This window comes from Methylobacterium sp. J-088 (assembly GCF_022829295.1).
In the GTDB taxonomy this organism is placed as follows: domain Bacteria; phylum Pseudomonadota; class Alphaproteobacteria; order Rhizobiales; family Beijerinckiaceae; genus Methylobacterium.
On sequence record NZ_JAKSYH010000263.1, the window covers coordinates 115,344 to 171,963 of the forward strand.

Here is a 56,620-nt window from a genome sequence, read left to right on the forward strand (position 1 = left end):
CGGCCGAGCTGCGCTGCCTCGTCTGCCAGAACCAGTCGATCGACGATTCCGATGCGCCGCTCGCCAAGGATTTGCGTCTGATCGTGCGCGAGCGCCTGCAGAAGGGCGACAGCGACAAGTCGGTGCTCGACTACGTCGTGGCACGCTACGGCGAGTTCGTGCTGCTGCGCCCGGTCTTCGCCCTGCACACCCTGCTGTTGTGGCTGACGCCTGTCCTTGCCGTGCTGCTTGGCGGGTTCGGCATCTGGCGCCTCGCGCGCCGCCGCGTGCCGGCGACCGCTCGAAGCTTGTCCGCCGCCGAGGAGGCGGAGGTCGCCGCGCTCCTGAGACGGGAGTAAGATCCGGACTGTCGCGATTCGCTCGTCCGAGTCGGCACGAGTCTTGGATCGAGCATCGCGGGCCGCGTGTTCGGCGGCGTGCCCGGGGGCAGGACGATGACGGTCGCTACGCTCACCATCTCAAGCCGCAACTATTCCTCGTGGTCCCTGCGGGGCTGGCTGATCTGCCGGATGTCGGGTCTCGATTTCGAGACGGAGGTCCTGTCCGGCGCCGATGCCGGCAGCCGGGCCGAACTGCTCCACCTGTCGCCCTCGTTCCTCGTACCGCGTCTGCGCCACGGCGACGTTGTGGTCTGGGACACGCTCGCCATCGCGGAATATCTCGCCGAGACGTTCCCGGAGGCCGGCTTCCTGCCGGGCAACATCGCGGAGCGCGCCCATTGCCGCTCGATCGCCGGCGAGATGCATTCCGGTTTCGTAAATCTGCGCTCGGCGCTGCCGATGAACCTCCGCGCCTTCCACCCCGCCTTCCGCGTGTTCAACGGCGCGAAGGCCGATATCGAGCGCATCGTCACGATTTTCGACGATTGCTTGGACCGCTATGACGGGCCCTTCCTGTTCGGGGCCAAGCCCTGCCTCGCCGACGCCCTGTACGCGCCCGTCTGCACCCGCTTCCGAACCTACGATGTCGCTCTCCCGCCCCGCGCCGCCCTGTATCGCGATACGATCCTGCACTGGCCGCTGATGGTGGAGTGGGCCGAGGCCGCCGCCGACGAGCCGGACGAGATCGAAGAACTTGAAATGGAGTTCTGATCCGCTGGGGCGGCGAAAGGGGCGGTTCCGGCCGGGTTGCCATGTGGCGATTCCGCGGCGGCACAATTGACGACGGTCCTCCACGGAGCTGCTTGACCGCGCGCACAAGGACGCAAGGGCCGCTTGCACGCGCGCTTACGCCACGCCAGAGTTGCAATTTTTTGCATAGCACCAATTCATGGTGCGACACACACGCGAACGATTTGCTCTCTGCCGGTTTTAGAAAGCTGTTTTTTGACAGCTGTTTAACATGTCACCCCGTTTTCCGCGCGAAGCGGGTGACAGCGCGACAGACATCCTTTGTTGCGCGACCGGACTGCGCGATTGATGCGAACCGGCATTTCTGTTCCTCTTCGCATTAGAACAGGAACAGACTGGGCTGGAAACCATGGCGCGTCACGAGCCCTGGAGCGCCGAGCGCGCCACCGGGATCATCGCTGAGCACACCCATCTCGAAGGGGCCACGCTGCCGATCCTGCACGCGTTGCAGGAGACTTTCGGCTACGTGGATACCGGCGCCGTGCCGCTGATCGCGGACGCGCTGAACCTGTCGCGTGCCGAGGTGCATGGCTGCATCACCTTCTATCACGACTTCCGTGCTCATCCGGCCGGCCGTCATGAGGTGAAGCTGTGCCGGGCCGAGGCCTGCCAGGCCATGGGCTCCGACACGCTCCATCGGGAAATCCTCGGCCGCCTCGGCTGCGGCTGGCACGAGACCACCGCCGACGGCAACGCCACGGTCGAGCCGGTCTATTGCCTTGGCCTCTGTGCCAACGGCCCAGCCGCCCTCATCGACGGTGAGCCGCTCGCCCATCTGACTGCCGACGCCCTTGAAGCCGCTTTGACGGAGGTGCGCCAGTGAGCGTTACGCTCTACGTTCCCCGCGACGCCGTCGCTTTGGGCCTCGGCGCCAACAAGGTTGCCCGCGCGCTGTTTGCCGGCGCCGAGCGCCGGGGCCTCGACGTGACTATCGTCCGCACCGGATCCCGCGGTCTGGCATGGCTGGAGCCGATGGTGGAAGTCGGCACGTCCGAGGGGCGTATCGCTTACGGCCCGGTCAAGCTCGCCGATGTCGAGGCGCTGTTGGATGCCGGCCTGACCACGGGCGGCGACCATGCCCTGCGCCTCGGCGACCCCGAAAAGATCCCGTTCCTCGCCCGGCAGCAGCGCCTGACCTTCCACCGCTGCGGCGTGATCGATCCGGTTTCCGTCGACGATTACCGGGCCCATGGCGGCTATCGCGGCCTCGAGGCGGCCCTGAAGCTCGATGCCGAGGGCGTCGTGGCGGCGGTGCGCGACTCCGGCCTGCGCGGCCGGGGCGGTGCCGGCTTCCCGGCCGGCATCAAGTGGAACACCGTGATGCTCGCCCAGGCGGACCAGAAGTATGTGGTCTGCAACGCCGACGAGGGTGATTCCGGCACGTTTGCCGACAGGATGATGATGGAGGGCGATCCCTTCAACCTCATCGAGGGCATGACGATCGCGGGCGTCGCGACGGGCGCCACCCGCGGCTACATCTACCTGCGCTCGGAGTATCCGCAGGCCTTCGCCACCCTCAAGGAAGCGATCGCCAACGGCATCCAGGCCGGGGTGCTCGGCGACGACGTCCTCGGCTCGGGCAAGAGCTTCCACTTGGACGTCCGCCTCGGGGCCGGCGCCTATATCTGCGGCGAGGAAACCTCGCTGCTGGAGAGCCTGGAGGGCAAGCGCGGCATCGTGCGGGCCAAGCCGCCGATCCCGGCGCTGAAGGGCTTCCTCGGCAAGCCGACGCTGGTCAACAACGTCATGACCTTCACGGCGGTGCCGTGGATCCTGGACAACGGCGCCAAGGCCTACGCTGATTACGGCATGGGCCGCTCGCTCGGCACCTTACCGATCCAGCTCGCCGGCAACATCAAGCATGGCGGCCTGATCGAGATGGCCTTCGGCATCACCCTGCGGCAGGTCATCGAGGATTTCGGCGGCGGTACCCGCTCTGGGCGGCCGGTCCGGGCCGTCCAGGTCGGCGGGCCGCTCGGGGCCTACTTCCCCGATCATCTCCTCGACACGCCGCTGGATTACGAGGCGATGGCGGCCCAGAAGGGCCTCGTCGGCCATGGCGGCATCGTGGTGTTCGACGACACAGTCGACATGGCCGCCCAGGCCCGTTTCGCCTTCGAGTTCTGCGCCACCGAATCCTGCGGCAAGTGCACCCCCTGCCGCGTCGGCGCGACCCGCGGCGTCGAGACCATGGACAAGGTGATCGCCGGCATCCGGCCGGAGGCAAACCTCACCCTGATCGCGGATCTCTGCGAAGTCATGACCGATGGGTCGCTCTGCGCCATGGGCGGGCTCACGCCGATGCCCGTCATGAGCGCGATCACCCATTTCCCCGAGGATTTCACCCGTGCGGGCTCGCTGCCCGTCGCGGCTGAGTGAGGAGGCTTCCATGGCCCTCATCAAAGAGATCGACTACGGCACGCCGATCCGCGTCAGTGCGCAGACGGTGACGCTGACCATCGACGGCATGTCGGTGACCGTACCGGCCGGCACCTCGGTGATGGCGGCGGCGATGCATGCCGGCACGCAGATCCCAAAACTCTGCGCCACCGACTCGCTGGAGCCGTTCGGCTCCTGTCGCCTCTGCCTCGTGGAGATCGAGGGGCGGCGCGGCACGCCCGCCTCCTGTACGACCCCGGCCGAGAACGGCATGGTGGTGCACACCCAGAACGAGAAGCTCGCCAAGCTCCGCAAGGGCGTGATGGAGCTCTACATCTCCGATCACCCGCTGACCTGCCTGACCTGCGCGGCCAACGGCGATTGCGAATTGCAGGATATGGCCGGCGTCGTCGGCCTGCGCGACGTGCGCTACGGCTACGAGGGCGACAACCACGTCGCGCCGACCGCCGAGAAGTACCTGCCGAAGGACGAGTCGAACCCGTACTTCACCTACGACCCGTCGAAGTGCATCGTCTGCAACCGCTGCGTCCGGGCCTGCGAGGAGGTGCAGGGCACCTTCGCGCTGACCATCGCGGGCCGCGGCTTCGACAGCCGCGTGGCGGCCGGCCCGACCAACTTCTTCGAATCCGAGTGCGTATCCTGCGGAGCCTGCGTGCAGGCCTGCCCGACCGCGACCCTGCAGGAAAAGACGATCCACGCGTTCGGCCAGCCCGAGCACGCCGAGGTGACGACCTGCGCCTATTGCGGCGTCGGCTGCTCGTTCAAGGCCGAGATGCAGGGCGAGCGCGTCGTCCGCATGGTCCCCTTCAAGGGCGGCAAAGCCAACGAGGGCCATAGCTGCGTCAAGGGCCGCTTCGCCTACGGGTACGCCACCCATAAGGACCGCATCACCAAGCCGATGATCCGCGAGAAGATCACGGATCCGTGGCGCGAGGTCTCCTGGGAAGAAGCCATCGACCGGGCCGCGAGCGAGTTCAAGCGGATCCAGGCCAAGTACGGAAAAGACTCGGTCGGCGGCATCACCTCGTCGCGCTGTACCAACGAGGAGGCCTACCTCGTCCAGAAGCTGGTGCGCGCCGCCTTCGGCAACAACAACGTCGATACCTGCGCTCGCGTCTGCCACTCGCCGACCGGCTACGGCCTGATGTCGACGCTCGGCACCTCGGCCGGTACGCAGGACTTCAAATCGGTCGAGAATTCCGACGTGATCCTGGTGATCGGCGCCAACCCGACCGACGGCCATCCGGTGTTCGGCTCGCGGATGAAGAAGCGCCTGCGCCAGGGCGCCAAACTGATCGTCGCCGATCCGCGCAAGATCGACCTCGTGAAGTCGCCCCACATCAAGGCCGACTATCACCTGCCGCTGAAGCCCGGCTCCAACGTCGCCTTCATCAACTCGCTGGCGCACGTGATCGTCACCGAGGGGCTGATCGACGAGGCCTATGTCCGCGAGCGCTGCGACCTGCCCGAGTTCGAGTCCTGGGCGCGGTTCATCGCCGAGGAGCGGCACTCCCCGGAGGCGCAGCAGCAGTTCACCGGTCTCGACCCGGCGGAAGTCCGCGGCGCGGCCCGGCTCTACGCCAAGGGCGGCGCGGCCGGCATCTACTATGGGCTGGGCGTCACCGAGCACAGCCAGGGCTCGACCATGGTGATGGGCATGGCCAACATCGCCATGGCCACCGGCAACATCGGCAAGCTCGGCGCCGGCGTGAACCCGCTGCGCGGCCAGAACAACGTGCAGGGCTCCTGCGACATGGGCTCGTTCCCGCACGAGCTGACCGGCTACCGTCACGTCTCGGACGATGCCACCCGCGAGAGCTTTGAGGCGCTCTGGGGCGCCAAACTCGACAGCGCGCCGGGCCTGCGCATCACCAACATGCTGGACGAAGCCGTCGATGGCGCGTTCAAGGGGATGTACATCCAGGGCGAGGACATCGCGCAGTCCGATCCCGACACGCACCACGTGACAGCGGGCCTGATGGCGATGGAGTGCATCGTCATCCAGGACCTGTTCCTGAACGAGACCGCGAAATACGCCCACGTGTTCCTGCCGGGCGCCTCGTTCCTGGAGAAGGACGGCACCTTCACCAATGCCGAGCGCCGCATCTCCCGCGTGCGCAAGGTCATGGCCCCGATGGGCGGCTACGGCGACTGGGAGGGCACGGTGCTGCTCTCCAACGCGCTGGGCTACAAGATGGAATACAACCACCCGTCCGAGATCATGGACGAGATCGCCGGCCTGACACCGAGCTTCACCGGCGTGTCCTACGCCAAGCTCGACGAGCTGGGTTCGGTGCAGTGGCCCTGCAACGAGAAGGCACCGCTCGGCACGCCGATGATGCACGTGGACCGGTTCGTCCGCGGCAAGGGCCGGTTCATGATCACCGAGTTCGTGGCCACCGAGGAGCGGACGGGGGCGAAGTTCCCGCTGATCCTGACCACGGGCCGGATCCTGTCCCAGTACAATGTCGGCGCGCAGACCCGGCGCACCGAGAACTCGCGCTGGCACGAGGAGGACGTGCTGGAGATCCACCCGTTCGACGCGGAGCTGCGCGGCATCGTGGAGGGCGATCTGGTCTCTCTGGAGAGCCGCTCGGGCGACATCGCTCTCAAGGCCAAGGTCTCGGAGCGGATGCAGCCGGGTGTGGTCTACACCACGTTCCACCACGCCAAGACCGGCGCCAACGTCATCACCACCGATTACTCGGATTGGGCCACCAACTGCCCCGAGTACAAGGTGACGGCAGTGCAGGTCCGGCGGACCAACCGGCCCTCCGACTGGCAGGCTAAGTTCTACGAGGAGGATTTCTCGTTGACGCGCATCGCCAATTCTCAAGACACTGCTCTCGACGCGGCGGAGTGAGGCGATGAGCGCAGTCCGCCAGGAAGACAAGCTCCTCCGCATGGCCAACCAGATCGCCACCTTCTTCCGGTCCTACCCGGAAGAGGAGGCGGTGGCTGGCATCCACAAGCACATCGTGGCGTTCTGGACGCCCAAGATGGTCTCGAAACTCGAAGCGGCCCTGCCGGAGATGGGCGATCGGGCCGACACCCTGGTGCAGCGGGCCATGCGCGGCGCCGAGCCCCAGGCCGAGAGCCCGATCCGCGCAGCGACCCGCGATCCGCAGAAGCTCGGCGAGGGTGCCAGCGACGCCGGCTGACCCGTTCGAACGCGCTCGATACGCTTTTCCCATTCGCAGCATCGTCAGGGCCCGGATCTTCCGGGCCCTGACTCGTTCTGATGTCCTGATGCATGCCGGGCGCATCGGGCTCATACCCACACAGGATCAGAGTGCGGGATTGCAGTTGCCTTCAACGCGAAGGGCGGCACTGGGACTGCGATCCCGATGACCATCACCGACGAGTGTTCGCTTACAGATTGCGCAGATACGGGTTAAATCTGTCTACTCAGCAAGCATTACGCTGGCGCCCTGTACACAGATCGCGCATCCTGCGGCACCGAGCGGTCCACCAAAATGACCGCCGTGGAGGAGTCGGTCATGGGTGCTGGAGTGGCGGGCGCGGTCGCGCCCGGCGGTATGCCAAATCTGTTGTCCCGCGAGCGGATCGTGGCCAGGCCGGGGTTCAACCGGTGGCTGGTCCCGCCGGCGGCCCTGGCGATTCACCTGTGTATCGGCATGGCCTACGGCCTGTCGGTGTTCTGGCTGCCGCTGACCCGTGCGCTCTCGGTCGGCAAGCCGGGCCCCGCCGCCTGCGCCGATATGGGCGTGATGACGGCTCTGTTCACCACCACCTGCGACTGGCGCATCAGCGACCTCGTCACGGTCTTCTCGATCGGCATCGTGATGCTCGGCCTCTCGGCGGCCCTGTTCGGCGGCTGGCTGGAGCGAGCGGGCCCGCGCAAGGCCGGCATCGCGGCGGCTTTGTGCTGGGGCGGCGGCTTCCTGATCGGCGCGCTCGGCGTCTACATTCACCAGCTCTGGCTGGTCTGGCTCGGAATAGGCCTGATCGGCGGCATTGGGCTCGGCCTCGGCTACATCTCGCCGGTCTCGACGCTCATCAAGTGGTTCCCCGACCGGCGCGGCATGGCCACCGGCATGGCGATCATGGGCTTCGGCGGCGGTGCGATGATCGGGTCGCCCCTGGCCGACACCCTGATCAAGAGCTTCCGGACCGCGGATTCGGCCGGCGTCTGGCAGACGCTGGCGGTGATGGGGATCGGCTACATCCTGTTCATGCTGGGCGGCGCCTTCGGCTATCGCGTGCCGCCGGCCGGTTGGCGCCCGGACGGCTGGACGGCGCCGGCTGCCAAGAACGCGATGATCGCCTCCGGCCATGTCCATCTTCGGGACGCCCACAAGACCTTCCAGTTCTGGATGATCTGGCTCGTCCTGTTCCTCAACGTGTCGGCCGGGATCGGCGTGCTGGCGCTGGCGTCGCCGATGCTCCAGGAGATCTTCGGCGGTGAGTTGATCGGTCTGCCGGGCACCGGCTTCTCGGCCCTCGACGCCGGCCAGAAGGCGCAGGTCGCCGCGATCGCGGCCGGCTTCGTCGGCCTGCTCTCCCTGTTCAACATCCTGGGCCGGTTCTTCTGGGCCTCGATGTCGGACCGGATCGGCCGCAAGGTCACCTACGCGATCTTCTTCGCGCTGGGCGGCGTCCTCTACGCGGCGGCGCCCTGGGCGGCCGGCATCGGCTCGCAGGCCCTGTTTGTCGCCATCTTCTGCGTGATTCTGTCCATGTATGGCGGCGGCTTCGCGACCGTGCCGGCCTACCTTGCCGACGTGTTCGGTACGCAGTTCGTGGGCGCCATTCATGGGCGCCTGCTCACGGCGTGGTCGATGGCGGGCATCGTCGGGCCATTCGTCATCACCAAGATCCGCGAAGCTCAGGCCGCGGCCGGCGTCCAGGGGGCCGATCTCTATGGCCGGACCATGTACGTGCTGGCGAGCTTCCTGGCGGTCGGGTTCCTGTGCAACCTGCTTGTCCGCCCGCTGGCCCAACGCTGGTTCATGTCCGATTCGGAGCGGGCCACCCTCGACGTCAAGGCCGGTGCCACGGCCACCGGACCGTCGGGTTCCTTCGGCATCGGCCGCGGCGGGTTCAGCCCCGGTGCGGCCGTGGCCTGGGCGATTGTCGGCATCCCGATCGTCTGGGGCATCGGCATCACCCTGTCGAAGGCCTTCATCCTGTTCCGGTGAGCGACCGCCGCACGTGGTTGTGGGTGTCGTCCTGGGTCGCTAGGCTCCCGGCGACTTGCGGTGCCGGGATCCCTGCGTGGTGATCGACAAGCTGGACTTCCTGCTCGCGCTCGCCCGCGAGCAGCATTTCGGACACGCCGCCGAGGCCTGCGGGGTGACCCAGCAGACCCTCTCGGCCGGCGTGAAACAGTTGGAGAACCGCTTCGGCGTGCAACTCGTGCTGCGCGGCTCGCGCTTCCAGGGCTTCACCCCCGAAGGGGAGCGGGTGCTGGAATGGGCGCGGCGGATCGTGGCCGATGCCCGCGCGATGCACGAGGAGGTCACCGGCCTGCGCCGGGGCCTGACCGGGCATCTGCGCATCGCGTCGATCCCCACCGCCCTGCCGATGATCGCGCATCTCACCACACCCTACCGGGAGCGGCACCCGGACGTGCGGCTGACGGTCGAGTCGGCGACCTCGACCGACATCTTCTCGCTGATCGAGAATCTAGAGGCGGATGCCGGACTGACCTATCTCGACAACGAACCCCTCGGGCGGGTGATCTCCGTCCCGCTCTACCGGGAGCGCTACCGTCTCGTGACGGCGATCGGCGGTCCCTTCGACCAGCGGGCGAGCGTCACCTGGGCCGAGACCGGCAGCCTGCCGCTCTGCTTGCTCACCCCCAACATGCAAAACCGGCGGATCATCGACCAGCAGATCCGGGAATCGGGGGCCGATCCGGCCGCGACCCTGGAGTCGAACTCGATGATCGTCTTGCTGACCCATGTGCGCACGCTGCGCTGGGCCTCGATCATGCCGGAGATCCTGGTGGATGCTCTCGGACCTATCGAGGGCGTACGGGCCATCCCGATCACCGCACCGGATCTGGTGCACACGATCGGCCTCGTCGCCCCGCGCCGCGAGCCGTCCACCCCGATGGTCACCGCCCTCGTTGCCATCGCCCGGTCGCTCGCCCGCACGCTCGATCCGGGGGTATCGGACGCGTCATCCGCCTGATCGCTGGACGCGTCGTGGGCATCGTTACGACAGGGCCGACGAAAAAAGCCGCCCCGTCTCCCGAGCGGCTTCATAACAACCGGGGCTGGTGCCCGTCGGCTTACTTGATCTTGGTTTCCTTGAACTCGACGTGCTTGCGCGCGACCGGGTCGTACTTGCGCATCGACAGCTTCTCGGTCTGCGTCCGGGAGTTCTTCTTCGTGACGTAGAAGTAGCCCGTGTCGGCGGTCGACATGAGCTTGATCTTGACGGTGACGGCCTTGGCCATGGCGCGGCGCTCCTGCAGGGTGCGGCATTCCGCGTGAGCGAAACGCAAATGGCCGGGAGGACCCGGCCGAATACGGGCGGGTGAATGCCCGATCGCGCCGTTCAGGTCAAGAGTGGACGCGCCGACGCTCCGTCACGGCGAGGGCGCCTGCAAAGGCCAGGAACAGGGCCAGCAGCGCCAGCGCGAAGCCGTGCGGCGGTATGAGGTCGAGCCCGCCGCCGATCACCGGCGGCCCCAACATCAGCCCGACATTGTACAGCACCACGAAGGCCGCGTTGGCGCCGGCGAGATCGTTTGCCGGCGTGCGGTCACCCAGCATGGCGAGCCCGACCGTGTAGAGCGTGCCGGCGATGCCGCCCCAGACCAGGAGCAGCAGGCCGAACGCCACGGGGTTCCCGGCCGTCAACGGGATGAGCGCCGAGCCGGCGGCGCCCGCGAGACCTGCGCCGAGCAGCACCGCACCGCGGTTGAACCGGTCGGCGAGCCAACCGAACGGAATCTGGAACACCACATTGCCGAGCGCGATCAGGCTGACGAGCCCGGCCGCGCCTTGTGCGTCATAGCCGATGCGCAGGCCGTAGAGGGGCAGGATCGCGAAGATACCGGTCTCGACCGCTCCGTACGCGAGGGCAGCCGCGAGCGCGCCGGGGGCGAGGCGCAGGTAGCTGAAGATGCTCCGGCCCGAACCTGGCTCGATCGTCGGCGACAGCCCGCGGGCGAGCAGGATGGGTAGGCCGCCGGCCAGCATGAGGGCGGCCCCGGTCGCGTAGGGGGCCAGGCCCTCGGTGCCGACAAGCGCCAGCAGGAGCGGGCCGACCGCGAAGCCCGCCGCCAGGACGGTGGCGTAGATGCCCATCACGAGGCCCCGGCGTTCCGGCGGGGCAGCGGCGTTGATCCAGTACTCGGAGAGTACGAACAGGGCGCCGAGCATCATCGAGAAGACGAGGCGCAGGGGGAACCAGAGCGCGATACCCGGCAGGATCGGGAACAAAGTGAGGCTGGCCGCTCCGACGATCAGCGCCAAGCCGAGCAGCGGGGCGACCCCGATCCGCGTGGCCAGCCGCGGGACGAACGGCACCGTACAGATGCTGGCGATGCCCGCCACCGCGGTGTTGATCCCGATCAGCGTGCTCGACGCGCCCCGTCGCTCCAATTCGATCGACAGGAGCGGGATCGACAGGCTCAGACCGATGCCCACGACGGTGACGCAGGTGACGGCCGCCGCGATGGCCGCCACATCCTCCGAGCTGATTCCGCGCCGTCCCGCGTTCTCCACGTCCTTTTGGTTCACAAGGCTACCCGTTCGCGCCGGCCGTAGCGCTCGTAATGGAACGGGATCATCCGGTGTGGGGCGAAATCGGCGGCGATCTGAGCTTCCAGATCGTCCAGGATGGCGCGGGTGATGTACGGCAGGTCGAGCTTGCGGGCCGCCTCAAGGCGGACCCAGGCGAGTTCGGTGAACTCCGCGTCGGCCTGAACCCGGCCCGGCTCCTCTGCCGCAACCATCCGATGATCGACCGCGAAAAAGCGCGTGTCGAACCGGCGTACGCGCTTCGGCGGCGTGATCGCCCGGGCCACGAGGTGCAGCGCCTCGAGATCCGGCAGGACGCCGTGCCGGGCAAACCCCTCCCAGCCCGCGGGCGTCTCCTCCGGCGCGCCGTGCTCGGTCGTGCCGAGCAGCAGGCCGGTCTCCTCGTAGGTCTCGCGGATTGCGGCGAGCGCGAGCGCCCGGCCGAGATGATGGGGTGGCCGGGAGACCTGCCGGGTCAGCGCCGCTTCGGCGTAGTCGGGCAGGGCGCCGGCCACCGGCATGTGACGGTCGCCGAGCTCGATCCGGCCGCCCGGGAAAACGAACTTGCCCGGCATGAAGGCGAGGTTGGGGTTGCGCCGGCCCATCAGGACCTTCGGGCCGCCCCGTCCCCGCCGGTCGATCACGATCATGGTGGCGGCGTCCCGCGGGCGCAGGCGCGCCGCGGCAGGCTTCCTCTCAGAGGCGGTGGCGATCTGGGGCTCCTGCTGCGGCAGCGGCAAGGCGTGTCTCCTCCGACCCCGGGGTGGGGCGGCTCCGCGGTAGCGTGGCGAAGCCGTCCATGCCAAGGGCGTATTGCAGCCCGACGACGGCACCCTTGACCGGTTGGAGCAATATGAGCGCGAACAGGAGCGTGAAGGCCGGCCAGACTCCCATCTCAACCCAGAGGGGAACCTCGTAGGCGCTCTCCGTCTCCAGGATCAGGTAGCCCACGATGTGGGCGACAATGAAGATCACCACGTAGGGTGGCAGATCGTCCGCCCGGTGGTGGTGCAACTCCAGGCCGCACGCATCGCATTCGGGCCGCACCTTGAGGAAGCGGCCGAAGATCCGCCCCTGGCCGCAATGCGGGCAGCGGCCGATGAAGCCTCGGGCCATCGCGGGTACGAGACGGGTGCGCAGGGGAATCGCGTCGGCGGCCATGTCCAGGGTCTACAACGGCCCGGTCAGCGGCGCGAGCCGCGATGGCGCGTCCCAGTGTTGCGGATGCCGGCGGGACGGCCGGGCGGGGCCGCCTTGAACGGCCGGCCACCGGGCGCCTTGCCCGGGCCGGGCTTGCGGGCGCCGGAACGGGACCGGCCCTCGCTGAGCAATTCGAAGCGCAGCGCCCCGGCCACCGGTGCCGCCTCCACGAGCCGCACCTCGACCCGGTCGCCCAGGCGGAACGTCTCCCCGGTCCGCTCGCCCACCAGGGCGTGACGGCCCTCCTCGTGGCGGAAATAATCGGCGCCGAGCTGCGAGACCGGCACGAAGCCGTCCGCCCCGGTCCCGTCGAGCTTGATGAACAGCCCGGCCCGAGTCACGCCGGCGATCTGGCCCTCGAAGCTGGCCCCGATCTGGTCGGCGAGGTGGTGGGCGATCAGCCGGTCGATGGTCTCGCGCTCGGCCGCCATGGCGCGGCGCTCGGCCGCCGAGATCTGCTCGCCGATCTGCGCCAGCTCGCCGAGTGAGACCGTACTCCCGAGCCCATCTGTGCCGAGCCGGCAGGCGGTGATCAGCGCCCGGTGGACGATCAAGTCGGCGTAGCGCCGGATCGGCGAGGTGAAATGCGCGTAGCGCCGCAGATTCAGGCCGAAATGCCCGAGATTCTCGGCGGCGTAGACGGCCTGGGCCTGGCTGCGCAGGATCACCTCGTTGAGGAAGACGCTGTGCTCGGTCTCGGCGACGGTCGCGAGGATCCGATTGAACAGGGCGGGCCGCAGCGCCCCTTCCCTGGGCAGCTTGATGCCCACCGAGGCCAGGACCTCACCGAGCGCCCGCATCTTTTCGAGCGCCGGCTCGTCGTGGACGCGATAGATCAGCGGCTGTTTCGCCTGCTCCAGGGTCTCGGCTGCGGCGACGTTCGCCTGGATCATGAACTCTTCGATCAGCCGATGCGCGTCGAGCCGTTCCGGCACGATCACCCGATCGACCGCGCCGTCCGGGGACAGAAGGACCTTACGCTCGGGCAGATCGAGGGCGAGTGGGCCTCGGCGGTCTCGGGCCGCGCGCAGGGCCGCGTAGGCCGCCCAGAGGGGGCGCAACGCGGTCTCCAGCAGGGGGGCGGTGGCGGCGTCCGGCTGCCCGTCGATCGCGGCCTGCGCTTGCGCATAGGCGAGCTTGGCGCGGGATCGCATCATCACCCGATGGAAGCCGTGGCGGCGCTTCTCGCCATCGGCGGCGATGACCATGCGCACGGCGAGCGCCGGCCGGTCCTCGCCCTCGCGCAACGAGCAGAGGTCGTTGGAGATGCGCTCCGGCAGCATCGGTACGACCCGGTCGGGGAAGTAGACCGAATTGCCGCGCTCCAGCGCCTCCCGGTCGAGGCTCGATCCGGCGCGGACATAGGCCGCTACATCCGCGATGGCGACGGTGAGGATGAAGCCGCCCGGGTTGGCCGGGTCGGGATCGGCTTCGGCCATGACGGCATCGTCGTGGTCCTTGGCGTCTGGCGGGTCGATGGTCAGGAGCGGCCGGTCGCGCCAGTCCTCTCGGCCATTCAACGTCGCGGGTTCTGCGGCATCCGCCTCGGCCAGGGTCGAATCCGCAAAAACGTGCGGGATGTTGTGGAGGTGCAGCGCGATCAAGCTCACCGCCTTCTCGGAGCCGAGCGAGCCCAGCCGCTCACGCACGCGCCCCTTGGGAAGGCCGAACCGGGTCTCGCGCTCCAGGGAGACGCTGACGAGGTCGCCGTCGCGGGCCTGCCCCTCCTCGCCCGGCGGGATCAGGATCTCGCGGCCCTGCGAGCGCTTCTCCACCGGCACGATCCGGCCGCCCTGCGCGCCGGCGCGGTAGACGCCGATGATCTCGGCCTTGTTCTTCCCGATGACCTTGATGACCCGGCCCGTGTAGCCGCCCTCGGGGTCGCGTTCGACCCGGATCAGAGCGCGGTCGCCGATGCCGGACGCCGGCCGAGTGCCCTTGCGCGGGCCGCGCGGCTGCATGAGCACGATGGCGGGCGGCTTGCCGGTGCCCGTCCACTCCACGGGGACGGCCAGAAAATCACCATGGCGGTCGCGCGAGCGGATATCGGCCAGCACCACCGGCGGCAGGTGGCCCGCCGGGGCGAGACCGCCGCGCCCGCGGTCGAGGGCGCCATCCTCTTCGATCTCTTTCAGGATGCGCTTCAGCTCGATCTTGGCGGCCCCCTTGATGCCGAAGGCCTGGGCGATCTCGCGCTTGCCGACAGGCTCCTTCGACTCGGCCACGAAGGCGAGGATCTGCTCACGGGTGGGGATGGGCGGCGGAGCGGCGGGCTCGGCCCCCGGGGTGGTGGTGCGACGTGCCAAAAGGTGGTGCCGGCTGGTTCTCGGAAAACGAAGCCCAAGTGGGCTCAGGACCAATCCGGTCCCGACAATCCAAGATGGGTCCCCGGAGCGCCCACGGCAACGCCGGGCCGACTTTCCTCAACAGGCTGGATCAACCGGTCGAGGCGATCTTGCGGATATTCTCGACCGCTTGATCCACGTCGAAGCCCGGGGACACGATCTCAGTCAGGCTGAACGGGCAGGCGCGCGGCAAAGTCAGGTTCACCTGCCCCTCTTGCGGCGCCAGTTCTGGCGTCTCGGCCGCTTGGATCGCCAACGTCCAAGCGCCATCCATGCGCAGGCTCGCCGGGTCGGGCGGATCGCCAGCGAGTGCCGCGAGCTTGGCGCGGCCTGCATCCCGGCAGGCGAGGCTTGTCGCATCGTCCGAGATCAGGGCTGCCTTGATCAGCTCGGCCAGGGCATCCCTGACCCGTTCCACGCTCGCGTTCATGGGTATCCATTCCGAAGGGTCCGAAGGCGTGGCAAGCCGGATGCCATCCGGAAACAGGCCGGTGTGACAGAACCGCCGATCTTTCCTGGCGATCGGCGCGGTGTAGAAGGCAGGCATGATCCCGGTCCTGACTCGCCGAACCGAGGCCGTGCCGCTCTACGCCGCGGCCTGTGCGGAGCTGCGGTTGCGCGGCTTCGAGGGCGACCTGTCGCTGTCGGACGCCGACCGCACCGTCTTCGCCACCGACAACTCGATCTACCAAGTGGAGCCGGGGGCCGTCGCTTTCCCGCGCTCCCGCGATGACCTTGTGCGCATCGCCAAGCTCCTCGACGACCCGCGCTTCTCCGAGATCGTGATCCGGCCCCGCGGCGGGGCGACCGGCACCAATGGCCAATCTCTTGGCCACGGCCTCGTGGTCGACACCTCGCGGCACATGAACCGCATCCTGGAGATCGACGTCGTCAACCGAAGCGTCCGGGTCGAGCCCGGGGTCGTGAAGGATCAGCTCAACCGGGAACTCGCCAAGCACGGCCTGTTCTTCGCGCCCGAGCTCTCCACCTCGAACCGCGCCACCCTCGGCGGGATGATCTCGACGGATGCCTGCGGGCAGGGCTCGTGCCTCTACGGCAAGACCCGGGATCACGTTCTGGCGCTGACCTGCGTGCTCACCGACGGCACGGTCTGGGCCGCCGAGCCCCTGGATGGAGAGGGCCTCAAAGCCGCCAAGGGACGCAACGACCGGGTCGGTGAGATCCACCGTACCTTGGACGCCGTCGTCACCGCGTACGCGACCTTGATCGAGGAGCGCTTCCCCAAGCTCAACCGCTGCCTGACCGGCTACGACCTTGCGCATCTGCGCGATGCCGCGGGTCGGTTCGACCTCAAGAGCGTACTCTGCGGTTCGGAGGGCACGCTAGCGCTGATCGCCGAGGCGCGGCTGAACGTTCTGCCGATCCCGAAGGCCGCGGTGCTGGTGGCGCTCTCCTACGTGGATTTCGATGCGGCGCTCCGCGACGCACAGGCGCTGCTGCCCTTCGGCGCGGCTTCCGTAGAGACCATCGATTCCACCGTGCTGGCGCTCGCCCGCAAGGACCCGATCTGGGCCGAGGTGCGGGCTTTCTTCCCCGAGGATCCGGCCGGGCGGCCAGTGGACGGAATCAACCTCGTGGAGTTCGTCGGCGACGACGAGGCCGGCGTGGAGGCCGCCCTCACGCGGCTCACCGACATGCTCGCGGTTGAGCGCGCCACCGACACCAAGCGCCTGGGCTTCGCCATCGCCCGGGGGGCGGCGATCGAGCGGCTCTGGACCATGCGCAAGAAGGCCGTGGGCCTGCTGGGCGCCGCCAAGGGCGATGCCCGGCCGATCCCCTTCGTGGAGGACACCGCCGTCCCGCCGGAGCGGCTCGCCGACTACATCGTGGAGTTCCGCGCACTCCTCGACGGCAAGGGGCTGCGCTACGGCATGTTCGGCCACGTCGATGCCGGCGTGCTCCACGTCCGGCCGGCCATAGACCTGAAGGATCCAGACCAGAATGGCCTGATCCGCGAGGTGACCGAGGGCGTCGTCGCGCTCACCGCCAAGTATGGCGGCTTGCTCTGGGGCGAGCACGGCAAGGGATTTCGGTCCGAGTTCGTGCCGGAGACGTTCGGGCCTCTGATGCCGGCGCTGGAGGCGATCAAGCGGGCCTTCGATCCGGGCGACCGGATGAACCCGGGCAAGATCGCCTCGGCGCGGGGACAGAGCCTCACGCGGATCGACGGCGTGCCGCGCCGGGGCGAGCAGGACCGTACCATCCCGGCGCCGGTCCGGCAGGTTTTCGACGAGGCGCTCCACTGCAACGGCAACGGCGCCTGCTTCTCCTTCGATGCCGACGAGGCGATGTGCCCATCCTGGAAAGCGACCCGAGAGCGCCGGCATTCGCCGAAGGGTCGCGCTTCTTTGATGCGCGAGTGGTTGCGACAGGCGACGGCGGACGGCCTCGATCCGAGCGCCGAGCTGGCGCGGCAGCATTCCGGCTGGTTCCGCGACGTGGCCGCCACCCTGTTGGGTGCCCTGAGGCCGCGGTCGGAGCGGCAAGATTTCTCGCACGCGGTCCAAGATTTCTCGCACGCGGTCAAGGAGGCGATGGATGGCTGCCTCGCCTGCAAATCCTGCACGGGGTCCTGTCCGATCAAGGTCGACGTACCGACCTTCCGGGCGAAGTTCCTGGCGCTCTATCACACACGCTACGCCCGGCCCCTGAAGGACCACCTCGTGGCGGCGCTGGAATCGCTGCTGCCGCTGGCCGCCAGGGCGCCGCGCTTGAGCAATGCCCTCCTGACCAACCCGATCGCACGCCTGACCCTGGCCAAGGCCGGGTTGGTCGCGATCCCCAACCTGTCGCCGCTCGATCTCCGGACGCAGCTGGCCGGTCTCGGTGTCGCGGTCGCGAGCCCCGAAGCATTGGCGCGGCTGAGCCCGCACGAGCGCGCGACGGCGGTGCTGGTGGTGCAAGACGCCTTCACCAGCCATTTCGACGCGGACGTTGTTGCCGACGCCTGCGCGCTGCTGATCGCCCTCGGCTTCCGGCCCTGGCTGATGCCCTACCGGCCGAACGGCAAGCCGCTGCACGTCCACGGCTTTCTAGCCCGGTTCGCCGCCGTCGCGCGCTCCAACGCCGCGATGCTGCGCGCCTTCGCCCAGCAGGGCGTGCCCTTGGTCGGCATCGATCCGTCGATGGCGCTGACCTACCGGTCCGAATACGTGCAGGTGCTGGGCGATGACCTGCCGAAGGTCCATCTCCTGCAGGAATGGCTGGCGACCCAGCTCGACCGGATCCCGTCGCGCCAGGGCGGTCGAACCATGCGGCTCCTGCCCCACTGCACCGAGCGCACCAACGCGCCGGGGGCGGTGCGCGACTGGCAGGCCGTGTTCGCGCATCTCGGGCTGCGGCTCGACGTGCCGGCGGCCGGCTGCTGCGGCATGGCCGGGACTTACGGGCACGAGGCCCGCCATCGCGCCACCTCGGAGACGATCTACGGCCTGAGCTGGGCCCGCCACGTCGCCGAGGCCCCCGGCTGCACGCTGCTGGCCGATGGCTATTCTTGCCGGTCCCAGGCCAAGCTGGTCGACGGCGTGCGGCTGCGCCACCCGGCCCAGGCGCTTCTCGAGCATATCCGTTCAGAGGTCGGCGCTGCGCCGTTCCATCCGGAGCGCGCGGCGGCTGCGGCGACGTGAGCGGCACGGGCCTGACCGTCGCCGTGGTGGGAGCCGGCGCGGTCGGCTGCTACTACGGGTTCCTCCTGGCGAAAGCCGGCCACGCGGTCACGCTGATCGGACGCCCCGCCCTGGTCGAGGCGGTCCGGGCGCCGGGGTTGGTCCTCGACACCGGGGCCGGAACCGGTGCCGTCCCCGTGCAAGCGACCACGGAGGGGAACGGGGTCGCCGGGGCGGACCTCGTCCTGGTCTGCGTGAAATCCGGCGACACCGAAGCGGCCGGTGCGATGATCGCCCCGCACCTGGATCCCGCTACGGTGGTCTTGAGCCTCCAGAACGGCGTCGACAATGCCGAGCGCTTGGCCGCCATCCTCGGGCATCCCGTCGTGCCGGTGGCGGTCTACGTCGCCACCGAGATGGTTGGGCCGGGGCGCGTCCGCCACAATGGGCGGGGCGACCTGATCATTGGCGCCTCGGCGGAGAGCGGGCGCATTGCCGCCGCCTTCACGGCAGTCGGCATCCCGACCAGCGTGTCGGCCCGAGCCATCGACGCCCTTTGGGGCAAGCTGATCCTCAATTGCGCCTACAACGCCCTATCGGCGCTGACACAGCTCCCCTACGGTCAACTGGTGCGGGGAGTCGGCATAGTCGCGAGCATGACCGACGTGGTGCAGGAATGCGTCGCCGTGGCCGGAGCGGCCGGGGTGTCCGTGCCGGCCGACATCCTCGACCACGTGCTCAGCCTCAGCACCACCATGGCCGATCAGCGTTCCTCGACCGCGCAGGATCTCGCCCGGGGACGCCGCAGCGAGATCGACCACCTGAACGGCTATGTGGTGCGCATGGGAGCCGCCTTGGGTATCCCGATGCCGGCCAATCGGATGCTGCACACGCTCGTCAAGCTCGCCGAGGCACGTGGCAGCGGCTGAGTACGGAGTACGCCACGCGCGGTATTGCCCGCCGCGCGATCAGAAGACGCCCGCTTCGGCCACCATCCTGTCGGACCGGATCGCGGGCTCCGCCGTGAAGTACCGCCGCTGGATCTCTCCGAAATCGACGATCCACTGGTCCATGGTGTCCGCAACCACGGCGACGCCGGCGGGGGTGAGTTGGATGTGCCGTGAGCCCATCGAGTCGATGGTCGCGATGAAGCCGAGACGCTGCGCCTTCGCGACGTACTTCCGAATGGTTTCCGGTCTCAACGACGCGATCTTGATGCTGCCGAAGGCAAGCTTCTTCTCGACCCTGAGTCCGGGCTGCAGCGCCAAGTATGACAGGATGTGCCAGAGATCCATGGCGTCCCCGGCATCCGTAGTCTGACCCGATTCGCTCCGGAGGGCGGCGTCCCAGCCGACGAACTGCCGGTTCGTGAGCTTTAAAAGCTCTTGGACGCCCTCGCTGCACAGGAAGTCAGTCTTGGCGCCGGTCATCGTGAAATCCCTCTGGTCAAATTCGCCCAGCGTGGGCGCTACCCGTCGCCGGAGCACAACATAGGCGCTGGTCCGCCGCTAGCCCCCTAACATGCGACGCGACATTGAATGAATACAAATTTCGGAGCGGCTTTTTGCGAAATTCGAGCGCAAATAGCTGATTTGACAATTAATTATCAGTCGAGGGCTGTGGTATGTGTCGTACTCATCGGCGTCGGGCAAGATCCGCTGCTGTATGGGCCAGCATTATGCCGAAAACGAGCAAACGCGGAGCCTCTACAAGTGAAGCCCTAATTCTCAGATGGATCGGGGCGCGTCAAAGGTCCCCAGGTTCGAATCCAGGATCTGAGAAAAGATCCGAGACGCTGCCCACGAATGTAATCTATCCCGATTGGCCCGCCGTCTCGCGTGCGCCAAAAGTCTGAGACCGGGCGGGATTATCACGCGCTTTCAAGGACGCAACTTAAGGGCGAATCTCCTGGAACGGTGTGGTGCGCTTGAGCGGAGCCGTTCATCCCGCCGTTCGGACCTGAAATCTTCCGACGGTTCTTTCAGGTCGAGACCGTATCAATGACGTCGGTCCGGCCGATCGTCGGATGGGCGGTCTTCGGTTCGGCCACAATCTGTCGTGAAAAAGCTCCAGATTTACACCCTGGATCACGCGCCCGCAGCGTTGGCCTTCCGGGTGGCGGCCGCCTTCTTGGCGGAGGCGGAGCGCTCGGCGGCCGTTCGCCCACCAGACGCTTTTCCGCCGGCTTCGCCGCCCTTGTGAGCGGCCGGATGACTGGTGCGCTTGCCGCGTCCGGAGCCGCCGGGCTTCTTCCCGCCGCCGTCGTCCTTGTTGACGGTGGCCCAGGCGCGTGCATCCGCCTCGTTCTCCGGAACGCCGCGGGCCTCGTAGGATTCGGCGATGTGCTCGGCCTTGCGCTTCTGCTTGTCCGTGTACTTCGACTTGTCGCCCTGTGCCATCGCGCGACTCCCGTGCGCTCAGCCCACCCCGGTCGGACCGTCGAGGATGGCCCGCACGCGGCGGACCAACTCCGTGCGCCGGTAAGGCTTGTTGAGTAGGTCAAACTCGGAACCACCGATGTCGGTTCGCTCCAGGCTGGCCTCCGCGTAGCCGGTCGCCAGCAGAACCTTGAGCTTAGGCTGGCGCCGCCGCGCCTCGCGGGCGAGCAGCACGCCGTTCATGCCGCCCGGCATGATCAGGTCGGTGAACAACAGGTCGATGCGCTCGCTGGAATCGAGGATCTCCAGCGCCTCGCGGGCATTGCCGGCTACCAGCGTCACGTAGCCGAAATCCCGCAGGATGGTGCGGGCGAGTTCGGCGACATCTTCGCGGTCATCGACGATCAGGATCGTCTCGGTTCCCTGACGGTCGACGGACCGCAGGGAGATTTTCGGCGGCGTGTTGACGGCCCCATCGGTCGCGGGGAACGAGAGACGGACCGTCGTGCCCTCGCCCACGGTGGATTCGATCTGCGCCGCGCCGCCCGACTGCTTGGCGAAGCCGTACACCATGGAGAGGCCGAGGCCCGTGCCCTTGCCCTCCTCCTTGGTGGTAAAGAACGGATCCATCACCCGGGCCAGCACAGCCGGTGGAATGCCGGTGCCGGTATCGCGGACCGCGATGCTGACGTAGCGGCCAGCGCGCAGGGGCCCGATCTCCCTGCCGCTGGCCGCGACCTCGCTGTTCTCCGTGGAGATCCGTACCGTGCCGCCGTCCGGCATCGCGTCGCGGGCGTTGATCAGCACGTTCAGGATCGCGACCTCGGCCTGGGTCGGGTCGACACGACAGTTCCAGAGATCCGGTGCGAGATCGAGCTCGACCTTGACCGCCTCGCCCACCGAGCGCGCGACCATCTCGCCCATCCCCTCGACGAGGGTGTTCAGATTGACCGCGCGCCCGTCCAGCCGCTGCTTGCGGGCGAAAGCCAGCAATTGCTGCGTCAACGTGGTCGCGCGCTCGGCCGCTTGCCGGATGTTGTCGGTGGCGCGACCCAGCCGGGCGCGGTCGGCATCCGGCTTCTCGAGTCCGGCCGCCAGGATGTCGACGTAGCCGACGATCACCTGCAGCAGGTTGTTGAAATCGTGCGCGATACCGCCCGTGAGCTGGCCGAGCGCCTCCATCTTCTGCGCTTGGCCGAGCGCTTCCTCGGCGTCGCGGCGACGCGAGACGTCGAGCTGCGAGCCGAAATAGTATACAAGCTCGCCATCGGCATTGTAGACCGGTGAGACGAACAGCGCGTTCCAGAAGGTCGAGCCGTTCTTGCGGTAATTCAGGATCTCGGTGGCGAATTCCCGCTTCTCGGCGATGGCTGCCTTGACCTGCGCAACCGACTCGCGGTCGGTTTCCGGACCCTGCAGGAAGCGGCAGTTGCGGCCGATCAGTTCCTCGGGCGTGTAGCCGGTCATCGCCAGGAAGGCACGATTGGCGAAGATGATCGGGTTGTCGGGCTGGCGTGGATCGGTGACGATCATCGGCATCCGCGTCGTCTCGACCGCCGCGAAGAAGATGTCGCTCTTGCGATCCGTGACGTCGCCCGGCGCGCTGTCCCGAACCTGCAGGCCGGGGCCAGAGGGTGGGGTTTCTGGGGTCTCGGACATGCGAGGCGGTCTTCACCTTGAAGCCGTGGAAGCGGGGCCGGGCGGCCTTTCATGACCTGCCGGTGTGGACCCTGGTGGTCAGCAACGCGGAGTCGACCGAACGGGTTCTCCGTGTTGAACGCTCAGGCGGTCGCCGTCGTGGGGACCGGATCGGGCAGCGGGACCTGCGAAACGGGAGCGACCCGTCGCGTCGGCTCGCGGCATGTGCTCAGCACCGCCGACAGCGCCTCGTTGAGCGAGGTCACGAGGAAATCCGCCGACGTCGCCCGGCGCAGGCGTTCCAGCGTCGCCGGGTCGCGCTCGCGCCAGAAGCCCACGAGGATGCGCACGCCCGGCACTGCGGCCCGCGCCTGACGGACGGTGAAGCGGATCTGCGAGAGGCTCACCGGCTCCAGATAGGAGAAGCAGATCAGCGCGAGCCCCTCCGGATTCTCGGGCCGCTCGCCGGCGCGGATCGCCGCCATCGACATGACCTGCGAAGCCAGCCCATGCCGGCCGAGGATCTGGCTGAGCATCAGGGTCGCCGCCTCGTCGAACGGGCCTCGGCTCGACACGCACAGAACCGGCGTCTCGCTGCGCCAGTGGGGCGCCAGATCCTCGCGGGTGAGAACGATGCCCGCCACCTGCCGGTCGGGTCCGATCGCAGCCAACGCCGCTGCCGTCTCGGTATCGGGGCTGCGTCCCGATGAACGCCGGATCCGCCGCGCGACCGGCGCGGTCCCAAGGCGGTCCACGACGCTGCGGATCGCCCCACCAACCTCCTTCTGGCGTTCGCGGTCGAGGGTCCCGCGCGACATATCCTCCTGGGCAAGCAGCAAGCCGGCGAGCGCAACCTCGTCGTAGTAGGTGACCAGGGCACGCTCCTTCAGGAACTGCCAGCCCTGGTCGATCGCCTCGGCCGGATCGCCGGCCAGCATGCGCTGGTAGAAGATTTCGGGCGGCGACAGGGCCGGTTGATCGCCGAGCAGCACGTCGAGATACCAGAGCCGCTCCACGTGCCGCCCCAGCACCACGAGACAGACGGTGAGCGGGGTCGCGAGCACGAGGCCGATCGGTCCCCATAGGAAAGTCCAGATCGTCGCCGCCAGGATCACGGCCACCGGCGAGAGGCCGGTGGAATGACCATAGAGCAGCGGCTCGATGACGTGGCCGCAGATCGGCTCGACCACGAGGAACAGCGCCGCGGTGGCGATGACCATCGACCAGCCGGGATCGACCGCGGCGGCGAGGATCAGCGGCAACAGCGCGCTGATCGCAGCACCGATATAGGGCACGAACCGCAGGATCGCCGCCAGCACGCCGAACAAGGTCGGGCTCGGCACGCCGATCACCCAGAGACCGACACCGATCACGACGCCGAACGCGAGGTTGAGGGCAAGCTGGGCCAGGAAGAAGCGGCTGAGCCGTCCGGTGGCATCGTCGATCGCCGCCGTGGTCCGCCTTAGATCCTCCGAGCCGCCGGCGAGCCGGATCGCACGGTTCCGCAGATCCTCGCGCTGCAGCAGAATGAAGATTGTGAAGATTAGAATCAAACCCGTCGTCGCGAGCGGGTGAACGAGGGGGCCGGCGAACGTCTGGAGCGTGTCCACCACGTTGGCGCGGGCGGGGGTGATCTCCACGGTGAGCGGGTGCGTGCGCGAGCCGGGCTCACCCTTGATCTCAGCAGCAGGCGGCGGCTGCAACGTGGCGCTCAGATCCTGGACCATGTCGACGATGCGCGAGAGGCTGCCGGTTCCGGCAGTCGCCCCGCGCAGGTCCTTGATCTTCGTGCGCATCGTCTGGGTGTAGCGCGGCAGGTCGGCGGCGAGCTGGGACGCCTCGCTGGCGATCAAGCTGCCGATCCCGAACAGCGCGCCGAACACGATCACCACCACCAGCATCACCGCGGCCACGCGGGGCACGCGCAGGCGCCGGAGCAGGCGAACCGCCGGCACCAGGACGAAGCTGAGGAGGATCGCCAGCGTCACTGGCACAAGGATATCGCGCCCGAGATACAGCGCCGCCATCGTCGCCACGACCAGCAGGAGCGACGCCAGCGTCACGAAGACCGGAAGGCCCTCCCGCAGGCGCTGGGCAGTGACGGGATCCTCGCTCACGGACACGCTCCAAACTTCTCACACGCGGGGGTCGGGTGGGAACGGCTTCGAGCGCGAACGGATCCGCCTCAGCTCGCCTGTGCGGTCTCGCCCAGAGCGGCGCTGATCTGGCTGAGCAGCTTCGAGAAGTCGACGGGCTTCGGATGATAGTCGTCGCAGCCCGCCTGGATCGCCTTGTCGCGATCCCCCGACATCGCGTGGGCAGTGAGGGCGATGATCGGGATCGCCCGCGTGTCGGTGCCTGATTTCAGCGTGCGGGCGACCGACCAGCCGTCGAGGACCGGGAGGTTCATGTCGAGGAGGATCACGTCGGGCTGGCCCGAGCGGGCCTGCCGAACGCCGGCCTCGCCGTCATGGGCCAGGATCACCTCGTAGCCGCGCCGTTTGAGCCGCCGGGACAGGAAGTCCCAAATCTCTTCGTGGTCCTCGACCAGCAGAATCTTCGCCATCAGAACTCGAATCCCCGGCTCGCGTCGTGCCGGCCGACCGGCCAACGCGCGGCATCGCACAATCGCCCAACGTTCCTGCCGCGATTCCGGTCCGCGGAGAAGGGGGCTTCGATCACCAGTTGACCCGGCAGTCAGCCAGTAAGAGCGTGCCGCGACCCGAATCGGCAACATCAGGGAACAGCAGCGTGGCGGATAAGGCTGACATCACGTTTTATCACGCGCCCAATACCCGTTCGTCCGGGGTGCGCGTGCTCCTTGAGGAGCTGGGCGTGCCCTACCGGCTCCACACGCTCAACATGCGCGCCGGCGAGCATCTCCGGGAGGCCTACCGCGCCATCAACCCGATGGCGAAGGTGCCGGCGATCCGGCACGGCGACGCGTTGGTCACCGAGCAGGCAGCGGTCTACCTCTATCTGGCCGACCTGTTCCCGGATGCCGGTCTCGCGCCAGCCACGACCGACCCGGCGCGCGCCGTCTACCTGCGCTGGATGGTGTTCTACGGTTCGTGCTTCGAGCCCGCAGTGATCGACCGCCACCTGAAGCGGGAGCCCGGTCCGCGCGCCATGTCGGCCTACGCGGACTACGACAGCGTGATCGCGCGTGTGACCGAGGCGCTGACGCCGGGGCCCTACCTCCTCGGCGACCGGTTCAGCGCTGCCGACATCCTGTGGGGCAGTGCCCTCGGCTGGACCACGGGCTTCGGCCTTGTCGCGCCCGACCCGGTGCTCACCAGCTATGTCGAGCGGGTCCGGTCCCGGCCTGCCTTCCAGACAATGGCAGCCGCGGACGCACAACTCGCCGCGGAGCACGAGGCGGCCGCCAAGGCCGGGGCGGCCTGACGGGCTGTCACGCCGTCTCCCAGATGCCGGTGCGTGCGAGCTGCGGCGCCGGCTCGGGCTGGCTCCAACGCAGGGGCACGGCGGCCCGCCGCCGCCAGCCACGTTCGACGGTGAACGACCAAGAGCGTTGCGCGCCCGTGAAGTCCGCCGCTCCCATGCCGCTCCAGTCGATCACCGTGCGCCCCTGCAGAACCACGAGGTCGCCGCGCGCGAAGTCGAGGAACAGGAGCGCTGCCCGGTTCTCGCCAAGGAGGTTGCCCAGCGTATTGAAGTAGCGGTTGCCGGAGAAGTCCGGCACCGTCAGCACGTCACCGTCGACCCGGACGAAGCCCGGCCGGCCGCCCCGGTGCGAGATATCACCGCCGCCCTCCGCGAGGCCGTCCCGGGATCGGGTCGCAACGAACAACGTGTCGGCGCCGCGGATCAGGGCCGCGGCGTCCGCGTCCAGAGCGGAGAGGAGTTCGATCGGCCCCGGCGAACGCTGCACCGGGTCGGCCATGCGCCTCTGGATGTATTGGGGGCAATTGCCGAAGCTCTGGGCGACCGCAATCGTCACCCCATCCCCGTCGCGCCGCACGATGCGGCCGTTGACCCGGTTGCGCCGACGCGTCGCGAAATCGAGGCCGAGCAGGCCGGCCTCGGCGCCGGGCATGAGTGCCCGGGCCGCGGGATCGGCCGGGTCGAGGGCCGCCGCGATGGTCAGGTGCGTCGCGTCGGGCGCTTGCACGAAGCCGGGCTGCCCTGTCAGCATGGTGGCGATCGGCGCGCCGTCCGCGTCCACCGTGCCCGCGAAGAGGTAGGGCAGGCCCGCGAAGAACAAGCGGTGCTGCTCGGGCATGAAGGCGCGGATCGCCGGGGTCTCGCCGAGGACGTGGCCGGCCCGCGCTTGAGCCAGAATCTCGTCGGCGTGGAAGCTCGCCATGGCACACCTCAGACGGGTTCGGGGATGGGGGAAGCCGGCATCGGGACGAAACCCGGCAGCGCCTCCACGCGGGCGACCCACGCCCGCACGGCCGGGTAGGGCGCCAGCGACACACCGCCCTCCGGTGCGTGGGCGACGTATGAATAGCAGGCGATGTCGGCGAGCGTCGCCCGGTCGGTCGCGAGGTATCGGCGATCGGCCAGATGGCTGTCCATGAAGGCGAGGATCCGGGCCGCCGCGGCATGGACGGTGGCGCGGTCGGCCTGGACGCCGAACACCACCATCAGCCGGGCGAGCGCCGGCCCATACCGCACCTCTCCGGCCGCAATGGACAGCCAGCGCTGGACCTGCGCGGCGCCGAGTGGATCACCCGGCATCCAGCCGCTGTGCGGCGCATAGCGCGCAGCGAGATAGACCAGGATCGCGTTGCTGTCGGCGATCACCGCGTCGCCGTCGGTCAGAACCGGGATCTGGCCGAGGGGGTTGAGCCGCCCGAAGGCTGCCGCCTCCCGCTGCGCGGCACTCGCAGCCTCGACGAAGCGAAAGGGTAGCCCGAGCAGGGATAGGAACAGCTCGGCGCGGTGCGAATGGCCCGAGAGGCGCAGGCCGTAGAGGGTGAGATCGGGTTCGGTCATCGTGTGCGTCTCCCTGACGGGACCGATATCGCCCTTGCGTGGACCGGCGAAAATCCCGAGTCTCTGGCAATCAGAATTTCACAGGTCACAACAATCGATGGATCGCCTGGACGAACTCGCTCTTTTCGTCGCGATCGTCGATGCCGGCAGCCTCAGCGCGGCAGCGCGGCGGCTGCACCGCTCCGCCGCGGCGGCGACCCGGGCACTTGCCAGCCTCGAGGCCCGGGCAGGCAGCCGCCTCGTGGAGCGTACGACACGGCGCCTTGCCCCGACTCAGGCTGGCCTGGATCTCGCCGAGCGGGCCCGGGGCCTTCTTGCGGGATACGAGATGGCCGTGTCGGGGGCGTCGGGCGACGTGGTGCGGGGCCTCCTGCGGATCACAGCGCCGGTTCTGTTCGGACGCAAGCACGTCGCACCGGTCGTGTCGGGCTTCCTCGACGCCTATCCGGAGACGCAGGTCGAACTCGTGTTGGCCGACCGCAACCTCGATCTCGTGGACGAGGGGATCGACATCGCCCTGCGGATCGGGCAGCTCGCCGAATCGCGCCTCCTGGCGCGCCGCGTCGGGCAGGTTGGCCAGATCGTGGTGGCGAGCCCGGATTACCTCGCCGCCCGGGGTACGCCACGCAAGCCCGCCGATCTCGCCGAGCACGATACCATCCTGGGCGTCGGGCGCTCGGGGCTGCGGGAATGGCGTTTCGGGGTGAACCGCGTGCGCCTCGCGCCGCGCCTCATCGTCAACGAGGTCGAAGCCGCGCTGATCGCCGCCCGGGCGGGGCGGGGTATCGCGCGGGTCCTGTCGTACCAAGCAGCGGAGGACATTGCGGCCGGTCGCCTCGTGCGCCTGCTCGCCGCTCATGAGCCGCCGCCGGTGCCGGTGCAACTCGTGACCCCGAGCGCGGATTTCCGGCCAGCCCGGGTGAACGCCTTCCTGGACTTCGCCACCGCGGCACTCCGGGCCTTGCCCGTGCTTCGCGCCGAGGCCGTGGGCTAACCCGTTGAGGGCGCCAGAGTCCTTGCGCGTGCAGCGAAGCAATCCGGGGTGGCGCCCGTTCGGTGGGGCGCGCTCGACTGGGTCACTTCGCTGCGCCAGCGAATACGGTCGCGTGATCGGCTTGGGCGGCGGTACGATGTGTCTTTATCGACGCTTCCGATCTCTTCGCGGCCGGACTCTTGCTGATAGGCCTTTCGGAGCCTGATCGGACGCGCATTCGGGCTCCACCGGTTACGACCGGTCGACTGCCCCGACGCGCGACGATCGGATCAAGCCAGCCCATGCGTCTGCTGTCTCTCCTCGCGGCCCTCGTCGCGCTGTCCATGTCGCAGCCGGCCCGGGCAGATGCCCTCACCGGCACCCTCAAGAAGATCCAAGACAGCAACCGGCTGGTCCTCGGCGTGCGCGATACCGCGCCTCCGTTCAGCTACATCGACCAGAACCAGAAGGTGGTCGGCTTCGCGATCGACATCTGCATGAAGATTGCCGACGCCGTGAAGCGCGAGCTGAAGCGGCCGGGCCTCGAGGTCGGGATGGAGTTCGTCAATTCCTCATCGCGCATCCCGCTGATCACCAACGGCACGGTCGATCTCGAATGCGGGACGACGACCAACAACGCCGAGCGCAAGAAGCAGGTGGCGTTCACCAACACCCACTTCCTGACCGCCACCCGTTTCGTTTCCAAGAAGGATCAGCACATCGCCAGTTTGGACGATCTGCGCGGCAAGACCGTCTCGTCGGTGGCCGGCTCGACCAACATCCTGATGCTGATCAAAGCCAACAACGAGCGCAAGCTCGGCATCACGGTGATCGCCGCCAAGGACGTCCCGGAGGCGTTCCTGATGGTCGAGACCGGCCGTGCGGCGGCCTTCGTGATGGACGACGTGCAGCTCAGCGTCGTGGCGGCCCAGTCCAAGGAACCGGCCGCCTACGTGGTCAGCGACGAGACGCTGTCCAACCCGGAGCCCTACGGGATCATGATGCGCAGGGACGATCCGGCCTTCAAGGCGGTGGTGGACCGGGCCACCGCCGACCTCTACCGCAGCCCCGAGATCCAGACGATCTATGACCGCTGGTTCCTGAAGCCGGTGCCGCCGCGCGGCCTCACCTACAATGTGCCGCTGTCCACCGCCTTGCGCTGGGCGTTCGCCCACCCGACGGACGATTCGGATCCTGCGTTCTACGCGCACTGATCTATCGCATATCGGGGTTCCGCTCGGGCCGGGGAGATGCGATGCGGCTTGACCGATCTTGGTCCGCGTCGCGAAGCGCCCCCATGACCGACAGCACAGAGCCGGCTCTCACCCCTGCGACCGCCCGCGCCGCGCCGCCGGACACATCGATCCCGCGCCTGATCGTCGTGCTGGCCTGCGCGGGGTTCGGCAGCACCTTCGCGCTGCGCTCGGTGGAGCCCCTCGTCGGCGTGCTCGCCCGGGATCTCGGCAGCGACGCCCACACGGTGGCGCTGCTCTCCACCGCCTTCGCGCTGCCCTACGCGTTCATCCAGCCTGTGCTGGGGCCGGTCGGCGACGCGTTGGGCAAGGAGCGGGTGATGAGCACCTGCCTCGCGGTGCTCGCCGTGGCCCTTACCCTGTGCAGCATCGCCCCCGATATCGGCAGCCTGTTCGGCTTGCGGATGCTGGCGGGTGCGGCGGCTGGGGGCTGCATCCCGCTCTCCCTGGCGCTGCTCGGCGACCGCGTGCCGATGGAGGGCCGCCAAGTGGCGATCGGGCGCTTCCTGGTCGCGGTGATCCTTGGCCAGCTCTCCGGCTCGACCTTCGCGGGTCTGATCGAGGCGGCGATCGGCTGGCGCGGCGTCTTCGCGGTCACCGCCGCGGTGGCGGCCTTCGCGTGCGCCGCGACGGTGCTGGGTTTCGACCGGGCCGGCCGGGCCCCCGCCCGCCGCCCGGCCTTCGGCGAGGCGGTGACGCGCTATCGGACGATCCTGCGTAATCCCCGGGCGCGGGTGCTGTTCTCGGCGGTGTTCATCGAGGCTATCGCGATCTTCGGCGTCTTTCCGCACCTCGCGCCGCTGATCGAGGCCCGTGGAGAGGGCGGCCCGCGCGAGGCCGGCCTCGTGCTGGCCGGTTTTGCAGTCGGCGGCCTGGTCTACTCGGCGCTGGTCGGGCTGCTGGTGCGGCTGCTCGGCCTGCCGCGGATGCTCATCGGCGGCGGCCTGATCTGCGGCGCGTCGCTTACCGTGGTCGGATTGGCGGGCACGTGGCAGGTCGATTGCGCCGCGCTCACCGCCATGGGGCTCGGCTTCTACATGTTGCACAACACCTACCAGACACAGGTGACCGAGGTCGCGCCGAAGGCGCGGGCCTCCGCAGTGGCGCTCCACGCGTTCTCGTTCTTCTGCGGACAGGCGCTCGGCGTCGCGGTGATCGGGCAGGCACTGGTCCGGCTCGGTCAGTTCGGGGCGCTCATGGGCTGCGCCGTCACCATCCTGGCGCTGGGGATCGGCACCGCCTATGCCCTGCGGCAGAAGCCGGCGCCGGTGGCATTCCCGGGGTGAATGATCCTCAGGGCCGCCCCATCGCCAGCGCCTTGAGATCGAAGCCCGGATCGGCCGCCTGATCCGGCGTCAGCGGTGTCCCGGCTGTGAGGAGACGCCGGGCAACCATGTGGTCGCCGGCCCGGTCGACGGATTCCACCGCGCTCAGGCGTTCGTCGCGGAAGCGGAACACCGAGAAGGCCGGCCCGGACCCGCGGACCACGCTGGCATCGTCGGGACCCGACAGCCCGGCGATCTGCAGCTTGTGCGGGCCCTGGTCGCTCCAGAACCAGGGCAAGGCACCGTAGGCGGCGGGCTTGCCCAGCAGCCGGGCCGCGACGCACCGGCCCTGGTCGATGGCGTTCTGCACGGATTCGATCCGCACGGTGCCGTCGGCCGTGAGCCCGGATGCGAAGGGGCTCGGGAACCGGGCGCAATCGCCGATCGCCGAGATGGCCCGATCCGGGGTGGCGAGGAAGGCATCGACGTGGACGCCGTCCTGGGCCGGCAGCCCGGCCTCCGCGGCGAGGATGCCATTCGGAAGCACGCCGATGCCGACGAGGACGAGGTCGGCGGGGAGCTCCCGTCCGTCCGCAAGGGTAACGCCAGTTGCGCGGCCGTTCCGGCCGGTGATCGCCGTCACGCCGGCCCCGAAGGCGAAGCGCACGCCCATCGCTTCATGGGCGGTCCGGAAGAACGCCCCCATCTCGGGCGAGATCGCCCGGGCCATGGGCCGCGCGGCCGCCTCGATCACCGTCACCGGGAGTCCGCGCCCGGCCGCCACGGCGGCGAATTCCAGGCCGATGAAGCCCGCGCCCACCACCACGATCGCCCGGGCCGCCGCGATCTCCGCCCGCAATGCGTCGGCATCCGCCAGCCCGCGCAGCTGGTGTACGCCACCCAGATCGGCCCCGGGGACCGACAGGGGGCGGTTGCGGGCGCCCGTGGCGAGGACGAGGTGATCGTAGGCGAGACTGTCGCCGTCCGACAGGTGGAGTCGCTGGGCCGCCCGATCGATCGCGGTGGCACGGATCCCCGGCCGGTGCATGATCGCGTGCTCGGCGAAGAAGCCGGGCTGGCGCAAAAACAGGCCCTCCCGGTCGGTCTTGCCGGCGAGGTAGGCTTTTGACAGGGGCGGGCGCTGGTAGGGGAGGGCGGTCTCGTCGCCCACCAGGGTGATCGGCTCCCGGAAGCCGCCCTCGCGCAGGGAGGCGGCGAGCTGGAAGCCCGCCTGGCCCGCGCCCGCGACGACGATCCCGGCCGGGCTCACGCCTGGGCTCCAGCGAGGGCGAGGCCGCTCTGCGCGACCCCAGGAAGGCTGCGCGCGCCCTCCGTCATCAGGTAGGACCAGACCGCGGAAGCCGCCGGACCCAGCACCTTGTCGGCGCGGCGAACCGCGTACCAGTCGCGCCGGATCGGCAGGCCCCTCACGTCGAGGAGCACGAGGCGCCCGCTGTCCAACTCCGCTGCGACCGAGTGCACCGAGAGCAGCGCGATGCCGAGCCCGGCCATCACAGCCTGCTTGATGGTCTCGTTCGAGCCCGTGTCGATCTCCAGCGGCGCCCGCTTGACCAGCACGCCGGCCATGAACTCCTCGAACACCATCCGCGTGCCCGAGCCTTCCTCCCGCAGGAAGAACGGCTGATCGGTGAGATCCTCGCGGGTCAGGCCGGCCTTGCCGGCCAGGGGATGGTCGGGGGCCGCGATCAGCACGATCGGGTGCGGCCCGAAGGTGGCGGCTTCGATCGGGAAATCCCGGGGCGGGCGACCCATCAGGGCGAAATCGATCTCGTAGCCGCGGAGCGCCTCCACGGTCTGGCCGCGGTTGCGCACCGACAGGCTGATCTCGACGCCCGGATGCTTCTTGACGAAGCCGGCGATCACCTGGGGCGCGAAATACTTCGCGGTCGAGACGACGCCGAGCGCGACGCGTCCGCCCTCGGCGCCGCGCAGGGTCCGCAACCGGTCGGTGCAGGTTTCCAGTACGGTGTTGATGCTGTCGATCGCCCAGAGCATCTCGCGGCCGGCATCGGTCGGCTTCAGACCGCCCGGTGTCCGGTCGAACAGCAGCAAACCGGCTTCTTCCTCCAGTTGGCGGATGCGCGCGTAGAGCGCGGCCGAGGTCACGTTCAGTTCCTGGGCCGCCCGTGTCATGGTGCCGAGCCGGGCCACCGCCGCCACTGCCTGAAGCTGCTTGAGGGAGAGGTTGCGCATCGCCGAGGTCTCGTATTTTTTGTGCTTTCATACAAGATCGCACGGAAATCTTGAACGCCGGGCTACCGGTTCCTGTCGATCCAAGGGCCGGGACCGCTATCTTGCCGGCGGAGCGGCCGCTACAGAGCCCGCGCGGAACGCGCGATCCCGGCGGGCGGGATCCGAGCAGGAAGGATAGGCCGATGGCAAATTCAACGGCGATCGGGACGCCCCTCGAGGCCTGCCTGGCGCAGGCCGTGGCGGCCGACCCGGCGCTGAAGGATGCTGCCGTGGTGATCGCCGCGGTGGCGCGCTCTGCGGCGGAGATCAGCGAGCGGATCGGGCGCGGGTCGCTCGGCGGCGACCTCGCGGCGGCGGGCGAGCACAACAGCGACGGCGACGTGCAGAAGGCGCTCGACGTGATCGCTCACGAGAGTGTGACGGCCGCCCTGCGGGGCGCCCCCGTGGCCGAGGTCGCCTCCGAGGAGGCCGAGGAGGTGATGCGGTTGAACCCGGACGCGCCGCTCGCCGTCGCGATCGATCCGCTCGACGGGTCTTCCAACATCGGCGTCAACATGGCGGTGGGGATGATCTTCGGCATCCGGCCGTCGATCAAGGACCCGGCCAATCCGCTCGCCTCGTTCACGACCCCCGGCACGGCGCAGATCGCAGCCGGCTTCGTGACCTACGGCCCGGCTACGGCGCTGGTCCTGACGCTCGGCCAGGGCACCCAATCCTACGTGCTCGACCGCAAGGACGGGACGTTCAAGCTGACGAGCCCCGCCATGGCGGTGCCCACCTCCGCCAAGGAATTCGCCATCAACGCCTCGAACGCCCGGCATTGGGACGCCCCCGTGAAGGCCTATATCGAGGATTGCCAGCGTGGCACCGAGGGCCCGCGCGACAAGGACTACAACATGCGCTGGCTCGCCTCCCTGGTGGCCGACATCCAGCGCGTGCTGACCCGGGGTGGCGTGTTCCTCTATCCGGGCGATGCCCGGAAGAACTACGCCCGCGGCCGCCTGCGGCTGCTCTACGAAGTCGCCCCCGTGGCGATGCTGGTGGAGCAGGCCGGCGGCGCGGCCACGGACGGTCAGACGCGCATCCTCGACCTCGTAGCCACCGGCATCCATGAGCGCGCCCCGCTGGTCTGCGGCTCCACCGAGGAGGTGGATTGCGTCGCAACCTATTACGGGGGCGGCAAGCCCGATGCCGGCCGCTCGCCACTCTTCGGCCAGCGCGGCCTGATGCGGTCATAACCGCGCCGTGAAGTCGTAAACGATGTCGGCGCGTCATCCCATCATCTCGGTGACCGGTTCCTCAGGGGCCGGCACCACTTCGGTGCGCAACACCTTCGAGCAGATCTTCCGCCGCGAGGACGTGCGGGCGGTGTTCATCGAGGGCGACGGCTTCCATGCCTTCGACCGGGACACGATGCGGGCCATGATGGCGCGCGAGCCGACCCTGTCGCACTTCGCGCCGCGGGCGAACCTGCTGCCGGAGCTGGAGGCGGTGTTCCGCAGCTACGCCGAAAATGGCACCGGCCGGACCCGTCACTACGCCCATGACCAGCATGACGCGCAGGCCTACGGGATCGCCGAGGGTAGTTTCTCGGAGTGGGAGGCGTTCCCACCGGATTCGGATCTCCTGTTCTATGAGGGCCTTCACGGCTGCGTGGCCGACCCGGATGTCGACATCGCCCGTTATGCCGACCTGAAGATCGGTGTCGTGCCGGTGATCAACCTGGAGTGGATCCAGAAGCTGCACCGGGACCGGTCGTTCCGCGGCTATTCCACGGACGCCGTCACCGACGTGATCCTGCGGCGGATGCCCGATTACGTGCAGACCATCTGCCCGCAATTCTCGTTCACCGACATCAACTTCCAGCGTGTACCAACGGTCGACACCTCGAACCCGTTCATCGCCCGCTGGATCCCCACCGCCGACGAGTCGATGGTGGTGATCCGGTTCAAGGACCCGAAGGGGATCGATTTTTCCTACCTGGTCTCCATGATCCACGACAGCTTCATGAGCCGGGCCAATTCCATCGTGATCCCGGGCGGCAAGCTGGATCTCGCCATGCAGCTGATCCTGACGCCGATGATCATGCAACTCGTCGAACGGCGACGCCGGCTGGCCTGACAGGGGAGGGGCATCTTGGACCGAACCGAAACGTTGATCTCGCCCAGACCCTGATCCTGAGGCGCCGAAGCGCAGCGGAGGCCTCGAAGGAGCCCTTCAGCCGGCCGCGCGATCCCTGGAGCCCTCCTTCGAGGCCGCTCCGCGGCACCTCAGGATGAGGGTCCGAACCGGATCGGCCTGTGTGCTGACCGTCATCCGAGCCCGCCGTTGCTGAAAGACCCGTGATGCTTCCTCCCATCATTGCCCCCTCGATCCTCTCGGCCGATTTCTCGATGCTCGCGGAGGAAACCCGCGCCGTGGACGCAGCGGGGGCCGACTGGATCCATCTCGACGTGATGGACGGCCATTTCGTGCCCAACATCACCTTCGGCCCCCCGGTGGTGAAGGCGCTGCGCCCGCATACGCAGAAGTACTTCGACGTCCACCTGATGATCGCCCCGGCGGTTCCATACCTCGCGGCCTTCGCCGAGGCCGGTGCCGACGGCATCACGGTCCATGCCGAGGCCGGACCGCACATCCACCGCTCGCTCCAGACGATCCGTGACCTCGGCAAGCGCGCCGGCGTGGCGATCAACCCCGGCACCCCGGCCGCCGTGGTGGAGCCGGTGCTCGACCTCGTGGACCTCGTGCTGGTGATGACCGTCAATCCCGGCTTCGGCGGCCAGAGCTTCATCAAGAGCGCCATGGAATCCGTGGCGCGGGTGCGGGCGATGGTGGCGGGCCGCGACATCCGGATCCAGGTCGATGGCGGCATCGACCCCGAGACCGTCCGGGCTGCGAGCCGCGCCGGCGCCGACACCTTCGTGGCCGGCAACGCCGTCTTCAGTGGCGGACCGAGCGCCTATGCGGAGCGTATCGCGGCGATCCGGGATGGCGCGGAGGGCGCCTCCGGCCGCGACCTCTCGTGCTGAGGGCGCTGATCTTCGACGTCGACGGCACGTTGGCCGAGACCGAGGACCTGCACCGGCAGGCGTTCAACCGCGCCTTCGCCGAACTAGGCCTTCCCTGGCACTGGGACGCGGCGCTCTACGCCGATCTGCTCACCGTGATGGGCGGCAAGGAACGGCTCGCCCATTACATCGACACGCAGCAGCCGGCTGGAGCCGAAGCGTTCCATGCGCTGGCGCCCGAGATTCATGCCCGCAAGACGGCGGCCTACGGCGCACTTGTGGTCGAGAGTGGGTTGCCGCTGCGGCCCGGTATCGCCCGGCTCATCGCCGAGGCCCGGGCGGCCGGCATCCGGCTCGCCGTCGCCACCACCACCAGCCGGCCGAATGTCGACCGACTGCTGGCCATCAACTTTCCGCCGGGCGATGCGCCCTTCGACGTGATCGCGGCGGGCGACGAGGCGGATCGCAAGAAGCCCGCCCCGGACGTGTTTCTCCTGGCGCTCGCCGGCCTGGACATCGCCGCCTCGGAGGCCGTCGCGGTCGAGGATTCGGCCGCCGGGATCAGTTCGGCGCGCGCCGCCGGCCTTCCGGTCTTGGCGACCCGCAGTCGCTATACCGGCAGCCACAAGCTCGACGGAGCCTTCTCGGCGGTCTCGGATCTCGGAGAGCCGGGGCAGCCGCACCAGCACATCGGTGGGGTGGAATGGCCGGGTGGCGTCGTGGACTTGGCGGGCCTCACGCGGTGGCATGAGGCATCCGACGATTAGAGCGCAGCGCTCCAGGCGACAGGCACCAGACGATAACCCGACCCAGCCCGCTCCACGTGGCCGAGCGACGGGAAAGGGAAGTGATAACCCACCACCAAGGACTTCTCGGCTGCGGCCATGTCGTAGAAGCGGTGCCGCGTCGCCTGTGCCTGATCGGCATCGTAATCGTACATCACGTGCCAGTCCGGGTGCTGCAGGAAGAACGCCGGGATGTTGGTCACGTCGGACTGGATCAGCAGCCGGTCCGATCCGGAAGCCACCGCGAAGGCCGTATGGCCCGGAGTATGCCCGGGGGCGGCGAGCGCCGTGATCCCGGGAGCGACCTCCTCATTCCAGGCGAAGGTGCGGACCCGGTCCTTCAGATCGGCGAGAACCTTCCGGGTGTTGGCGAAGTAGGCCTGTGTCACCGCATCGGCGGCCCGGGCCATGTGGGTGTCGCTCATCCAGAACGCCCAATCGGGCGAGGCCGCCCGGATCTCGGCATTCGGAAAGGCGAGCGTACCCTGGGCGGTCTTGAGCCCGTTCGTGTGATCCGGATGAAGATGTGAGATCAGCACGAGGTCTACATCCTCGGGCCTGACCCCGGCGGCTGCCAAGTTTTCCGTAAGGCGTCCGACCGGCCCGCCCGCGACCGGCCCGTTCCCCGTATCGATCAGGATCAGCTTCGAGCCGGTGTTGATCAGGGTCGGGTTAAACGGCACCGTCACCTGACCGGGCGGCATGTAGGCGGCCTGCGCGGCTTCGAGCGCCTCGTCCCGCGGGACGTTGCGCACGAAGCGGTCCGGCATCGGGAAGCTTCGCGCGCCATCGTTGACGATGGTGACCTCGTAGGTGCCGAGGCGCATTCGATAGTAGCCCGGCGCCTGGGGTCCGCCGAGGGGGGCCGTGGCCCGGGCATGCTCACCGAGGCTTAGGAGGGTGCCTCCGGCGATCGCGCTCCGCATGAACTCGCGACGGGTCGTGATCGGCATCTGATCCTTCCGATAGCCGCAAGCCGAGTGGGATGCGAGGCACCAAACTCCGCAAAGCCGACGGAGTCACGGTGCCGCGCACCAGCGAGTGAACCTCGAAGGGTCAATCCCTGCCAAGCCGGCGATCTGCTTGCCCTTCGCTCCGTCCGTGCGCCTCGGTGGCGAACAGCATCGTGCCGGCGACGACACCCAGAGCCGCCGCAAGCCCGAGCTTGAGCCAGCGTGGGTCGGCCGCAGTAACATGCGCGGTCGCACGGGAATCGAAGCGCCCATGCGCCCCGGGATCGGTGTCGACCGGGTCGTAGAGGTTGTCGGGGCGGTTCTTCTGGGCCTGCACGCTGGTCATCTCCCCGCGATAGCCGTGCCGGGCAAGGTATCCGTCGATCCAGCCCGGGATCAGCATGTTTCCGACGATGGCCTTCCAGGCCGAGGCGCCGATCCACAATTCCCGCGGCGCGTCGTGGGCCGCCCGGTACACGTGGCGGGCGATGGCCTCGGGTTGGTAGATCGGCGGCACCGGCTCGAGTTTGCGCGGCAGCCGCGAGCGCGCCCAATCGAATTGCGGCGTGTTCACCGCCGGCAGCTGCACCATCGTGAGTCGCACCCGGCTGCCATCGTGGAGCAATTCGCTGCGCAGGCTGTCGACGAAGCCCCGCACCGCGGCCTTGGCGGCGCAGTAGCTGGCCTGGAGCGGGATCGACCGGTAGGCCAGCGCCGAGCCGATATGGACGATCGTGCCCCGGTCGCGCGGCACCATGTGCCGCAGAGCGGCCAGCGTGCCGTGAACCTGCCCGAGATAGGTGACCTCGGTTGCCCGCCGGAATTCCTCCGGCTTGGTTTCCTGCACGGGCGCGTAGATCGTCACCATCGCGTTGTTGACCCACACGTCGATACCACCGAACCGCTCGGCGAGTTCGTCGGCGGCCTGCGCGACGGCGTCGGCATCGGCCACGTCCGCCAGGAAGGCCAAGGCCCGGCCGCCGGCCTGCTCCACGTCGCGGATCGTGCCGCGCAGCCCCGCCTCGCCCCGGGCGATCAGACCGACGTTCCAGCCGTGCCGGGCGAATTCGTGAGCGACTGCGCGTCCGACGCCGGCGCTCGCGCCTGCCACCATCACCGTATTACGTCCGTTCCGGCTCGACATCGCATCCCTGGCGCGAGAGACATTCCCTGCGGCAACGCTCGACCGCGGCGATCTTTCCGCTTTTCTCCGATCACGAACAGCTTGGGCGACCGCGTTGCTTCGGCGAAACCCGGCAGCCTATAACGCGGGCGACCTCACAGCCGCGTCGGCGGGGTACTCAAGCTCGCCCGCGCCCAAGAACAAAGTCCGACACGCCATGGCAGGCCATTCCCAGTTCAAGAACATCATGCACCGCAAGGGCCGGGTGGACGCGGTCCGCTCGAAGGTGTTCGGCAAGCTCGCCCGCGAAATCACCGTGGCGGCCAAGCTCGGCACGCCCGATCCGGCGATGAACCCGCGCCTGCGGGCGGCGATCCTGGCGGCCCGCGCCGAGAACATGCCCAAGGACAATATCGAGCGCGCGATCAAGAAGGCCGCCGGCGCCGATGGCGAGAACTACGAGGACATCCGCTACGAGGGCTACGGCCCCGGCGGCGCCGCCCTGATCGTCGAGGCGCAGACCGACAACCGCAACCGCACCGCCTCGGACGTGCGCTCCGCCTTCACCAAGTCGGGCGGCAGCCTCGCCGAGACCGGCGCGGTCGCGTTCATGTTCGACCGCGTCGGCGTGATCGCCTATCCGGCCTCCGTGGCCGATGCCGACACGATGCTGGAGGCCGCCATCGAGGCCGGCGCCGACGACGTGAGTTCCGGCCCGGACGGCCACGAGGTGATCTGCGCCCAGGATTCCTACGGTGATGTCGCCAAGGCCCTCGAAACCCGCTTCGGCGAGCCGAACCGCACCGGTCTGATCTGGAAGGCTCAGAACACGATCGATGTCGACGACGAGACCGGCGAGAAGCTGATCCGCCTCGTCGAGGTGATCGAGGATCAGGACGATGTCCAGAACGTCTACGTGAACTTCGCCCTGTCGGATGCACTGGTGGCCAAGCTGCAGGACTGAGCGCGGCGCAACGGGGCGGTTCTTCCGCGAGGCAGGTTGGAACCGCCGCTCTCGTGTGAGGGGATGACGTCTTCGGCCGGGATGTACGGCCTCCGCTGCCCCTTCACGATCGAATGGGTCACATCGGGCGGAGATCAAAACAAACGTCAGCCGATGCCGATTTGGTTAACCGAACCGCAGGCTCTCGTTCCGTAGCGTGCCCGATGAGCAGCTCGGACGGTTTCTATGGGTCGGAACGACTGGACTTCAGGCGCGGGCCCGATCGACGTTTCCATCGTCATTCCGTGTCTCAATGAGGAGCAGGCCCTGCCTTCCGCCCTGGCGACGGCGCGCGCGGCCCTGGATCAGCTCAGCGAAACGCACGCGCTGAACGGTGAGATCATCGTCGCGGATAACGGCAGCATCGACGAGAGCCGCGCGATTGCGGCCGCGGCCGGCGCCCGCGTGATTGCGGTTTCCCGGCGCGGATACGGGGCTGCACTGAACGGCGGCTTTCAGGCGGCCCAAGGCCGCTACCTCGTCATGGGCGACGCCGACGGTTCCTACGACTTCCGCGATGCGGTCGCCATGGTGATGGCCCTGCGCTCCGGCGCCGATCTCTGCATGGGCTCGCGCTTCCAGGGCGGCATCGCCGCCGGTGCCATGCCGTGGAAGAACCGCTACATCGGCAACCCCGTGCTGACCGGCATCCTGAACCTGCTGTTCCGGGCCGGCATCGAGGACGCGCATTGCGGTTTGCGCGCTCTGACGAAGGGGTGCCATCGCCGGCTGAAGCTGCGCGGGAGCGGCATGGAGTTCGCCAGCGAGATGGTGATCAAAGCGGCCCTGAATGGCGAGCGCATCACCCAGCGTCCGGCGACCCTGTCGCGCGATTGTCGCGGCCGTGGTTCGCACCTGCGCCCGTGGCGGGACGGATGGCGCCACCTGCGATACCTGCTGATGTTGAGCCCGACCGGGATCTTCGCTGCCCCCGCGGCTCTCCTCGCCAGCGGCGGGCTTGCAATCCTGCTGCTGGCCGCGGCCGCCTTGGCTCTGGGTCAAGAACGGACGTTCTTCCTTGGCAATTATTGGGTGATCCTGGCTGGCGCGATGCTTGGACTGGCCCACAATCTGAGTCTGTTCGCGGCGGCGACGCATCTCTACGGTGCGCGCGAGGGATACCGCAGACCGAGCCGGCGTCATGCGCGATGGACAAGCTGGGTTTCACTGGAAACGATGCTCGGGGCCGGCCTCATCACCTTCATGGCTGGCGTAGCCATCCTCGCACTGGTGATCTGGTATTGGTCCCGGAACAGCTACGGCCCGATCGGCAGCGTCCTGCCCGCGGTGGCGGGGACGACGCTTCTGGTGGTCGGCGCTCAGAATGCACTCGGCGGCTTTCTCCTCGCCGTGATCGGCGGCAACGAGGCTGATTTCCTGCAATCCGAGGCTCCGAAGGTGGAGATGTCGGCGGCGGAACGCCGGCAATCGGCAGCTTGAACCGGTTGCGCTGCCGGTTCCGCCCTCAGCAGAACCGGGGCGACGGCGCGCGCTGACTGTCGCGGCGCTTCCTGTCAAAGGTCATGACTATGATGACGGCCGTATCTTCGGATGCCGCCACGCGGCGTCGTCGGGCTGGACGCGGCGTTGTGGCCGGACGCATGCGCCGAGCCTGGTGGATGCATGTCCTGTTCGCCAGTGCCGTGCTGTTCGCCGTCGCGGCGGCCAACGGAAGGCCATCAGTTTTCAACGACACGGTGCAGTATTACTCGCAAGGAGAGTATCTGGCTTGGCGTCTGGGCATCGCGCTGCCGGATCTCGACAGGAACCGCCTGACGGATCCAACTTCGGTCATGCCGGAATCGCACGCGATGCGCGACAAGACGCCTGCGACGATCGCGGGCGGCCGATCCCCGTTCTACGGCCTCGTTCTTGTTCTGGCCGTCAGGTTTGGAACCTTGTGGCTGCTTGCTGCGGGCCAAGCCTTCCTGGCGGCGTGGTCGATCTGCATCTTGATCCGCGCAATGTTGCCGGCGGCCTCGCCGATCTTCTACCAGTCTGTGATCTTGATGCTCGGGCTCGGCACAAGCCTGCCGTTCTTCGCAGCCTTCGCGATGCCGGATCTCTACGCCGGGCTGCTGATCATTGCCCTGGCGATCCTCGCCTTCTGTCCGGCGCAGCTTACCCCATGGGAGCGCTCCATGCTGTGGGTGCTGCTCGTGGCGAGCCTCACGTTTCATGCCGCCAATATCGCACTCGCCGCGAGTCTATCGGTCGCCGCCCTCGCGATCCTGGCCGTGTTCAAGACACCGCTGCGGCTCGTCGCGGGCCGCGCGGGCTGGCTCGCCATGTCCATCCTGGTGGCCGTTTCGATGAATTGGGCGTTCGGCGCGATCTACCGCGCGGATGTCGGGGTCGCGCAGCGGACGCCGCCCTTCCTCATGGCGCGCCTCCTCGCCGACGGACCGGGCCGAGATTATCTGGCGTCCGCTTGTCCGGGTGGGGCCAGCCCGACACTATGCCGGTTTACGAATAGGCCGGTGGCCAGTGAGGACGAGATCCTCTGGTCGGATGACCCTTTGAAGGGGATCTTCTCGACCTCGACCTACGAGATCAGGACCAGACTACGCGACGAGGAGCCCGCCTTCGTATCGGCGGTTGTCGCGCGTGATCCCGTAGCCGTCATCACGCGCCTTCTGCAGAATGGGCTGCAGCAATTGATGACCTTCTATGTTGCCGAGCCGATGAGCTCGCCCGCACGGTTCCTCAAACTCGCGTGGTGGGATCGAACGGCGATCCAGCGCATCGTGCCCGATCTGCAATCCTGCGACGCCATCCCGAAGAGCTGTGACGTCCGGGCGAATCCTCTGTTCGTTGCGATCGTTCACATTGTTGTCGTGATCGCGGCCTGGATCTTCATCGTGTGGTCGACGGTCAAGACACGATGCTTTGATCTTTTCGTGCCTGCGCGGCCGGGCGGATCGGATCCGGTTCCGCCGTTCGCCGGTGCCGTGGTGCTCATCGTGGTGGGCGTGATCGTGAACGCGATGATCTGCGGGGCCGTATCCGGTGTCTTCGCCCGCTACCAAGCCCGCGTTATCTGGCTGATCCCTCTTCTGGCGTTGCTGATCGCGGCTTGGTTTCGGCAGAACAGGCGTGTGCCGTCACCGGGCGCAATGGCCAGCTGAGGTCTGGCTTCTACCGTGTCAATCGCTTCCAGCCTTGGCTATGAGCCCGGGTGGTCAGGGCGAAGCCGTGTGATGACGTGAAGTCTCCGGCCGAAGAATAAATTCAGAGGAAAGATATATAAGGGAATATCGCTGGTCTCAGCGTCGGCCTGCAAATTCGCGCGCGCGAACAGAGTTATCCATTGTTGCGACGATTGATAGTTGTACGTCAGTGCGACACCGTGAGGCGCGTTGCCGATCCAATCCATCAATGAGAGCGACAGGCGGTCCAAGCTGTTCTCGGACAGATGGTCCTTGAGGATGACGTATCGACGCGCGACCCGCGCGGCTTCTCGGAGAAGTTGCCCCGGGTCTTCCGTGTGGTGCAGAACGTCGATGAAGGTGACGACATCCCAGGACCGATCCGGGAACGGCAGGGTCTTTCCGTCGAAGGCGCTCACCGGGATGACCGTGCTGGGCCGCACGAAGACGTCGATGCCTTCGACATGGATATCGGGCCGGATCGTACGACAGAGGCCGGCGATGGTTCCATCACCACAGCCGACATCGAGAACGGTCGCGTCACGGGGCAGCAGACCGGTCAGGGATTCGGCGAGAACGCGCGTTCGCCTGTCGAAGATCAGATCACCGTGTAGTTTTCCGATCAACGCCTTCAACGGCCGGCTCCCTCGACATCACTGCTGTCAGGCGAAACGCTAGACTCCGAATATGGTCTGAAAGGTGATGGACGAGGGACATCTCGCGTTCCTCGGGGCGCTTGGCTGGTCGCCCGCGCTATTCGGTCGTCTCGATTTTGCACCGACGTTGCGATCAGGCGCGTGTCCGGTCGGGCTCACGCACGGGCTGCCGCCAGCTCCGCGCCGAACCGCTCCTCGGCGTAGGCCTCCACCGAGAATGTGTCGTCGGGCAGCTGGACCATGAAGCGCTCGGCCACTTCCGTGAGCACGATGTCGGGCCGGACCTTCGCGATATAGGACCAGTCGAGCGACGTGCTCCACACGAAATGCAGCTCGCTGAAGGTCTCGGCCAGCAGGATCGTCAGCATGTACGGCATGACGTGCGAGAAGGAATCGCCGAACAGCATCACGCGGCGCGGATCCGTGGCCTTGGCGTTGCCGTAGACCACATGCGCGCCGACATGCAGCGTATGCAGGAGGCCCGCCTTCTCCCGCGCCGCGACGATCGGGCTGGCATAGGTCCGCACCGCATCCTGCTGGATCATCACGGTCCGTGACCGCGCCCGCCGCGGCGGATCGAAGGCGCTGCCCAGGTCGCCGTCGTGGTCGGTCTCGAAGGAGGGCCGGTCCCGAAGATCCGCCCGGGGCTCGGCGCCGAGCGCTCGGCAGATTTCCGCGTAGGCGCAATAACAGCCCTCGAAGGACCAGTGCGTGTCGGTCCGGCAGTAGAGGTCGGTCGCGTCGCGTCCCGCGCGCAGCGGCGTCACGAGGTCGATGCAGGTCTCCCGCCAGCGACGACGCCTGCGCCAGGCAGCGTAGAGGCCGAACGGGCCGCTGAGGCGACGCGACGGCGGTTCGGTGTGGAGCAGCCGGTAGGCCGGCGAAGCGTTCGGCCGGATCGTGATCCCGTCGAGCCGGTGATCGTAGACCATCAGCTTCTCCGGAGCGACGACGTGCCGGTAGAGGGTCCCCATGGCGCGCAGGCGCCGCTCCCGCGTCGCGATGAGGCTGCGCCATTGCCAGATGAGCTCGGTCGTCTCCTCGGGCCGCTCGTACTGGCCGAGGACGTCGTTCGTCCCGGTCTTCAGGAACAGCCACCCGTCCTGTCCGATGTGGATATGGTCGGTGTTGTTTGGCGCCACGGTCACCCTCGTGCGGCAGGTCGTCCGCCTTTACAGCATCGCCCCGGATCTGGGACGCTGGCGCCGCGAATTCGGCGGCAAGGCGCGGGATGCCGGGCCGGCGGCGGACGGCCAGGATGACGCATCGTTCCTCCGTCTCGCCCGGTTGTGTCCGTCATGCCCATCCTCACCGCGTCCGCCCAGCCGCAGAGCGCCGTCGCCATGAGCCTCGTTCCGAGCCCCGATCCGGCGACGGATCCGAATGCCGATCGTTGGGCGGCGCTTGCCGCCCGCGACGCCCGGGCAGACGGCACCTTCGTGTACGCGGTCCGCACGACCGGCGTGTACTGCCGGCCGAGCTGTGCTGCACGGGCCGCCCGGCCGGAGAACGTCAGCTTCCATCGAACCTGCGCCGAGGCGGAGGCCGCCGGCTTCCGGCCCTGCCTGCGCTGCCGGCCCGATGCGCCGGGCCTTGCCGGGCGCCAGGCCGAGGCGATCACCCGCGCCTGCCGGCTGATCGAGACGGCGGAGTCCGCGCCGACCCTCGCCGCACTCGCCGCGGCCGCGGGGATGAGCGCTTATCACTTCCACCGGGTGTTCAAGGCCGCCACCGGCGTGACGCCCCGGGCCTACGCCGCCGCGCACCGGGCAGCCAGCCTCGCCGCCCGGCTGCCCGAGGCGCGTTCGGTCACCGAGGCGCTCTACGAGGCCGGCTACGGCGCGGCGAGCCGCTTCTACGCCGAGGGCGCCCCGCGCCTGGGCATGGCCCCCGCCGTCTATCGGAAGGGCGGGGCAGGCCTGCGCATCCGGTTCGGAATCGGCGCCTGCAGCCTGGGCGCGATCCTGGTGGCGGCGACCGATCGGGGCATCTGCGCGATCCTGCTGGGCGACGCGCCGGAGCCGCTCCTGCAGGATCTTCAGGACCGGTTCCCGGGCGCGGAGATCGTCGGGGGCGATCCTGTCTTCGAGGACTGGATGGCGCGGGTCATCGGTCTGGTCGAGGCGCCGGGGCGCGGCCTCGATTTGCCCCTCGACATCCGCGGCACCGCCTTTCAGCAGCGGGTCTGGGAAGCGCTGCGGCGCATCCCCGTGGGGTCGACCGCGAGTTACGCCGAGATCGCCCGCGCGATCGGGCTCCCCGCTGCGACGCGGGCCGTGGCGCAGGCCTGCGGTGCGAATGCAATCGCGGTCGCGATCCCCTGTCATCGGGTGGTGCGCTCGGACGGTGCGCTCTCCGGCTATCGCTGGGGTGTGGCGCGCAAGCGCGATCTGCTCCAGCGCGAGGCGGAGGCGCCCTAAGCAAAGTTGCGTTGGCACGCCAACGCATCCTCCGCTTAGGTTCTTGGCCGCGCGCAGGTTTTCATCGCGAAACCGGCGGCCACTTTTGCGAAACCTGCTTAGCGCCGGCCCCCCGGCGGCCCTCCCGGCCCTCCGAACCCGCCGCCGCCGGCCCCGCCGAACCCGCCGGGGCCACCACTCGGTCCGCCAGGCGCGCCGCCCGGCCCGCCGAATCCACCGGGACCGACCGGGAAGGCGCCGGGGCCCGCCGGTGGTGGACCGCCCGGCCCACCCCGGGCCGCGCCGAAGCCGCCCGGCTGCTCACCCCCGGGGATCGGTCCGCCCCCGGGCCGGGTATCGATGCCGAACCCCCGCGGTTCGCCGGGGTTGCCGAGACCGCCCGACCGTCCACCGGGCTCCGCGCCGAAGCGGCCCGGCAGGTCCTCGGGTAGGTTGCGCAAGTCCAGGCGGTCGCGCTCGCGCTCGAAGCCGGGCGCTTCGCGTTGCGGCGTCTCGGGGGCGATGCGGTTCTCGATCCGCAACCGCTCGACGGTCAGATCACCGTCGCGGGCGATGCCGGCGGTCAGCACGGCACGGACGCTCCCCTGCCGTGGCACCTTCGCCCCCGGCCGGCCCGCAATCTGGTAGCCCGATCCGATGGCGAGGCCCGCGCCGGAGCGGCCGATATAGGCCTCGATCGAGACCTGCTTCAGCCCCGGCGGGAACGGCAGGCCGATCTGGGCGGCATTGCTCGCGCGCAGGACCCCATCGGCGGCCGAACCCGTCACCAGGGCGCGTTTGCCCGGGGGCAGGGCGTCGGCCCCCGTGAGGCGCAGGGCTCCGATCAGAAGGGCGCCGTTTTCGCCGCGCCGGACCGGGCCGGCGACCCGGTCCGGTCCGGCCTCCCGCGGCTCGACGAGGCTCGCCACGATCACCCCGTCCGGCCGCCGCAGGCCGCTCACCGCGACGCGCGCGCCGGGCTTCCAGTCGCCGGCAAGGCCTGCGGTCGAGATCCGCTGCCCCAGCACGATCATCCGCCCCGGAGCGACCGCCTCGACAGGGCCCACCACCTCACTGCCTACATCGATGCGGCGCGTGGCGAGGCCGCCGCCCTCCGGCCGCGCCACCACGTGGACGACATGCCCGATCTTCAGGTCCGCTGCCTTCGCGGCCGCGCCGTCGATGCGCACCTCCACCTCCGGCGGGTAGGCGATGCGCAGGTCGTTGACGATGATCGACCCGAAGCGCCGGATCGTGCCGATCACCCCGGTTCCACCGATGCCGCGGTCACCCTCGCCCAGCGGGGTATCGCGCGGCTCGTCGGTCCGCATCATGCCGGTGCCGCCGATGCCCTGGTCGCGCGGGGCCTCCTGCGGCCGGACCGGGGCGGGCAGCAGCGTCGCGGCACCCGCGAGGAGGCGCAAGACGAACCGGCGGTTGGGCAGGTTTCGCACCGGCCGGATCCTCAGCGCTCGCCCGTGGGACGCGCGGGCGGCACGGCCTCCGCGTAGACGTAGAGACCGAAATTCCAGCGGTGATCGCCGCCCGGGTCGGTCTGGCAGGCGGCGTGCGCCTCGCGGTTCGCTTGCTGCAACGCCTCCATGGCGATCTCGCGGGCCCGCGCCTCGAGCTTGGCCGCAAGCTCCTTCGAGAGTCCGTCATAGTGGACGGCCCGCTCCAGGAAGCGCGGCTTGTCGCCGACGATGTTGGCCACGGCCGCCGCGATATGGTCGTGCAGGTTACGGCCGAAATAGTAGAGTTGCGGCCCCTCGGCGCCGTCTCCGCGGGGCACGTAGGCGGCCTCCGCCAGCACGATCCGGTCCTGCGGATCCGTGAAGGCGATGCCGCGGTCGAGCCACTCGTCCAGGATCGCCCGCGGGCGCAGATCGCGCGTCACCCCGGCGACCAGCGTCTCGAAGGAGGGTGCATTGTCCTCGGCCGTCCGCGGCAGCGGCAAGGGGTGACCCTGCGGATCGGTAAAGATGGGGTCGGCGATCCAGCGGGCGATGATCCGGCTGGTGCGCGAGACCACGGCCGGCACCGCGCTCACGGGGGCGCCTGCCCCGCGCAGGCGTCGCACTTCCTTGCGATGGATCCCGGTGAGCAGTGAGACGCGGCTGTCGGTCTGATCCTTTCCCGACAGGGCGAAGTCGTACTCGGCCACGTTCACGTAGAGCTCACGCAGAAGGTCCGTGAGGGCCGGGAAGGTAATGCCACGGGCGACCAGCAGGCGTACCAGCGGCCGCAGCAATCGGGCCAGCGGCGCGTGCAGGGCCGCGCCCTCTCGCGGTGTGTCGGCGGTATCGGACATGATGGCATCGTTACCGCAGTGTGCGTGGGAGACAATCCCACAACGTGCGTGGTCGCACACGGATGAACCGTTTCCTCATTGACGTGGGATTTTTGCACACGTATCTTTGCGGCGTGGTCAAATTTCCCACGGACGTTGCGGAGTTCCTGTCATGACGGCTGACGCGCGCATTCTCGTCGGGGACGCGCTGCCGCCCCTCAGGATCGAGGAAATCGCCAACGGACGGACCCGGAAGGGCCATCCCATGCCGCGGCTGGGTCGCATCGTCTGCGCCCTCGCTGCCCTCGCACTGCCCGCCTTCGGTATCGCTGTTGCGGATACGGTCCACCGCATCGGCGACACGAAGGCGTCGCAGGCCGCCGCTCCCGTCAACCCCTCAGACGGGGCGGCGGCACCCCGGCGGGCCGTCACGCCCGCCCGTGCCTATAAAACCGCCAGGGCGGCCATGCGCACGACCGAGCGCCGCGAGGTTGGGACGTGATCGCCCTCACCGAGGCAGGCCGCGGCGACGCGCGGCCTGGACCTACCTGCGGTGGAGCGCCCGTCCTCGATTTCGCGCTTTATCTGATCCTATCGGTGACGGTGATCGGTCTGCTGCTTCTGGCCCTCTAACCCTGCCTCTCCGGATCATTGCTTGCGGCCCGCACTCCGGCGCCGATCCGGCGGTGACGCCTCAGCCGCCCCACACACGAGACCCATTATGACACTATCATTTCGCGCCGTCCTTCTCGGCGCAGCGGCAGGCTGCATCGCGCTCGGCGCACAAGCCGCCGATCTGTCCCGTCGCGCCCCGCCGCCGCCGCTCCCATTGCCGCCGGCTTTCACTTGGACGGGCTTCTATGCCGGCGTGAACGCCGGCTATGCCGTCCACACGGGCAATGGCGGCTTCACCGACCCGACCTACGGCACCGTGACCGGCGGCAACCGGTCCGGCGGCTTCGCCGGCGGCGGGCAGATCGGCTACAATTATCAGTTCACCCCAGGCTCCGGCTTCGTGCTCGGCGTCGAGACCGACATCCAGGGTACGGCCTTCGCCAAGGCGGACGCGGCCTATCTCGGGACGACGCCGTATTACAGCGTCCGGCCGAACCTCGATTATGTCGGAACGATCCGCGGCCGCCTCGGCTACGCCTTCGACCGCGTTCTGATCTACGGGACCGGCGGCTTCGCGTATGGTGGGGGCTCTCGCTCGTCCTCCACGGCCACCTATCCCTACACGCTGCCCGGGACCGACCGGACCGGCTACGCCGCGGGTGGCGGCATCGAGTACGCCTTCACCGAGAAGCTTTCGGCCAAGGTGGAGGCGCTGTACCTCCATCTCGACCGCGGCTTCACCGGAACGACATACTACAGCGCCAGCGTTCCGGCGTATTACGGCGCCGGCAAACAGGATTCAGGGTTTGCCTTGGTCAGGGCGGGGGTAAACTACCGCTTCTAATCAGTACTGGGTTAAACGGATCTTGACGGGCCGGCCGGATTGGGCCGCTATGCATGGCGTTCGGCGTCGTGACGTCATGGTTCGGTCGTGCGTAACCACGGCTGGTCCGGCAGCGCCGGTGCCGAATGCCGCACGGGTGGCGCCGCGCGGTGTCGTGGGGCCTGTTCGTCAGGAACGTCCGTGAGAACTCTGCGCCTGTGCGTCGCCGCGACGACGCTTCTCGCCCTCTCCGGCTTCGGGGCATCAGCGCAGGAGGTCATCCCGCCCGGGCCGAGCGGGCGGGGCGCCGTCCTGATCTACGGCAATTTCTGCGGGCCGGGGAACCGCGGTCCCGGCTACGCGCCGATCGACGCGCTCGACCGCGCCTGCGCGCACCATGACGTCTGCTCGGCGGACCTGCTGTCGAGCACTCTGACGGCCTGCGCCTGCAACCGCCGTCTGGAACGGGAGGCGGGCGTGGTCGCCCGCGACCCGCGCGCATCGGGCCATACCCGCGAGACCGCGCGGTTCATTGCCGACTTCGCGGCGGCGCTGCCCTGCCAGTAGGGCAGCGCCGCCAACCCGGTCAGGCGGCGTCGGCCGGGTTGGCGGCCGCCTTGGGGCCGCCCTTCGCGACGCCCACCAGGGCCGGGCGCAGCACCCGGTCGCCGATGACGTAGCCCGATTGGACCACCTGCACGACCGTGCCGGCGGGCACCTCCGGGTTCGGCACTTCGAACATCGCCTGATGGCGGTTCGGATCGAATTTCTGGCCCTGCGGCTCGACGACCTTCACGCCGTGGCGCTCCAGGGTCTTCGCGAGGTCACGCTCGGTCAGTTCAATCCCGTCGATCAGACCCTTCAGGGCGCCGTCGGCGCTGGCCTTTGCGTCGGCCGGCACGCTCTCGAGGGCCCGGCGGATATTGTCGGCGACGTTGAGCACGTCGCGGGCGAAGTTCGTGACCGCGTAGGCGCGGGCGTCGGCGACCTCGCGCTCGGTGCGGCGACGCAAGTTCTCCATCTCGGCGAGCGTGCGCAGCGTCCGGTCCTTCAACTCGTCGCGCTCGGCGGTGAGCAGGGCCAGGGTCTCCGCAATGGGATCGACGGACGCCTCGGCGCCCACACCCGCGGAGCCGGGATTCTGGGCCGCACCGGCACCGGCCTCGACCGTGGTCTGGCGCTGGTCATCCTGGGGCATGTCGTTGCTCGTCATCGTGTTTCAGTCGTCCGGGAAGTGGGTTCGGGCACGCGGAACCGGCGCTGATATCTGGGCCGGAGCCGACGAAATCAACCCATCGCTCAGGCTTCGCGCGGCGGCGGTGCGGCCACCAACGCCTCCAGGCCCTCGGCCTTGAGGGCGGCGACGTCACCCGCGAACACATCCATCACGGCCCCGCGAATCGCGGCCTGTCGGTCGGGCTGCGTCACCCGCGTGCCGGTGAGGTCTGTGACGTAGAAGACGTCGACCGCCCGCTCGCCGAAGGTCGCGACGTGCGCCGATGTGATGTTGAGCGACAGCCGGCCCAAAGCGGTGGTCAATTCATAGAGGAGGCCCGGGCGGTCGAGGCCGGTGACCTCCACGACAGTCTCCCGGCTCGACAGGGCGTTGTCGATGATCACGTCCGGCGGCACCGGGAAGGTCTTGGCGCGCGTCGTCGTCGGCGGGTGCTTGTCGGCCACGAGGTCGGCGATGCGGATCTCGCCCTTGAGCGCCCGCTCGATCGCCGCCGTGATGCGCTTCGTCCGGCGCGTCTCGTCCTCGTCCCGCTCGAAGGCGCGCGAGATCACGATCGTGTCGAGGGCGAACCCGTCCGTCGTGGTGAAGATCTGGGCGTCGACGATGTTGCTGCCGGCCGCCGCGCAGGCGCCGGTGATAATCGCGAGCAGGCGCGGGTGGTCGGGCGAGTAGATCGTGATCTCGGTAACCCCCCGCACGGGGTCGAGGGCAACGTCGGTGGCGCTGGTGCGGCTGTCACCCAGCGCCTCGCGCAGGAACAGCGCGTTCTTGAGCTGGCGCGTGCCGTCGACCTTCAGCCAGTAGGCCTGACCGTGCCGGGCCGCGTAGGCATCGAATTCCTCCGAGGCCCAGCCCTGCAGCCGCTCGCGCAGCCCCATCTGGACGAGGCGCACCCGATCGGTGCGGGCGATCTCGGAATGCCCGCCCGAGAGGTAGACCTCGGTCTCGTCGTAGAGCGTGCGGATCAGGGTGCCCTTCCAGGCGGTCCAGACGCCGGGGCCCACCGCGGTGATGTCGGCCACCGTCAGGATGGTCAGGAGCTTCAGCCGCTCCAAGGTCTGCACGTTGGCGGCGAAGCGCTCGATCGTCTTGGGATCCGAGAGGTCGCGGCTCTGCGCGGTCATCGACATCAGCAGGTGCTGCTCGACGAGCCAGCAGACGGTCTCGGTCTCGGCCTGATTCAGGCCGAAGCGCGGGCAGAGTTTTTCCGCGATGGCGGCGCCCGCGATCGAGTGATCCTCCGGCCGGCCCTTGGCGATGTCGTGCAGCAGGATCGCCACGTAGAGCGCCGTGCGGTTGTGGATCGTGTGAACGAGGCGCGAGACCAGCGGGTAGGTCTCCTGCGAACGGCCCGATTCGACGTCTGCCAGCACGCCGACCGTGCGCAGCAGATGCTCGTCCACCGTGAAGTGGTGGTACATGTTGAACTGCATCATCGCGACGATGCGGCCGAAATCCGGGATGAACCGGCCGAGCACCCCCGCCTCGTTCATCTCGCGCAGGGCCTCCTCGGGGGCGTTGTGCGAGGTGAGGATCTCGAGGAACAGGCGGTTGGCCTCGGTGTCGCTGCGCAGCGACGGGTTGATCAGGCGCAGCGAGCGGCTGGCCAGCCGCTTGGCGTCCGGATGGATCGCGAGGTTGTGCCGGTCCGCCAGCCAGAACAGGCGGATCAGGTTGACGGGGTCGCGCTCGAAGGCGTCCTCGGCGCGCAGGTTGACCCGGCCGTGGTCGATCCAGAAATCCTCCGCCTCCATGGCGGTGGCGCGGAACCGGTCGCGGAACCGGCCGATCCAGCGGTCGAGCACCGGTGTCCGCTTGGCGTGACGCGCCTCCAATTCCGCGCACACGATGGCGGTGAGGTCGCCGACATCCTTGGCGAAGCGGAAATACGCCTTCATGAACCGCTCGACGCCCGAGAGGCCGCCCCGGGCCTCGTAGCCGAAGCGCTCGGCGATCCGCGGCTGCAGGCCGAAGGACAGGCGCTCCTCCGCACGCTTCGTGACGAAGTGCATGTGGCAGCGCACCCGCCACAGGAACTCCTCGCAGCGCTCGAACAGCGCGTATTCCTCCGGGGTGAACAGGCCGGCGCTGACGAGTTCGGCCTGATCGCGCACCCGGTAGGTGTATTTGGCGATCCAGAACAGCGTGTTGAGGTCGCGCAGGCCCCCCTTGCCGTCCTTGACGTTGGGCTCGACGAGGTAGCGCGACGAGCCGGCCTTCGAGACGCGCAGATCGCGCTCGCGCAGCTTCGCGTCCACGAACTCGGCGGCCGAGCCGACCACGAGTTCCATGTCGAAGCGCGTCACCAGCTCCTCGAACAGGGTCCGCGAGCCGAACAGGTAGCGGGCCTCCAGCAGCGAGGTGCGGATCGTCATGTCGGCCCGCGCCTCGCGCAGGCATTCCTCCACCGACCGGGTGGCGTGGCCGACCTTCAGCTTCAGGTCCCACAGGACGTAGAGCATCGCCTCGACGACGCTCTCGGACCACGCGGTCTGCTTGTAGGGCAGCAGGAACAGCAGATCGATGTCCGAGCCCGGCGCCATCGTGCCCCGGCCGTAGCCGCCGGTGGCGACCACCGCCAGTTGCTCGCCGGTCGAGGGGTTGTCGTTGGGGTAGAGCCGCCAGACCACGGCGTCGTGGATCGCCCGGACCACCGCGTCGGTGAGCTTGGACAGCGTTTGCGCGCAGCGCAGGCCGTTGCGGTCCTTGAGAAGCTGAACTTCGGCGGCGCGGTGGCCTTCCTCGATCACCCGCCGCAGATGCGGGACGAGCGCAGCCCGGAGCTTGGTGGGCTCGCGAGCCTCGCGGTCGAGATTCTCCAGGACCGTGGCGAGGGCGGCGACGGGATCGAACATGGCTCCCGTTAGCATGATATGCCTACGCCGCCAGCCAGGCGGCGACGCGTGTCCGATCCCGAATTGTCACGGTTCATCACGCCACGCCACGGTCCCCTATTCCGCCGCTGGCAAGTCGAGGGCCAACAGCCGCGCCGTCCGGTTGCGGGTCGAGGGCCGGGCCTCGGTGGCGGCGGTCTGCCGCCGCGCATCGGCGATGGCTGCGTGGACCCCGTCAACCGCCAGAATCAGGGCGCTCACCGTGCGGGCGTCGATGCTGCGCTCTCGGGCGTAGCAAACCACGTCGGAGACGAGCCCGTCGGTCTCGATCGCCAGAGCGTCCAGCGCAGCGCTGCTCGTCGCGACCCGGACCTCGCGCATGATGGCGAGCAGGCGGTCGAGGACGAAGTCGACCCGCTCCCGGCGCTTGCGGGCCAACCGCTGCCCGATCCACGCGAAGCCGGAGCCGATCGTGCCGCCGAAGAAGGCGAACAGGTAGATGTAATCCTCGTAGCGATCGAGGAAGGTCTGCTGCTCGCGTTCGAAATAATCGACCGCACCCGGGTGGTTCGGTAGCCGTGCCGACGTCGCCGCGACCGTGGTATCGAAGTCGGGCGCCTTCATCAGCTTGGCGGCTGGGGCCGCGGAGGCGAGGCGCGAGCGCCACTCGAACAGGTGTTGTGTGGCCGAGGCAACCGCGACGCGGCTCACCGTGCCCCGCGCCATCAAGCGGTAGGAGGCGCCGACGGTCTTGATCTCCTCGTCGGGACGCTTCGGACGGCCGCCGAAGGTCCCGGCCGGGATGCTCACCGCTTGCAATTCGGGGAAGCGCTGCAGGATCGCGTCGCCATCGGGAATCGAGACGAAGCCGATCTTGCGCTCCGGCGAGCCCAGTTCGACGGCGCGCACCACGGCTCCTGCGGTCTTGGAGGCCGGGCTGGCGATCACCGCCACGGCATCGACCCGCTTGTCGGCGAGCGCGGCCGTGACCTCGCCGATCTTCAGGGGCACGACCACGACATGGCCTACTTCGGCCTCGTCGGCCGGGTGGGCACTCTCGGATGTCTCCTCGGCCCGGTTCTCCGGCAGGAGGTCGTAGAAGGACAGCAGGTTCGTGAGGAACGGCAGGTCGGCACTGTGGCGCACAACGATGCCGAGGCGCTTGCGCGCCAGCGCCGGGATGTCGTCCAGATCGGCCGCCTCGGGAGCCGCGATGACCAGGGCCTCGTCATGCAGGATCGCCAGCGTCAGGCCGTTCTCGGGCAGCAACACGTCTGGCCGGACCACGGCGAGATCGGCCTTGTTGCGCTGGAGAGCCAGCGCGCTGTCGCGGACGTCGGCGTAGCGGACGACCTTGAGGCGCACATCCTCGCGGCCCCGGTCGAGGGCGCTGGCATAGGCTTCGATCAGGGCGGCCTCGGGCCCGTCCTGGGGGCCGACCGCTACCGTGAGGGTGTTCGGGCGCGACAGATAGACGATCGCGGCGGCGACCGCGGCCAAGCCCAGGGCCACCAGGACCAAGAGCCATTCGCGGCGCATCAAAGACATCGCCGCAGCACGGAGCCGGCTCCGCCACGGTTTGCGGATGCGGTCGGGCGAAGGACGGTGGTTCGGTCCATGTCCGAGCCTGTCGCGTTGCGCGCGTTCCATACCCGAGTCATGGAACGCAAACCTGTCGAGAACGTGAAGAACCGGTGAAACCCCCATTCGTTGCAGGATCTGCGCCGGGACACCGCAAGGCCGACGCGGCCCCGCCGAAACCGATCAGCGCGCCGTGGCTCGAACGGGCGGCGCTCCACTATTTGGAACGCTACAGCGCCTCGACCGAGATGCTGCGCCGGACCTTGGCGCGGCGGGTGGAGAAGCGGGCGCGGCTGCGGGGCGAGGACCCCGCCGGCTTCGCCGAGATGATCGCCGCCACGGTGGCGCGGGCGGTCTCGGCCGGCCTCGTGGACGACGCGCGCTTCGCCGACATGCGCCTTGCCACGCTACGCCGCCGGGGTACGTCGAGCCGCGGCGTCTCGGCGAAGCTCGCCGCCAAGGGCGTGCCTCGCGATGTGGTCGAGGCCGCCATGCAGGCCGAGCGCGAGGCGGTGCCGGAGGTGGACGCGGCCGCGATCGAGGATCAGGCCGCTCAGGCCTACGCCAAGCGGCGGCGCCTCGGGCCGTATCGCCGGCCGGACCAGCGGGCCGCCTATCGCGACCGCGATCTTGCCGCGCTGGCGCGAGCCGGATTTTCGTACGGCCTCGCCCGCCGGGTGGTCGATGCGGATTTGGACGAGCCGGCGTGATGGATCGAGGCCCGGTAAGCGAAAGCGATCAGGCCCGTCGCTTGTCTCCGGCCGCCGGCGCGGGTTTGGATTGCCCGATCCCTTCGGCTAACGCCTCGTGCATCCGCACCTGCCAGCCATCGCCGGTCGCGCGATAGGCGTCGAGCAGGGCCGGGTCGATCCGTAGGGTGAGGTTGACCTTCGCGTCGACGCGCCTTGGCCGCCCGCGCTGCCGCTTCGGCAGAAGCCGCGATACCTCCGGTACGGTGCTCACCGGTTGAAGTGTTGCAAGCTCGGCATCGCTCAGTTCGGGGTTGTCGGAGACGGTTCCCCAATCGGCCTGCGTATAACCGGGGTCGGGAGGCTCAGG

General features: G+C 68.7%; 53 protein-coding genes (3 of these 53 cut by a window edge). 27 read left to right on the top strand and 26 right to left on the bottom strand.

Annotation, left to right across the window (positions count from 1 at the left end):
* The 8 genes from MKK63_RS29195 to MKK63_RS29230 form a co-directional block, all read left to right on the top strand.
* Positions 1-338, top strand: the 3' portion of a protein-coding gene (locus MKK63_RS29195) for a cytochrome c-type biogenesis protein (RefSeq protein ID WP_244007714.1). Its footprint begins 94 nt before the window's first position; the window shows 338 of its 432 coding nt (coding positions 95-432); the start codon falls outside the window, past its left edge; its stop codon occupies positions 336-338.
* Positions 339-434: 96 nt separating this feature from the next.
* Positions 435-1,091 (top strand): glutathione S-transferase family protein, encoded by a 657-nt coding sequence (locus MKK63_RS29200; RefSeq protein ID WP_244007717.1) that lies wholly within the window; start codon positions 435-437, stop codon positions 1,089-1,091.
* A gap of 388 nt (positions 1,092-1,479) precedes the next feature.
* A complete protein-coding gene (locus tag MKK63_RS29205; protein WP_244007719.1) occupies positions 1,480-1,953 on the top strand; it encodes a formate dehydrogenase subunit gamma in 474 nt (157 codons plus the stop codon).
* Positions 1,950-3,509 carry a formate dehydrogenase beta subunit gene (locus MKK63_RS29210; RefSeq protein WP_244007721.1) on the top strand — a complete coding sequence of 520 codons (1,560 nt, stop codon included), beginning with the start codon at positions 1,950-1,952 and terminating at the stop codon, positions 3,507-3,509. Before MKK63_RS29205 ends, MKK63_RS29210 begins: the two co-directional genes overlap by 4 nt.
* Positions 3,510-3,519: 10 nt before the next feature.
* Positions 3,520-6,393 carry a formate dehydrogenase subunit alpha gene (fdhF, locus tag MKK63_RS29215; protein ID WP_244007723.1) on the top strand — a complete coding sequence of 958 codons (2,874 nt, stop codon included), beginning with the start codon at positions 3,520-3,522 and terminating at the stop codon, positions 6,391-6,393.
* A gap of 4 nt (positions 6,394-6,397) precedes the next feature.
* Entirely contained in the window at positions 6,398-6,691 is a 294-nt protein-coding gene (locus MKK63_RS29220; RefSeq protein WP_244007725.1) for a formate dehydrogenase subunit delta, read from the top strand.
* Between the two features lie 339 nt (positions 6,692-7,030).
* Positions 7,031-8,692 carry an OFA family MFS transporter gene (locus MKK63_RS29225; RefSeq protein WP_244007727.1) on the top strand — a complete coding sequence of 554 codons (1,662 nt, stop codon included), beginning with the start codon at positions 7,031-7,033 and terminating at the stop codon, positions 8,690-8,692.
* Positions 8,693-8,771: 79 nt separating this feature from the next.
* Positions 8,772-9,689: a LysR family transcriptional regulator gene (locus tag MKK63_RS29230; protein WP_244007728.1), complete on the top strand. Its 918-nt coding sequence runs from the start codon at positions 8,772-8,774 to the stop codon at positions 9,687-9,689.
* A 100-nt stretch (positions 9,690-9,789) separates the two neighbouring features.
* On the opposite strand, the gene rpmG is transcribed toward MKK63_RS29230, so the two are convergent.
* The 6 genes from rpmG to MKK63_RS29260 all read right to left on the bottom strand — a co-directional run bounded on the left by rpmG (position 9,790) and on the right by MKK63_RS29260 (position 15,223).
* Positions 9,790-9,957, bottom strand: a complete 168-nt coding sequence (rpmG, locus tag MKK63_RS29235; RefSeq protein WP_160532473.1) for a 50S ribosomal protein L33 — start codon at positions 9,955-9,957, stop codon at positions 9,790-9,792.
* A 106-nt stretch (positions 9,958-10,063) separates the two neighbouring features.
* Positions 10,064-11,248, bottom strand: a complete 1,185-nt coding sequence (locus MKK63_RS29240) for an MFS transporter (protein ID WP_244007730.1) — start codon at positions 11,246-11,248, stop codon at positions 10,064-10,066.
* Positions 11,245-11,988 (bottom strand): NUDIX hydrolase, encoded by a 744-nt coding sequence (locus MKK63_RS29245; RefSeq protein ID WP_244007732.1) that lies wholly within the window; start codon positions 11,986-11,988, stop codon positions 11,245-11,247. The genes MKK63_RS29240 and MKK63_RS29245 overlap by 4 nt, the downstream gene beginning before the upstream one ends.
* Complete coding sequence (locus MKK63_RS29250; protein ID WP_244007734.1) at positions 11,945-12,409, bottom strand: DUF983 domain-containing protein; 465 nt, start codon at positions 12,407-12,409, stop codon at positions 11,945-11,947. The genes MKK63_RS29245 and MKK63_RS29250 overlap by 44 nt, the downstream gene beginning before the upstream one ends.
* A 23-nt stretch (positions 12,410-12,432) precedes the next feature.
* Positions 12,433-14,754, bottom strand: coding sequence for a ribonuclease R (gene rnr / locus MKK63_RS29255; protein WP_244007736.1), 2,322 nt, complete (start codon positions 14,752-14,754; stop codon positions 12,433-12,435).
* Positions 14,755-14,884: 130 nt separating this feature from the next.
* Positions 14,885-15,223, bottom strand: coding sequence for a hypothetical protein (locus MKK63_RS29260; protein ID WP_244007738.1), 339 nt, complete (start codon positions 15,221-15,223; stop codon positions 14,885-14,887).
* A gap of 115 nt (positions 15,224-15,338) precedes the next feature.
* Between MKK63_RS29260 and MKK63_RS29265 the strand changes: the two genes are divergently transcribed.
* Positions 15,339-18,440 (top strand): FAD-binding and (Fe-S)-binding domain-containing protein, encoded by a 3,102-nt coding sequence (locus MKK63_RS29265; protein WP_244007740.1) that lies wholly within the window; start codon positions 15,339-15,341, stop codon positions 18,438-18,440.
* 11 nt (positions 18,441-18,451) lie between these two features.
* Positions 18,452-19,348 carry a ketopantoate reductase family protein gene (locus MKK63_RS29270; protein ID WP_244007846.1) on the top strand — a complete coding sequence of 299 codons (897 nt, stop codon included), beginning with the start codon at positions 18,452-18,454 and terminating at the stop codon, positions 19,346-19,348.
* Positions 19,349-19,387: 39 nt separating this feature from the next.
* Here MKK63_RS29270 and MKK63_RS29275 read toward each other — a convergent pair whose 3' ends face one another.
* The 5 genes from MKK63_RS29275 to MKK63_RS29295 form a co-directional block, all read right to left on the bottom strand.
* Positions 19,388-19,849, bottom strand: a complete 462-nt coding sequence (locus MKK63_RS29275) for a hypothetical protein (protein WP_244007742.1) — start codon at positions 19,847-19,849, stop codon at positions 19,388-19,390.
* 657 nt (positions 19,850-20,506) lie between these two features.
* Positions 20,507-20,818 carry a plasmid stabilization protein gene (locus tag MKK63_RS29280; RefSeq protein WP_244007744.1) on the bottom strand — a complete coding sequence of 104 codons (312 nt, stop codon included), beginning with the start codon at positions 20,816-20,818 and terminating at the stop codon, positions 20,507-20,509.
* Between the two features lie 18 nt (positions 20,819-20,836).
* Positions 20,837-22,456, bottom strand: a complete 1,620-nt coding sequence (locus MKK63_RS29285; protein WP_244007746.1) for a hybrid sensor histidine kinase/response regulator — start codon at positions 22,454-22,456, stop codon at positions 20,837-20,839.
* Between the two features lie 122 nt (positions 22,457-22,578).
* Positions 22,579-24,552, bottom strand: coding sequence for an AI-2E family transporter (locus tag MKK63_RS29290; protein WP_244007748.1), 1,974 nt, complete (start codon positions 24,550-24,552; stop codon positions 22,579-22,581).
* Positions 24,553-24,620: 68 nt separating this feature from the next.
* On the bottom strand, positions 24,621-25,001 hold the full coding sequence (locus MKK63_RS29295) for a response regulator (RefSeq protein ID WP_012320502.1): 381 nt from the start codon (positions 24,999-25,001) through the stop codon (positions 24,621-24,623).
* Positions 25,002-25,186: 185 nt separating this feature from the next.
* Here MKK63_RS29295 and MKK63_RS29300 point away from each other — a divergent pair, with 185 nt between their 5' ends.
* Positions 25,187-25,840: a glutathione S-transferase family protein gene (locus tag MKK63_RS29300; protein WP_244007750.1), complete on the top strand. Its 654-nt coding sequence runs from the start codon at positions 25,187-25,189 to the stop codon at positions 25,838-25,840.
* A 7-nt stretch (positions 25,841-25,847) separates the two neighbouring features.
* Here MKK63_RS29300 and MKK63_RS29305 read toward each other — a convergent pair whose 3' ends face one another.
* Both MKK63_RS29305 and MKK63_RS29310 read right to left on the bottom strand, forming a co-directional pair.
* Complete coding sequence (locus tag MKK63_RS29305; RefSeq protein WP_244007752.1) at positions 25,848-26,762, bottom strand: pyridoxamine 5'-phosphate oxidase family protein; 915 nt, start codon at positions 26,760-26,762, stop codon at positions 25,848-25,850.
* Between the two features lie 8 nt (positions 26,763-26,770).
* Positions 26,771-27,397: a glutathione S-transferase family protein gene (locus tag MKK63_RS29310; protein WP_244007754.1), complete on the bottom strand. Its 627-nt coding sequence runs from the start codon at positions 27,395-27,397 to the stop codon at positions 26,771-26,773.
* Positions 27,398-27,494: 97 nt separating this feature from the next.
* On the opposite strand from MKK63_RS29310, the gene MKK63_RS29315 reads away from it, so the two are divergent.
* The 3 genes from MKK63_RS29315 (at position 27,495) to MKK63_RS29325 (ending at position 30,909) form a co-directional block, all read left to right on the top strand.
* Positions 27,495-28,391 carry a LysR family transcriptional regulator gene (locus MKK63_RS29315; RefSeq protein ID WP_244007756.1) on the top strand — a complete coding sequence of 299 codons (897 nt, stop codon included), beginning with the start codon at positions 27,495-27,497 and terminating at the stop codon, positions 28,389-28,391.
* Positions 28,392-28,672: 281 nt separating this feature from the next.
* On the top strand, positions 28,673-29,584 hold the full coding sequence (locus tag MKK63_RS29320; protein WP_244007758.1) for an amino acid ABC transporter substrate-binding protein: 912 nt from the start codon (positions 28,673-28,675) through the stop codon (positions 29,582-29,584).
* Positions 29,585-29,667: 83 nt separating this feature from the next.
* A complete protein-coding gene (locus MKK63_RS29325; RefSeq protein ID WP_244007760.1) occupies positions 29,668-30,909 on the top strand; it encodes an MFS transporter in 1,242 nt (413 codons plus the stop codon).
* A gap of 7 nt (positions 30,910-30,916) precedes the next feature.
* Here the strand turns inward: MKK63_RS29325 and MKK63_RS29330 are convergent, their stop codons facing one another.
* Both MKK63_RS29330 and MKK63_RS29335 read right to left on the bottom strand, forming a co-directional pair.
* Positions 30,917-32,158, bottom strand: a complete 1,242-nt coding sequence (locus tag MKK63_RS29330) for an NAD(P)/FAD-dependent oxidoreductase (RefSeq protein ID WP_244007762.1) — start codon at positions 32,156-32,158, stop codon at positions 30,917-30,919.
* Complete coding sequence (locus MKK63_RS29335; protein WP_244007764.1) at positions 32,155-33,102, bottom strand: LysR family transcriptional regulator; 948 nt, start codon at positions 33,100-33,102, stop codon at positions 32,155-32,157. The genes MKK63_RS29330 and MKK63_RS29335 overlap by 4 nt, the downstream gene beginning before the upstream one ends.
* 182 nt (positions 33,103-33,284) lie before the next feature.
* On the opposite strand from MKK63_RS29335, the gene MKK63_RS29340 reads away from it, so the two are divergent.
* The 4 genes from MKK63_RS29340 to MKK63_RS29355 all read left to right on the top strand — a co-directional run bounded on the left by MKK63_RS29340 (position 33,285) and on the right by MKK63_RS29355 (position 36,880).
* Positions 33,285-34,340, top strand: coding sequence for a class 1 fructose-bisphosphatase (locus MKK63_RS29340; RefSeq protein WP_244007766.1), 1,056 nt, complete (start codon positions 33,285-33,287; stop codon positions 34,338-34,340).
* Between the two features lie 22 nt (positions 34,341-34,362).
* Complete coding sequence (locus MKK63_RS29345) at positions 34,363-35,223, top strand: phosphoribulokinase (protein WP_244007768.1); 861 nt, start codon at positions 34,363-34,365, stop codon at positions 35,221-35,223.
* Between the two features lie 224 nt (positions 35,224-35,447).
* Entirely contained in the window at positions 35,448-36,134 is a 687-nt protein-coding gene (rpe, locus tag MKK63_RS29350; protein WP_244007770.1) for a ribulose-phosphate 3-epimerase, read from the top strand.
* A complete protein-coding gene (locus MKK63_RS29355) occupies positions 36,128-36,880 on the top strand; it encodes an HAD-IA family hydrolase (RefSeq protein WP_244007772.1) in 753 nt (250 codons plus the stop codon). Before rpe ends, MKK63_RS29355 begins: the two co-directional genes overlap by 7 nt.
* On the opposite strand, the gene MKK63_RS29360 is transcribed toward MKK63_RS29355, so the two are convergent.
* Together MKK63_RS29360 and MKK63_RS29365 are read right to left on the bottom strand one after the other, a co-directional pair.
* Complete coding sequence (locus MKK63_RS29360; protein ID WP_244007774.1) at positions 36,877-37,851, bottom strand: MBL fold metallo-hydrolase; 975 nt, start codon at positions 37,849-37,851, stop codon at positions 36,877-36,879. The genes MKK63_RS29355 and MKK63_RS29360 overlap by 4 nt on opposite strands.
* Positions 37,852-37,954: 103 nt before the next feature.
* Complete coding sequence (locus MKK63_RS29365) at positions 37,955-38,995, bottom strand: SDR family oxidoreductase (RefSeq protein ID WP_244007776.1); 1,041 nt, start codon at positions 38,993-38,995, stop codon at positions 37,955-37,957.
* A gap of 196 nt (positions 38,996-39,191) precedes the next feature.
* Between MKK63_RS29365 and MKK63_RS29370 the strand changes: the two genes are divergently transcribed.
* The 3 genes from MKK63_RS29370 to MKK63_RS29380 all read left to right on the top strand — a co-directional run bounded on the left by MKK63_RS29370 (position 39,192) and on the right by MKK63_RS29380 (position 43,105).
* On the top strand, positions 39,192-39,938 hold the full coding sequence (locus MKK63_RS29370) for a YebC/PmpR family DNA-binding transcriptional regulator (protein WP_244007778.1): 747 nt from the start codon (positions 39,192-39,194) through the stop codon (positions 39,936-39,938).
* A gap of 225 nt (positions 39,939-40,163) precedes the next feature.
* Entirely contained in the window at positions 40,164-41,417 is a 1,254-nt protein-coding gene (locus MKK63_RS29375) for a glycosyltransferase family 2 protein (protein ID WP_244007780.1), read from the top strand.
* A 179-nt stretch (positions 41,418-41,596) separates the two neighbouring features.
* Positions 41,597-43,105 (top strand): hypothetical protein, encoded by a 1,509-nt coding sequence (locus tag MKK63_RS29380; protein ID WP_244007782.1) that lies wholly within the window; start codon positions 41,597-41,599, stop codon positions 43,103-43,105.
* A gap of 38 nt (positions 43,106-43,143) precedes the next feature.
* On the opposite strand, the gene MKK63_RS29385 is transcribed toward MKK63_RS29380, so the two are convergent.
* Together MKK63_RS29385 and MKK63_RS29390 are read right to left on the bottom strand one after the other, a co-directional pair.
* Positions 43,144-43,761 (bottom strand): class I SAM-dependent methyltransferase, encoded by a 618-nt coding sequence (locus MKK63_RS29385; RefSeq protein ID WP_244007785.1) that lies wholly within the window; start codon positions 43,759-43,761, stop codon positions 43,144-43,146.
* Positions 43,762-43,937: 176 nt separating this feature from the next.
* Entirely contained in the window at positions 43,938-44,924 is a 987-nt protein-coding gene (locus MKK63_RS29390) for an alginate O-acetyltransferase AlgX-related protein (protein WP_244007787.1), read from the bottom strand.
* 156 nt (positions 44,925-45,080) lie between these two features.
* Here MKK63_RS29390 and ada point away from each other — a divergent pair, with 156 nt between their 5' ends.
* Positions 45,081-46,202 (top strand): bifunctional DNA-binding transcriptional regulator/O6-methylguanine-DNA methyltransferase Ada, encoded by a 1,122-nt coding sequence (ada, locus tag MKK63_RS29395; RefSeq protein WP_409564571.1) that lies wholly within the window; start codon positions 45,081-45,083, stop codon positions 46,200-46,202.
* Positions 46,203-46,300: 98 nt separating this feature from the next.
* On the opposite strand, the gene MKK63_RS29400 is transcribed toward ada, so the two are convergent.
* Positions 46,301-47,635: a DUF5666 domain-containing protein gene (locus MKK63_RS29400; protein WP_244007789.1), complete on the bottom strand. Its 1,335-nt coding sequence runs from the start codon at positions 47,633-47,635 to the stop codon at positions 46,301-46,303.
* Between the two features lie 11 nt (positions 47,636-47,646).
* Positions 47,647-48,492: a DUF6502 family protein gene (locus MKK63_RS29405; protein WP_244007791.1), complete on the bottom strand. Its 846-nt coding sequence runs from the start codon at positions 48,490-48,492 to the stop codon at positions 47,647-47,649.
* Between the two features lie 151 nt (positions 48,493-48,643).
* Between MKK63_RS29405 and MKK63_RS29410 the strand changes: the two genes are divergently transcribed.
* The 4 genes from MKK63_RS29410 to MKK63_RS29420 all read left to right on the top strand — a co-directional run bounded on the left by MKK63_RS29410 (position 48,644) and on the right by MKK63_RS29420 (position 50,476).
* Entirely contained in the window at positions 48,644-48,973 is a 330-nt protein-coding gene (locus tag MKK63_RS29410; RefSeq protein WP_244007793.1) for a hypothetical protein, read from the top strand.
* Complete coding sequence (locus MKK63_RS31840) at positions 48,970-49,104, top strand: hypothetical protein (RefSeq protein ID WP_267427679.1); 135 nt, start codon at positions 48,970-48,972, stop codon at positions 49,102-49,104. Before MKK63_RS29410 ends, MKK63_RS31840 begins: the two co-directional genes overlap by 4 nt.
* An 88-nt stretch (positions 49,105-49,192) precedes the next feature.
* Positions 49,193-49,930, top strand: a complete 738-nt coding sequence (locus MKK63_RS29415; RefSeq protein WP_244007794.1) for an outer membrane protein — start codon at positions 49,193-49,195, stop codon at positions 49,928-49,930.
* 180 nt (positions 49,931-50,110) lie between these two features.
* Complete coding sequence (locus tag MKK63_RS29420; RefSeq protein ID WP_244007796.1) at positions 50,111-50,476, top strand: hypothetical protein; 366 nt, start codon at positions 50,111-50,113, stop codon at positions 50,474-50,476.
* Positions 50,477-50,495: 19 nt separating this feature from the next.
* On the opposite strand, the gene grpE is transcribed toward MKK63_RS29420, so the two are convergent.
* The 3 genes from grpE to MKK63_RS29435 form a co-directional block, all read right to left on the bottom strand.
* The gene (gene grpE / locus MKK63_RS29425) at positions 50,496-51,107 is read right to left on the bottom strand and encodes a nucleotide exchange factor GrpE (RefSeq protein ID WP_244007798.1); all 612 of its coding nucleotides are present in this window, start codon (positions 51,105-51,107) and stop codon (positions 50,496-50,498) included.
* Positions 51,108-51,208: 101 nt separating this feature from the next.
* Complete coding sequence (locus MKK63_RS29430; protein WP_267427677.1) at positions 51,209-54,016, bottom strand: [protein-PII] uridylyltransferase; 2,808 nt, start codon at positions 54,014-54,016, stop codon at positions 51,209-51,211.
* Between the two features lie 81 nt (positions 54,017-54,097).
* Complete coding sequence (locus MKK63_RS29435; RefSeq protein ID WP_244007803.1) at positions 54,098-55,519, bottom strand: TAXI family TRAP transporter solute-binding subunit; 1,422 nt, start codon at positions 55,517-55,519, stop codon at positions 54,098-54,100.
* 224 nt (positions 55,520-55,743) lie between these two features.
* Between MKK63_RS29435 and MKK63_RS29440 the strand changes: the two genes are divergently transcribed.
* Positions 55,744-56,271, top strand: coding sequence for a regulatory protein RecX (locus MKK63_RS29440; RefSeq protein ID WP_244007850.1), 528 nt, complete (start codon positions 55,744-55,746; stop codon positions 56,269-56,271).
* 28 nt (positions 56,272-56,299) lie between these two features.
* Here MKK63_RS29440 and MKK63_RS29445 read toward each other — a convergent pair whose 3' ends face one another.
* A protein-coding gene (locus MKK63_RS29445) for a BrnA antitoxin family protein (RefSeq protein ID WP_244007805.1) crosses the window boundary here: on the bottom strand, positions 56,300-56,620 show its 3' portion. 21 nt of this gene lie beyond the right edge of the window; 321 of the gene's 342 nt are visible here — the last part of the coding sequence; its start codon lies beyond the right edge, outside the window; it ends in the stop codon at positions 56,300-56,302.
* Positions 56,616-56,620 carry the 3' end of a BrnT family toxin gene (locus tag MKK63_RS29450; RefSeq protein ID WP_244007807.1) on the bottom strand. The gene runs 283 nt beyond the window's last position, so 5 of the gene's 288 nt are visible here — the last part of the coding sequence; its start codon lies beyond the right edge, outside the window; the stop codon is at positions 56,616-56,618. Before MKK63_RS29450 ends, MKK63_RS29445 begins: the two co-directional genes overlap by 26 nt.

Excerpts from the sequence above, each read along its gene's own strand:
- MKK63_RS29315 (WP_244007756.1), top strand. The coding sequence starts at position 27,495 with ATGGATCGCCTGGACGAACTCGCTCTTTTCGTCGCGATCGTCGATGCC.
- MKK63_RS29305 (WP_244007752.1), bottom strand. The coding sequence starts at position 26,762 with ATGGCGAGCTTCCACGCCGACGAGATTCTGGCTCAAGCGCGGGCCGGC.
- grpE (WP_244007798.1), bottom strand. The coding sequence starts at position 51,107 with ATGCCCCAGGATGACCAGCGCCAGACCACGGTCGAGGCCGGTGCCGGT.
- MKK63_RS29415 (WP_244007794.1), top strand. The coding sequence starts at position 49,193 with ATGACACTATCATTTCGCGCCGTCCTTCTCGGCGCAGCGGCAGGCTGC.
- MKK63_RS29435 (WP_244007803.1), bottom strand. The coding sequence starts at position 55,519 with ATGCGCCGCGAATGGCTCTTGGTCCTGGTGGCCCTGGGCTTGGCCGCG.
- MKK63_RS29200 (WP_244007717.1), top strand. The coding sequence starts at position 435 with ATGACGGTCGCTACGCTCACCATCTCAAGCCGCAACTATTCCTCGTGG.
- MKK63_RS29280 (WP_244007744.1), bottom strand. The coding sequence starts at position 20,818 with ATGGCACAGGGCGACAAGTCGAAGTACACGGACAAGCAGAAGCGCAAG.
- MKK63_RS29430 (WP_267427677.1), bottom strand. The coding sequence starts at position 54,016 with ATGCTAACGGGAGCCATGTTCGATCCCGTCGCCGCCCTCGCCACGGTC.
- MKK63_RS29285 (WP_244007746.1), bottom strand. The coding sequence starts at position 22,456 with ATGTCCGAGACCCCAGAAACCCCACCCTCTGGCCCCGGCCTGCAGGTT.
- rpmG (WP_160532473.1), bottom strand. The coding sequence starts at position 9,957 with ATGGCCAAGGCCGTCACCGTCAAGATCAAGCTCATGTCGACCGCCGAC.
- MKK63_RS29360 (WP_244007774.1), bottom strand. The coding sequence starts at position 37,851 with ATGCCGATCACGACCCGTCGCGAGTTCATGCGGAGCGCGATCGCCGGA.
- MKK63_RS29250 (WP_244007734.1), bottom strand. The coding sequence starts at position 12,409 with ATGGCCGCCGACGCGATTCCCCTGCGCACCCGTCTCGTACCCGCGATG.
- MKK63_RS29310 (WP_244007754.1), bottom strand. The coding sequence starts at position 27,397 with ATGACCGAACCCGATCTCACCCTCTACGGCCTGCGCCTCTCGGGCCAT.
- MKK63_RS29405 (WP_244007791.1), bottom strand. The coding sequence starts at position 48,492 with ATGTCCGATACCGCCGACACACCGCGAGAGGGCGCGGCCCTGCACGCG.
- MKK63_RS29325 (WP_244007760.1), top strand. The coding sequence starts at position 29,668 with ATGACCGACAGCACAGAGCCGGCTCTCACCCCTGCGACCGCCCGCGCC.
- fdhF (WP_244007723.1), top strand. The coding sequence starts at position 3,520 with ATGGCCCTCATCAAAGAGATCGACTACGGCACGCCGATCCGCGTCAGT.
- MKK63_RS29410 (WP_244007793.1), top strand. The coding sequence starts at position 48,644 with ATGACGGCTGACGCGCGCATTCTCGTCGGGGACGCGCTGCCGCCCCTC.
- MKK63_RS29375 (WP_244007780.1), top strand. The coding sequence starts at position 40,164 with ATGGGTCGGAACGACTGGACTTCAGGCGCGGGCCCGATCGACGTTTCC.
- MKK63_RS29275 (WP_244007742.1), bottom strand. The coding sequence starts at position 19,849 with ATGACCGGCGCCAAGACTGACTTCCTGTGCAGCGAGGGCGTCCAAGAG.
- MKK63_RS29335 (WP_244007764.1), bottom strand. The coding sequence starts at position 33,102 with ATGCGCAACCTCTCCCTCAAGCAGCTTCAGGCAGTGGCGGCGGTGGCC.
- MKK63_RS29225 (WP_244007727.1), top strand. The coding sequence starts at position 7,031 with ATGGGTGCTGGAGTGGCGGGCGCGGTCGCGCCCGGCGGTATGCCAAAT.
- rpe (WP_244007770.1), top strand. The coding sequence starts at position 35,448 with ATGCTTCCTCCCATCATTGCCCCCTCGATCCTCTCGGCCGATTTCTCG.
- MKK63_RS29380 (WP_244007782.1), top strand. The coding sequence starts at position 41,597 with ATGCATGTCCTGTTCGCCAGTGCCGTGCTGTTCGCCGTCGCGGCGGCC.
- MKK63_RS29265 (WP_244007740.1), top strand. The coding sequence starts at position 15,339 with ATGATCCCGGTCCTGACTCGCCGAACCGAGGCCGTGCCGCTCTACGCC.
- MKK63_RS29345 (WP_244007768.1), top strand. The coding sequence starts at position 34,363 with ATGTCGGCGCGTCATCCCATCATCTCGGTGACCGGTTCCTCAGGGGCC.
- ada (WP_409564571.1), top strand. The coding sequence starts at position 45,081 with ATGCCCATCCTCACCGCGTCCGCCCAGCCGCAGAGCGCCGTCGCCATG.
- MKK63_RS29220 (WP_244007725.1), top strand. The coding sequence starts at position 6,398 with ATGAGCGCAGTCCGCCAGGAAGACAAGCTCCTCCGCATGGCCAACCAG.
- MKK63_RS29320 (WP_244007758.1), top strand. The coding sequence starts at position 28,673 with ATGCGTCTGCTGTCTCTCCTCGCGGCCCTCGTCGCGCTGTCCATGTCG.
- MKK63_RS29370 (WP_244007778.1), top strand. The coding sequence starts at position 39,192 with ATGGCAGGCCATTCCCAGTTCAAGAACATCATGCACCGCAAGGGCCGG.
- MKK63_RS29295 (WP_012320502.1), bottom strand. The coding sequence starts at position 25,001 with ATGGCGAAGATTCTGCTGGTCGAGGACCACGAAGAGATTTGGGACTTC.
- MKK63_RS29365 (WP_244007776.1), bottom strand. The coding sequence starts at position 38,995 with ATGTCGAGCCGGAACGGACGTAATACGGTGATGGTGGCAGGCGCGAGC.
- MKK63_RS29340 (WP_244007766.1), top strand. The coding sequence starts at position 33,285 with ATGGCAAATTCAACGGCGATCGGGACGCCCCTCGAGGCCTGCCTGGCG.
- MKK63_RS29205 (WP_244007719.1), top strand. The coding sequence starts at position 1,480 with ATGGCGCGTCACGAGCCCTGGAGCGCCGAGCGCGCCACCGGGATCATC.
- MKK63_RS29260 (WP_244007738.1), bottom strand. The coding sequence starts at position 15,223 with ATGAACGCGAGCGTGGAACGGGTCAGGGATGCCCTGGCCGAGCTGATC.